This is a genomic window from Alginatibacterium sediminis (assembly GCF_003610775.1).
In the GTDB taxonomy this organism is placed as follows: Bacteria; Pseudomonadota; Gammaproteobacteria; order Enterobacterales; family Celerinatantimonadaceae; genus Alginatibacterium; species Alginatibacterium sediminis.
In genome coordinates this window covers 173015-230685 of the sequence record NZ_RAQO01000005.1, presented here as the reverse complement: position 1 = coordinate 230685, position 57671 = coordinate 173015, and the positions used below count along the sequence as shown (strand labels likewise).

Below are 57671 nucleotides of genomic sequence, written 5' to 3'. Positions count from 1 at the left end.
TCACCGAGTGTTGGGTCGGCTTAGTTTTAACTTCACCCGCCGCTCCAAGGTATGGCACCAAAGTTAGGTGCATATACATGGTACGATCGCGTCCAAGTTCAGTGCCGAGCTGGCGAATGGCTTCCAAAAATGGTTGAGACTCAATATCGCCCACTGTGCCGCCAATTTCTACAATTGCGACATCAACACCTTCACCACCCGCGATAACCCGTTCCTTAATCGCGTTGGTAATATGTGGGATAACCTGAATGGTTGCACCTAAATAATCTCCACGACGCTCTTTACTCAGCACGTCAGAATAAACACGTCCAGTCGTAAAGTTGTTGCGTTTGGTCATACGGGTGCGAATAAAGCGCTCATAGTGCCCAAGGTCTAAGTCGGTTTCAGCACCATCGTCCGTGACAAACACTTCACCATGCTGGGTCGGGCTCATCGTACCTGGGTCGACATTAATATATGGGTCAAGCTTCATTATCGTAACTTTCAGGCCACGAGCTTCTAAAATTGCAGCTAAAGAGGCTGCTGCAATCCCTTTACCAAGAGAAGAAACTACGCCACCGGTGACGAAAAGATATTTTGTTGTCATTTTGAACCTGAAATTCTGGGTGATAAGTGGGTATCAAGTGATACTAGGGACGGGGGCATAGTATAGCAAAGACCACTTATTTCACAATATCGCTAAATGTAACAATCCTCCGCTTTCACTTTGTTGTTGTAAATCAATTTTAGTAACTTTCTTTCACTTTTCGCCAAAGTGCGTCCAATTGCTCTGGATCGAGTTGCTCCAATTGCTGTTGTTGTTCAAACGCTAATGCTTCGACACTTCGAAAGCGCTTAGCGAACTTCAAAGTGGCTTGACGTAAGGTTTGATCAGCGTCGACCTTAAGGTGACGAGCCATACTGACACAGCTTAACATCAAGTCTCCTAGCTCCTCTTGGCATGCTTTTGCATCATTTTCTGCCAATGCTAACTTAAGCTCATCAAGCTCCTCTTGTAGTTTTTCAACAACGCCTTGAGATGATTCCCAATCAAAGCCAACTTTTGCAGCTGCTTTGCCGGTTTTTTGTGCCAATAATTGTGCAGGCATAGTTGTAGGAATATTGTCTAAAGCACTATTGCTGGTAATCCCTTTGGCAGTGCGTTCGCGTTGTTTTTCAGCTTCCCAATTTTCGTGGATTTGCGCTTCGTTCTCAAATTGCTGCTCGCCAAATACATGCGGATGGCGGCGAATCAGCTTTTCGCAAATTCCAGCAATCACATCATCAAATACAAAATCACCCTGCTCTTTTGCAAACTGAGCGTAATAAACGATTTGAAATAGTAAATCTCCAAGCTCCAACTTCACTTCCGAAAAATTTTTGCTTTCCAACGCCAGCTCAATCGCTTCAGCAACTTCGTAGGTTTCTTCGATTGTATGATGAACAATGCTTTGCCAGTCCTGTTGCTGATCCCAAGGACAACCTTCGCTCGGGTCGCGCAAAGATTGCATGATATCGAGCAAGCTTTGCATGCTATAGGGGGCTTGCGGTGCTTTCATACTTGATTAGAACTCCGTCTGTTTATAAGCGTCGTGCTTCAATCACATCGTTAATCTGATGTAAGCTTGAGAGTACTTTGGCTAAATCGTTTATGTGTTTAAGTTCTACTTCAATTTCGAAGCGCGCAAGCTGATGCCGCTCATCATTCTGACTTCGCATACCGACAACGTTTATTTTGTCATTAGCAAGTACCGTCGTTATATCTCGTAATAAGCCATTTCGATCGTTGGCAACCACTAATATACTTAAACTGTAGCGGCCACTTTGTTGTGATCCCCACACGGCTTCAATTAAACGCTCTGGCGCTCGCAACTTAAGCTCAGCCAATTGCTCGCAATTTTGATTGTGAACCGAAATACCTCGGCCCTGAGTAATAAAGCCTTGAATACTGTCACCAGGGATGGGCTGACAACAGCGAGCAACGTGGGTCATAAGGTTGCCAACCCCTTCCACGATAATTTGTCCACCTTTGGAATTCTTCTTGGCTGCCACTTCACTTTTACGGGTGATACTTTCTAGCGCCTTTCGGTCTTCTTCTTCGGCGCTAGGCTGATGGGCTTGATTAGCAATGTGCTGGATCAGCTGATTCACTTTGATATCACCAGCACCGACGGCCGCAAGTAAATCATCGAAATTTTGCAGGTTATACTTACTCACCTGCGATTGAGCAGCGTTGAGTTTGAGACCTTTTTTCGACAATTCACTTTCTAGCAGTTCCTTTCCTGCCAGAATATTTTTGTCGCGATCCATTTTCTTAAACCACGTGGCAACCTTAGCCCTAGCCCTTGAAGACGACAAATAGCCTAAACTTGGATTAAGCCAATCGCGGCTAGGATTGGGTTCCTTCTGAGTAATAATTTCAATTTGTTCACCGGTATGCAGCTGATAGGTGAATGGTACGATTCGACCCCCTACTTTAGCCCCAATACAGCGGTGTCCAACTAAACTATGTACATAATAGGCGAAGTCCAAGGGTGTTGAACCCTTAGGTAGATCGATCACTTCACCTTTTGGTGTAAACACATAAACCCGGTCATCGAACACTTGCGAGCGCAATTCATCAAGCATGCTGCCGCTTTCCGAGAGATCATCCTGCCAGGCTAATAATTTACGTAACCAGGCTATTTTTTCTTCATATTCCCCGCCACTTTGCACTGCGCCTTCTTTGTACTTCCAATGCGCAGCAACTCCTAATTCAGATTCTTCATGCATCTTGCGGGTACGGATCTGAATCTCAATTGTTTTCCCTTCAGGCCCTACAACCACAGTATGAATGGATTGATAACCATTTGGCTTGGGATTCGCAACATAGTCATCAAACTCGCTAGGGATATGATGCCAATTAGTATGGACTATTCCTAAAGCTGCATAACAATCTTGTAGTCGCTCGGCTACGATTCGGATGGCACGCACATCAAAGAGCTCAGCGAAGGCCAAATGCTTCTTTTGCATTTTTCGATAAATGCTATAGATATGCTTAGGACGGCCATCAATTTCAACCTCAATGTTTGATTCTTGCATCGACTGCTTGAGCTGAGCCACAAAATCGGCGATGTATTGCTGTCGATCAAGACGCTTTTCGTCGAGTTGTTTGGCAATCTGCTTATAGGTTTGAGGGTGTAAAAAACGAAAGGTAAAATCTTCCAATTCCCACTTAAGTTGTCCAATGCCAAGTCGATTCGCCAACGGTGCGTAAATGTCCTGGCATTCTTTGGCAACAACAACGCGAACCTCTTCTTCAAGATCTTTAACCGAGCGTAGGTGACAAATACGTTCGGCTAACTTGATCACTATAGATCGCACATCACTAACGATTGCCAGCAGCATTCGTCTAACTTTATCTATTTGGTCTGCAGAATATTGCTTCTGACTTGAGGATTGAAGTATTCGCATCGCATCCATTTGTTGAGCTTGATGCTGAAGTTCTCTCACTTCGCTTGAAAAATCTTTTTCCAAGCTGGTTTCTGATATAAGTTCTTGTTCCACAAATGAAAACAACATTGCGGCTTTTAGAGTTGGAAGATCCATATTGAGGGTTTGAAGGATTTCAACCATTTCTTTGGCGACTGAAAGGTTATTCAATAGCTGCGTATCAGGTGCATCAACATTACGTAAATACTGACAAAGCTCGAAAAGCTTTTGTTGCTCGTCAGCTTCGATACCGAGACTTTCAACCCACTGTCGATCATCTTGCTGCAATTGTTGGTTTATATGTGTTTCGCGAACTGAAACCATTTACCTTTTCCCTCCTGCCTAAGTTTTATAGCAATCTAAATACAGCCACACTTTCTAAATGCTGCGTTTGTGGAAACATATCCACAAAACACAAAGACTCAAACTGATAGCCTATCTGATTTAGCAAAGCGGCATCACGGCTTAGAGTCGCCGGATCGCAAGATACATATACTACGATTTGGGGCCGTACTTTGGCAAACTTCGCTAAGCTTAAAATCTCAACGATGCTCTGCGCGCCAGCTCGGGCAGGATCGAGTAACAACTTGTTATACCCCCCCTTAAATAATCCCTGAACAACTTGTTTGTCTTGTAAGTTTGCGCTTTGTACGTCGATGTTATCTAAACCATTGAGTTGAGCATTGCGTTGTAATTGCTGCACCATTTTTTGGTTACCCTCAACCGCGAGTACTTGTTCAACGTGACTTGCGATATCTAAACTAAAATTACCTAAACCGCAAAAAAGGTCTAACACTCTATCATTGGGCTTCAACTGCAAAGCCGATACCGCATGTTGAACTAAATCTTGATTACATTGCGCGTTGACTTGCACAAAATGGCCAGCCTCAAATTGTAATTGTTTGCCCGAAAGCAAGCTGTATTGGTTTCGACCTTCAAGCAGGTTTATTTGGTTTTCGTCATCTTCGATGCTTAAGGTAACTAGATGTTGTTGAGCGAATACCAACAAACGTTGATTTTGCTTCTCATCAAACGCTTTACGAGTTCGAATTTTTGCGCTTACTCCTTGATCCCCTTCAATCAACTCAATATGACCGAGCCCTAAACTTTTCGGCCATTCTCGAATTAGTTCTCGTAGCATCGGTATAATTGCTTGAAGCGCAGGACGCAGTACAAGACAGCTTTCAAATTCGCATATTTTTTTGCTATTGGCTTGGCGAAAACCCAAAACCCAGTGCTGCTCGAACCAAGTTGATAATCGCGTGACTCTTCGGTAGTGCCAAGGTTGAGAACTGATTAGGCTCGACTGAGGCAAATCTTGATAACGACTAAAACGTTTGATTAGCAATTCACTTGCCTGAGCTTTTAAACGAAGTTGGTCTTCTGTTGTTAGATGTTGACTATCGCAGCCGCCACAATCTTGATAATGCGGACACAATGGCTCAATACGCAGCTCACTAGCACTATTTATGCGACGTAATTTGGCATGTTTTTTTGATACAAGATCAATATCAATACTTTCGCCCGGCAGCACTTGCGGGATAAAGTAGGTATTACGCTCAGATTTAGCCACTCCCAATAAATGGTGATCAAGCGATTCAACTCGCACATCTTTTAAAACACGAGTTTGTTTTTTTGCTTTGGCTACTTTGAAAAATTGGGCCATCTGAGTTTACCGGTCATAAGAGGACTAATTTGGAGCATAGATAATCGTAAAGACAAACAAGTTGTCGAAGCGGCTACCACCTTTGTTTGGCAACCCACAACCATCGAGCTGCGATCTTGGGAGGCAGTATATCAAGCTATTTGACTCGGTGTACGCTCTTTAAGTTCATTTGCATGATAAAACAGAGTAGATCAAAATTCACAATCTCGACGCGCTGAGTTAATCTTTAAGTCTAGACTTGGATAAAGAAAAATCTATGACAAAGTATGGCCTTAAGGCCCGTGTTTATTTTTTCACCATTGTACCGACAATTATTATCGGCATTGCCTTGGCCAGCTATTTCAGCTTTCATCGAAATCGCCAACTCGACGACTTTGTTGTCGAGCGTGCGATTAATGTCATTGAGCCTCTGGCTATTGCCACTGAATTTGGCATGACTAGAAGTAACCGCGAGAAAGTAAAATCCGTCATCGATGTAACCCATCGAAGAATGTCTCCATTTATCCAGTCGGTTGCAGTATTTGATAGTAACAATCGTTTGTTCGCCACAAGTAATTACCAAAGTGATTTTGGCCAACACCAGATAGCTGACGAACAAGCTTTCCCTGAGGACACTCAAGTCGAAGTGTATCCAAAGTCGATCCTTATTCGCACCCCCATTTGGTCAGAAAGCGAAACCGCATACGGAAATATGGATCAAGGTAAGCCAAAATTGTTAGGTTACGTATCCTTGGTGTATAACAAAGAACAAGCATTGTTACTGCAATTTAGAGATACGGTCATATCTAGTAGCATTGTTATTTTAGGCATTGGATTGAGTTTTCTATTTGCCTATTTCCTGAGCAAGTTTGTCAATGAGCCTATTTACAATATTTTGCGTGTTGTAAACAGCATTCGCCAAGGCAAACTAGATACTCGGATTAACGCCAATTACACCGGTGAACTAGGCTTATTGAGTAAAGGCATTGATGCTTTAGCTGAATCTATGGCTGAGTACCATGAAGAAATGCACCAAAGTATCGACCAAGCCACTAGTGATTTACGCGAAACCTTAGAACAGATTGAAATTCAAAATATTGAATTAGACATTGCTAAGCGTGAAGCCATGCAAGCGGCAGAAGTTAAGTCTCAATTTTTGGCTAATATGAGTCATGAACTACGAACCCCACTCAATGGTGTGATTGGCTTTACTCGCCAGGTCATGAAAACCCCTGTTACCGCAAGTCAAGCGGATTACCTCAACACGATCGAGCGCTCGGCAAATAATCTGCTCTCTATCATCAACGACATACTAGACTTCTCAAAGCTAGAAGCTGGTGAGTTTGAGCTGCAAAAAATTGATTTTGACCTTCGCGACAGCATTAATGAAGTACTGACCTTGCTCATGCCTAGCGCACATGACAAGTTTCTAGAAATTGCTTTGATCATGGATGAGGATGTACCGCTTTCATTACGTGGTGACTCCTTTCATTATCAGCAAATATTGACCAATTTGATCGGCAACGCAATTAAATTCACCAATAATGGGCAAGTGCGAATACGCTTTACCTTAGGCAGTCTGCATGACAAATCTGTTGTCATCCATACCGAAGTCTCTGATACGGGAATTGGTATATCAGAACAACAGCAAAGCCAGCTATTCCAAGCGTTTAAACAAGCCGATACCAGCATTAGTCGTGAGTATGGTGGTACCGGATTAGGTCTGGTGATTACTAAAAAGCTAATTGAACTAATGGATGGGCGGATAGAGCTACATTCTGAAGTTGGTAAAGGGAGTATATTCAGCTTTACCACCCACTTTGAATTGTCACCTCTGGAACTAGGAGAAGCCCTTCCTATAGAGCAACTGCAACAGCTGCAACTTGCGGTTTATGAGCCAAACCCGTCAAGCTACCAAGCCATAGACACCTTGTGTAGTCAATGGCAGATGGAAATCGAAAGCTTGTCCAGTACCCATCTGAGCAGTCGTTCTTTCTATCCTCGCCTGCTATTAGGGTTTAGCGACTTAAACCAGCCGCAACACTTATTGAGTCAAATAGAACAGCTTCGCAAGCATACGGATTTACTGATTGTTGCCATTAATAGTTGCGACCCCCAAGTCCACCAGCAAGCCCTTGATGCTGGCGCTGACATTTGCCTGCCCAAACCACTTGAGCACCGTAAACTCGCAGCAGCACTGGTTGCGGACCAGCAGCGGCAAGCTAATGAACTACAGGCTCCTCTCATTAGTAGTCGGGATATTGTCCAGCTTGATATTCGCGTACTTGCGGTTGACGATAATAGTGCCAATCTAAAACTAATTGCAGCCATGCTTGCAGAGTATGTGGTTGATGTTGAGCTCGCTCGCAATGGAGAGCAAGCTTACCAACGTTGCCTAGAAACTAGTTACGACCTGATTCTAATGGATATTCAAATGCCAGTTATGGACGGTCTTACAGCAATCAAAAACATACGCCATCAAGGTCTAAATCAGCGCACTCCAGCGATCGCGGTTACCGCACATATCTTAACCGGAGAGCAGTCTAGCTTTTTGGAACAAGGCTTCAACGATTATCTTGAAAAGCCAATTGACGATGAAAAACTACAGCAATGCCTGAATCGCTGGGTTAATCATAGCAACTTTAGTAATCCACAAATAAAAGCAGAGACTATCATTACAGATTTTGTCGAACTGGAATCTGATAGCTACAGCCATCAATTGGCGATGGACCGAGCTCAGCACAAACCAGATTTGGCACTGGAAATGCTACGCCTTTTAAGCAATGACTTTGAAGTACTGAGAATTCATATCGCCGCCGCTTTGTCAGGCACGATCAGCGCACAAGAACTAAAACAGCATATTCACAAACTTAATGGCGGTTGCGCCTACACCGGTGCTAAACGACTGAAATCACTTAGTCATGATTTGGAGACGGCTTTAGATAAAAACACCAGTATTGAAGAGTTGGAGCCGGAATTATTTGAACTTGAAGATGAAATGGACAAGATTTTAGCAGCGCAGCCACAGTTAGAGGCTGCACTGATGAAAAAAACTTAAGTTTCTAATATCACTGTTGCGAGGGCATAGCGTTTTTCATCGCTAATACTTATATGCCAAGTTTTGGCGCCGAGCTGAGTTGCGATGTCTAAGGCATTGCCGCTAAGTTCCAAAATGGGTTTACCCAACCGATCATTCGAAATTGTAAAGTTTTTAAAGCCAACTCCCTGAGCAATGCCGGTCCCCAGCGCTTTCGATGCAGCTTCTTTAGCAGCAAAGCGCTTAGCCAAAAAACGAGAGCCTTGTTTTGAAGTTAAGTAGACCGCATATTCTGAGTCACTTAATACCCGCTTAGCCAAGCCATCGATACGAGGGTTTGACGCTAAGCGCTCAATCTCAACAATATCCGTTCCCAATCCAACAATTGCCATCCTATCGACCTAAACGCGCATCTTGCATTAGGGTTTTGATTTCGCGCACTGCAGTTTCTAATCCTACAAATACAGCGCGAGCAATAATAGAGTGACCAATGTTGAGCTCAATGATTTCAGGAATAGCCGCAATTGCTTTTACATTATGGTAATGCAGTCCATGCCCGGCATTAACTTTTAGACCCAAATCAGATGCGTAAGAGGCACCGGCTGAAACTTTTTTAAGCTCGGCAGATTGCTCATTCTCGCTTGCAGCATCGGCGTAGTGACCGGTATGCAGCTCAATATATGGCGCTCCGGTTTCTAGGGCTGCATTTATTTGCTCACGGTCTGCATCGATGAACAACGAAACTAAGATCCCTGCCTCGCTGAGCTTGGTCACAGCATCCTTAATTTTTTGGAATTTACCAACCACATCGAGTCCTCCTTCAGTTGTTAGCTCTTCGCGTTTTTCAGGCACGAGACAAACAAATGCAGGTTTATGCTCACATGCGATGGCAACCATTTCGTCGGTAACTGCCATTTCCAAATTAAGTCGAGTTTGCACCGTATCGCACATTACTTGTACATCACGGTCTACGATATGGCGGCGATCTTCTCGTAAGTGAATGGTGATACCATCAGCCCCTGCCTGCTCCGCTAACGAAGCAGCAAATACTGGATCAGGATAGCGCGTACCACGAGCTTGGCGCAGTGTTGCTACATGATCGATATTAACGCCTAATAAGATGTCGCTCATTTTGATTCCTTTTTCCTCGATGTGAAAAGCTCTCTACTTTTCAACGTTCGACCTGCTAGTAATTGTGAACTAAGCAAACGACAAAAGCGTTTCACTAGTTCAAGTTCTTGGGGATGCTCGGCGTCAAAGTTCGCCAAGCTATATAGCTGCTGCTGACTAAAACATTGTTGAGTTTTGGTCGGATATTGCAGCGGATAAAAACCTGTTTCAATATCATATGAAAACCACCTCGGGTCTTTCTCGACAAACCACTCCGCAGGGGGAGCAACTGCATAGCCTAATTCCGAAAACAGAATGAGTTCAAATTTACGCAATTGTGGAGCAATAGTGCCTTGTCCTGCAAGCTCAAATAAGGTGTTTTGATAACTAGTAAATACTGCTTGATATTCACTGCGCTCGTCTAATAGATAATAAAGCAGTTCATTTAGATATAGCGCGCTGTATAGACGCTCTTTAAATAGCGGGATGCTCATTTCGAGTGCTTCAGCTTGATATAGGTTTTGTAGACCATCACCAGCTCGAAACTCTAAGCGAAGTGGAACAAATGGCTGCAATATTCCACGTAATTTAGAATTTTTGCTACGACTACCTCGAGCCACTAGGCCCAGCTTGCCGTACTCTGAGCTGAATACCGTAAGCAACTGGCTAGTTTCGCGATAAGGACGACTATGCAGCACATAGGCGTTCTCAGTAGTCACAAGCCCCAATGGATTAGTCTTCGCCGTAGCCTAAACTGCGTAGTGCACGTTCGTCGTCAGCCCAACCAGATTTGACCTTTACCCAAATCTCAAGAAAAACCTTGTTGTCGAACAGGCGCTCCATATCGAGGCGGGCTTCACGACCTATGGTTTTAAGTTTGTCACCACCATTACCAATAATAATTCGTTTTTGACTACTACGTTCGACCAAAATAAGCGCATTGATTTGATAGACACCATTAGGCATCAGCTTAAATTGTTCAATCTCAACACTGGTCGAATATGGTAGTTCTTGTCCGGTAAAACGCATGAGCTTTTCACGCACGATCTCGGATGCCATAAAACGAGAACTTCGGTCTGTGACATAGTCTTCAGGGAAAAAATGCACATTTTGAGGTAATAATTGCTGTGACCACGTAATCAATTGTTCTACATTTTTACCCTGCTTCGCTGAGATAGGCAGAATATTGAAGAAGTCATATTTAGTGGCTAATTCTTGAATATGCGGTAATAGCTCTTCGTCTTTGTCTTTGATGTTATCAATTTTATTAACGGCTAACACGACGGGCGCTTTTTGATGCTCTAGTTTACGTAAAACCAACTCATCATCTTCGGTCCAACGCGTTCCATCAACAACAAATATAACCATCTCAACATCGCCTAAAGAACTGCTTGCTGCACGATTCATAAGACGATTAATTGCACGTTGTTCATCCAGATGTAATCCTGGAGTGTCGACGTAAATAGTTTGATAAATATCTTCAGTGTGAATACCTAAAATACGATGACGTGTAGTTTGAGGTTTTTTGGAAGTTATACTAACTTTTTGTCCGAGCAAACGATTGAGTAGTGTCGATTTCCCCACATTAGGGCGCCCTACAATTGCGACAAATCCGCAACGGGTATCGTAGTTTCCAGTGTCACTCATACCAATTTCTCCAACACCAATTCAGCGGCTTTTTGCTCGGCTTTTCGGCGGCTTGTACTTTTAGCCTTAATTTCATCTTTAAGGCTCTCAACGCGGCAAGACACAGTAAACTCTTGATTATGTGCTTCGCCCTTAATCGCAACTACTTCATAAATAGGCAAGGCTAAACCTTGCGCTTGTAGCAGCTCTTGTAAGCGTGTTTTAGGATCTTTCTGGCTTGCACCTGGTTCAATTTCCTGCAGGCGTTGCTTGTACCACTGTAATACTAATGTTTGTGCTGTTATTGCATCGCTATCGAGATATACCGCTCCCAAAATGGCTTCAACGCAATCCGCCAAAATCGACTCGCGACGATGACCGCCACTTTTCATCTCACCGGGACCAAGACGCAAGTAATCACCCAGTTCAAATTCTAGTGCGATTTTAGCCAGAGTTCGACCGCGGACTAAAGTTGCACGCATTCGACTTAAATCACCTTCAGCTTGTTCAGGGAAACCATGGTAAAGCGCGTCCGCAATAACCCAACTTAAAATGGCGTCACCTAAAAACTCTAAACGCTCATTATGATGGCTATTCGCACTGCGATGTGTCAGAGCCTGATCGAGTAACTGCTCATTATTAAACTGATAACCAATCACTTTTTGCAAACGCGATAAAGGGTTGCGTTGCTGTAAACTATTTACACTCATTAAATGATGCCGCCGATACGATTAAAACGAATACCGGTTGGTACCCAACTGAAGAACGAATTGGGCCCCATTCCAAACTCAAAACTAACCCATATGCCGACAGCTTTACCGACTAAATTATCTTCAGGAACAAATCCCCAAAAACGGCTATCTTGACTATTGTCACGATTATCACCCATTGCGAAGTAATGCCCTTCTGGAACTATCCATTCGTTTATTTTAGTCCCAGCTTGGTTGTAATAGCGAGCAAAACGATCAGGTGTAGAGGGACTGATCAAAAGGCTGTGTTTTACGTCACCGAGAACTTCAGAGTATTGTTCCATAGCAAATGGTCCATTACTAAACTGGTCGTCATTCTCAAATTCGCGAACTAAAGCTTTAGGGCCGGGGCAATTGCTCCCCGAACAAGCTTGCTCAATATAGATACGCTTATTCTGGTAAATAATCCGATCGCCTGGTAATCCGATAATACGTTTGATGTAATCGATACGCGTATCTAATGGAAATTTGAATACAGCAACATCACCGCGTTCCACCTCGCCAGTTTTTAGCAACTGAGTGCGCGATACCGGCTCACGTAAACTATACGAAAACTTCTCAACTAAAATGAAATCGCCGACGAGTAAGGTTGGCATCATTGAACCCGATGGGATTTGAAACGGTTCGTAGATAAACGAACGCAGTACCATAACGATAGCGATTACAGGGAATACCGATTTACCGTTCTCTATCCATGAAGGCTCTTTGAGAATCAACTCTCGCGCTTCATCACCGATAGTACCACCAGCAGCTTCTTCAGCTTGTAGCAGCTTGTTTTGTCGTTGAGGCATCCAACGGACTTTATCCATAAGCCAGATAAATCCTGTGATAAATGTAGCCAGTACCAGGATTAGAGGAAAATATTGTGCCATGGTCTAATTAGTCCTTTCCAATATGTAAAACAGCTAAGAAGGCATCTTGCGGGACTTCAACGTTCCCCACTTGTTTCATACGTTTCTTACCTTCTTTTTGCTTAGACAGCAGCTTTTTCTTACGACTGACATCACCGCCATAGCATTTTGCAATCACGTTTTTACGCAATTGCTTCACCGTGCTACGTGCAATAATATGCGCGCCAATCGAAGCTTGAATTGCAATATCAAACATTTGACGAGGAATTAGATCCTTCATCTTTTCGACCACTTGACGACCACGCGTTTGAGAGTGATCGCGGTGGGTAATCAATGCCAGTGCGTCAACCCTATCGCCATTGATAAGAATATCAACTCTAACCATGTCTGCGGCTTGGAAGTGCTTAAAATTATAGTCTAACGATGCATACCCGCGACTGGTAGATTTCAGTCTATCAAAGAAATCGAGCACCACTTCCGCCATTGGAATTTCATAGGTCAATGATACTTGTTTGCCATGATAGCTGAGGTCGGTTTGCACTCCTCGTTTCTCGATACACAAAGTGATGACATTACCTAGGTAGGTTTGCGGCACTAAAATGTTAACTTCTGCAATGGGCTCACGCAGTTCAGCAATATTATTAATGGCAGGAAGCTTACTTGGGCTATCAACGTAGACGATACTCTTATCATTGGTTTCAACTTCATAGACAACCGTAGGTGCCGTGGTAATCAAATCCAAATCATATTCGCGCTCAAGACGTTCTTGAATAATTTCCATGTGCAGAAGACCCAAGAAGCCGCAACGGAAACCAAATCCTAATGCAGTTGAGTTTTCAGGCTCATAGAATAATGACGAATCATTAAGACTCAATTTACCCAGCGCATCGCGGAAGTTCTCATATTCATCAGAACTTGTTGGGAAAAGTCCTGCATAAACCTGCGGTTTCACTTTTTTGAAACCAGGTAAAGCTTCAGTAGTACCGTGATGTAAAGTGGTTAAGGTATCACCAACCGGTGCACCATTAATTTCCTTGATACCAGCAATCACATAGCCAACTTCGCCAGGATTTAAAACCCCAGTACTGGTTTGCTTTGGCGTAAATACACCAACTTCGTTAATAATGTGAGATTGTCCGGTAGACAATACCGTCATCCGCTCACCGGCTTTAAGCACACCGTTTTTCACGCGAACCAAGGACACAACACCCTGGTAGTTATCAAACCATGAATCGATAATCAAAGCTTGTAAAGGTTTGTCAATATCGCCCACTGGTGGCGGAATATCACGCACGATATTTTCCAACACGTCTTGGATCCCAATGCCTGTTTTTGCCGAACATTGGGTTGCTTCAGTTGCATCAATACCAACAATCTCTTCAATTTCTTCGGCCACGCGATCGGGTTCAGCTGACGGCAAATCGATCTTGTTCAGAACCGGAATAACTTCGAGATCCATTTCAATTGCGGTATAGCAGTTTGCAAGCGTTTGAGCCTCAACCCCTTGGGCAGCATCAACGACCAACAACGCACCTTCGCATGCCGCTAGACTGCGCGAAACTTCATAACTAAAGTCAACATGGCCGGGTGTATCAATAAAGTTTAGCTGATAGCGCTCACCATCTAATGCATCGTAATACAAGGTAACGCTTTGAGCTTTAATGGTAATGCCACGCTCACGTTCAATATCCATTGAATCAAGAACTTGCACGTCCATTTCACGTTCAGTTAAGCCGCCACAGTACTGAATGAGACGATCAGACAAGGTTGATTTGCCATGGTCAATATGGGCAATAACGGAGAAATTTCTTATATTCTTGAATTTATTCATTTTTAACAGTTCAATCTCGGAGTTTTATGCTTTGAGGTACGCACTGAGGCACACACGGGACGGTAGTGCTTATTTATGGTTATCGATAACCATCACAACATTTAACCGACCCTTTGAATTTGTGACGAAGTTTACACTAAAAATAGATGCGTGTTTATTATTTCGGCTTTAACAGCATATGTTCAGACGAATCTAATACCACCAACAATTATCTTGGCCGATGAAAACTTTATAAGTCACCCATCTAATTTAGGTTGTACAGTATTGCGATCACCAAAGTGGCGAATCAAAAGACCGCTGAGTAATGCACAAACTAGGGCTAATAACACCGAAACCCATTCACCCAGATCAAAATTAGCAGCGATTTTTTCGCCCGCAAAAGCCCCTACAACAAGTGCTAACAAGGGAACAAAGTAAACGAGTGCAGCGCTTTGCAATAGCGCTTTTGCCGGCAATAACAGCTCTACCTGCTGTCCAGTTTGATATTGACCTGATTGTTGGATCACAATTTGTGTTGAACGCTTTGGAAACGCTTTAGCAATACTGCCATTACCACAATTGTCTTGCTGGGAACACTGAGCACAGGCGCTTTGGGTGATGCACTCGACGGTTACATTTTCACCATCCACAGCAACAATGCTTGCTTGTTGACGAATTACATTTGGAGTATTAACTGCCACTTTTAACTCGCTTAGACGAAGTTGAGAAACGGATAGAGTTTGCGATTTTACTCGCTGTTTCTGGTGGTACTTCGCCCACCACGGTTACTTCCCGGCCTTGAATCAATTGAATGTGCAAGGTAGTGGCCCCTTGCCTAACCAATTGGGGTTTAATGCGGGCTTTATCATCTAGCTTATTGACATACACCGAGATATCGAACAAACCATCGCTCATGCGCTGATGATCTACGCTGTCTTCAACGGAACTTATACGTTGCCCCGGGTCCGTCAAAATCACCATGCCTTCGGGCATCCAAGTTAATTCCCAGTCCAAGTCGGTTGCGAATTGATCTTCTATTTTAGTTTTGCTGGAAATCACCGCTGGAAGTTCAATACTTGCAAGCTCATACATCCATTCAGTTGGACTAGAAAAATCGATTAAAGTAACCGCCATGTACTGCTCTATTAACTCACCATTTGAGTCGACTAAATCGATACGGATCGGCAAGCTAGTTTGGTAATCAATCCATAAAAATACCGCATAGCGATCTTTGTTTTTCGGCAATACTCTAATCACTTGCGAGGCGCGACCCGCGACCCGGCTTTTTCCGGCAATGACTAATTCGTAACTATGTTGCAGCTGGTCGAGATCGATTTTTGCTATAGAGGAAAACAAACTAGATAAACGTGAGGCTTCGACGCTGTATGGCGGCTGTCCTTGTTCAAAGTAGGCCACCCGCAAGTCGCGATAAACGGATTCCTGCGCTGGACCGTTAAGATTCAATAGATGGGCAACTTCTACGTCGTCGACTAAACCATGGATATAGCGCATGGGTTCAATCGCACCTTGGCGAGTTTTTATAAATGAAAGTTCATAGTTGCGACTGACAAAAGAAGATTGCAATTGTTCGATGAGTTGAAGCGCAGATTGGCTTTTCACAGGGGGCTGGGCAAGGGAATTTTGTTCTGCAAAAACAAAATTCGAGCTCAACACCAACGCGAAAAAAATAGCTGGAGAAAAAAATTTCATGAATTAACGAGGCCTCAACAATAAAAGAACCCACCTATCATAACGCAGGCAGGCTCTAGAAGAGAACTTAGTTAATGCGTTGGTGTAAGCGATGGTCCTGTAAATAGGCGTTTATACGTTGGTTTTGCTCTAAAAGCTCTTGCTGAGAAGGCTCTTGGGTATTCAATGGTGTTGTCAAACTTACGGGAGATACACCACCGCCAATAGGAATAGTATGCAAAACCGGTTCACCTAATGTATTAGGTTGAACTTGCGAATAATGTTGAACACCGACTATCGCCGCCACTGCAACAGAGGCAGCAATCGCGTATTGGCCTGCGTATGAAAATACTTTTTTATAGCGTTGATGTAAGCCTGCAAATGCAGCAATAGCAAATCCGACTTGAGGTTCAGCGCTATGCTCTTGCGAACGAGGGGCGACAATACAAGGCTCGTCTTCAATAGCCATTGCAATTTTGCTGCTAAGGTCAAGGTCGACATGCTTAGCACACTCACCGCGCATTACATCACCAATCAGGTGATAGTTTTGCCAACGTTGAGAAAGCTCTTCATCCTTGGCAACTTCATCGATAAAGCGAACTTCATCGTTCTGACCATCGATAAGTGCTGAAAGCTGTTCAAATTTTGCCATAATTCCAAAAATCCTAATCAGGGTTATGTAATAGCGGTTTTATGCGTTGGTCAATAATATCCCGCGCCCTAAAAATGCGCGACCTCACTGTACCTACGGGACACCCCATTACATTGGAAATCTCGTCGTAACTTAAGCCATCAATTTCACGTAGAGTAATTGCAACTCGCAATTCTTCAGGTAATGCATCAATGGTTCTAAAAATTTCTGTCTGAATTTCTTCAGTTAACAACAGGCTCTCAGGTGACTCATGCTCTCGCATTGCATCGGAACCGTCGTAATACTCAGCATCTTCTAATTCAACATCATTAGCCGGCGGGCGTCGCCCCTGGGCCGTTAAATAATTCTTAGCGGTGTTAACCGCTATACGATACAGCCAAGTATAAAATGCACTTTCTCCCCTAAAGTTGGGGAGGGAGCGATAGGCCTTGATAAATGCCTCTTGGGTTACATCAGCAACATCACCTGGATGCGCTACATAACGAGACACTAATCCGGCTATGCGTTGCTGGTAACGACTTACCAACAAATTAAATGCTGATTTATCACCCCGTTGTACTCGCTCGACAAGAGCTAGATCAGTTGCATCATTTGACACAATATAAATCCCCCTTGATTACCAAGGAAGATATAAAGATCAGCCCTTCTCGCATGTTCAGACAGCTAGTTTTCAAAAAAGTTCTCAATATTTTAATTTTTTTTACGACGAATCAGGAACTGCATTAAAACTATAGTTCAGTTAAACTGCGCTAAGCACCCGATTATCCGACTTTTTTCACGTAAATACGAGTTCACTATGGAATATTCTTGCGACGTTCTCATCATTGGTAGTGGAGCCGCTGGCCTCACTCTTGCTCTCGGCATAGCTGATTATGCCAAAGTAAGGGTGCTGAGCAAAGGGCCACTGAAAGAAGGCTCAACATATTATGCACAAGGAGGGATTGCCGCCGTCTTTGACGAAGACGATACGGTAGACCAACATTTGCAAGATACCCTTATTGCAGGGGCGGGCTTGTGTGATGAAGACAGTGTGCGTTTCACCGCTTCACATAGCAAGGCTTGTATCGATTGGTTAATTGATCTTGGTGTACCTTTTGATAAAGAAGCGGCCGCTGATGGTGAAGAACACTACCACCTCACGCGTGAAGGAGGCCATAGTCGACGCCGCATCCTTCATGCAGCTGATGCGACCGGCAAGGCGATGCAACGCACCTTAGTTCAAGCTGTGCTTGGACATCCAAATATTCAATTAATGGAACGCTTTAATGCTGTTGATTTAATTGCAGAGCGAGGAGCAAAGAATAACAGTGTTGCCGGAGCCTATGTTTGGAACCGTAACCGAGAACACGTTGAAGTCATCCGGGCTAAGTTTGTCGTACTCGCAACTGGGGGGGCAAGCAAAGTCTATCAATATACTAGTAATCCTGATGTTAGTAGCGGTGATGGAATTGCTATGGCATGGCGTGCAGGTTGCCGTGTAGCCAACATGGAATTTAATCAGTTTCACCCCACTTGCTTGTTTCATCCCGATGCAAAAAACTTTTTGCTTACTGAAGCACTTCGTGGAGAAGGTGCCTTACTTAAACGCCCTGATGGTACGCGATTCATGCCCGATTTCGATGAGCGAGAAGAATTAGCGCCACGAGATGTTGTTGCGCGAGCTATCGACTATGAAATGAAACGATTAGGTGCCGACTGCGTATTCTTAGATATTAGCCATCGCGACAATGAATTTATTGAACACCACTTTCCAACCATATTAAAACGCTGCTTAGAGCTCGGAATTGACATCCGCAACGAAGCGATTCCAGTAGTACCCGCTGCACATTACACCTGTGGCGGAGTGATGACGGATCTCAAAGGTCAAAGTGACTTAGACAACTTATATGCTGTCGGCGAAGTTGCTTACACTGGACTTCACGGCGCTAATCGAATGGCTAGTAATTCCTTGCTCGAATGCGTGGTTTTTGCCAACGCCGCGGCCAAAGACATCATTAAGAAACTACCGCAACAAAAGCTAAGTGAAAAAGTAAAACCATGGGATGAAAGCCAAGTTGGAAGTGCCGATGAATTAGTTGTAATCAACCATAATTGGCACGAGCTAAGACTGTTCATGTGGGACTATGTGGGGATTGTTCGTACCGATAAACGCCTTGAGCGTGCAATGCGTCGTATCAGATTGTTACAACAAGAAATCGATGAGTACTATGCAAATTTCCGGGTTAGTAATAATTTGCTTGAACTACGTAACTTAGTTCAAGTTGCCGAATTAATTGTAGAGTGTTCAATGCGCCGTAAGGAAAGTCGCGGCCTTCACTACAACCTAGATTACCCCGATCAAAGCGATGATTTCTTAAAACCAACGGTTTTAGGTCCGAAGCAAAAATAAAGTAATCATCAAACAGCGCGGCAAAATAAAAGGCGCGTTGTTTGATCGCATTTTCTGGGTCAATCATAAGCAATACAATTGCAAGTAGCCTTTATATTTGCCAGATATGATTTGTAATAAACTCAACTGTCGATTAAACCGACTTCTATCACCGCCTATTACACAACGCAGCCCACTATCAATAACAGTTAGTCTGATAGTGTTTTACTTTGCATCAAATAAGTTCCAGCGCATAAACGTCGGAAATGTTTCGGCGGCAAGCTATCAGAGAAAACAAATTGTATGCGCCGCCAAGGTTGGGATTTTAAGACGAACACAATAAATCCATTCGCGACACGCACGCTATGGCAATTTTGCGGGCAGTTTCCATTAGAAAGTTGTTCAGTCATATCAACTGCGAGCATAGGTCTATAACTGAAACTATGCATTAGCACCGTAGCTAATACAGCAACAATTGGCAGCATTACCATCAATGACGCTGAAGAAAACCAAGCTAAAAAAACAATCAAGGTACAACTTAAAAGCGCGTAAAACTGGTAATTACGCGATGTGGTACAATTCAAACTATACTTTGACGCGCATAAGAATGGTTTGAACCATGCTTGCGAGTAAGGGATCTTCACATTCTTTATGGCCCATAAACCAAGAGAATAAATCTGGATCATCGCAGGCGAGTAAGCGTTTAAAGGTCATTTTATCGGCATTACTTAGCTCGTCGTAGGCTTCGTCGACAAAGGGCATAAACAGTACATCTAGCTCTAGCATGCCGCGACGGCAAGCCCACTTTAAACGCGATTTGTTTTCTCGAGAACTCAAATTTTCAGTCATTGACAATACAGTTACTAAGACAAAGAATAATAACAAAACAATAGCACTTCACCCCTCGTTTACCAAGGGATGCAAGTCACAGACTGCAACAGCATAAGCCTTGATCAGCAAATCACTAATACTCAAACTGTAAGAGATGTTAATCTATAGCTATTAACGAATGTTCTACCAGCAATCGACTTTATCGACGGATCAACTATGACTTGTGACAACTCTCAATTAAACATTGGCATTCTACCCAGCGTAAAGGCCGTACATGTGCATGGCCCCGATGCGGAGAAGTACTTGCAGGGGCAATTGACTTGCGATGTGCAAGCTTTAGCCGACGGCGAATCAAGCTTAGCCGCTCATTGTGACCCTAAGGGTAAAGTCATTTCAATTTTGCGCCTTATCCGTATTGATCAGCAACATTTCAGTTATGTCCAAGAGCACGCAATAGCAGCAGCGCAAATTGCAGCACTAAAAAAATATGCGGTATTCTCAAAACTTGAGATCAGTGAACTTGAACAACCAATTCTTGCCATTGCCGGTAACGATGCAGAAGCTTTTGTTGAGCAACACTACGGCGCCGCTATTTCGCAACACGGCGGATGCGCCGACGAAGCTTCTATTTTTCGAATTAACGGCCCGCGCACGCGATTTCTAGTGATCGAAAAATCAGATTTTATATCGAGTGGAACACTAGATATTAAAGCATGGCAACAATGTGATATTGCCTCAGGCCTACCGCATATTAGTCCCGCTACTCAACTTGCATTCATCCCTCAAGCTCTAAATTTGCAGGCCCTTGATGCGATTAGTTTCAGTAAAGGCTGCTATGCTGGTCAAGAGACCATCGCTAGAGCAAAATATCGGGGCGCCAATAAGCGTGCTTTATTTCGACTAAGTGGGCATAGTGATCAGCCCTTGATCAGCGGCGAGTCTATTGAATTACAGCTCGGTGACAATTGGCGCAACAAAGGCACCATTATCCAAGCGGTGGGATTGGATAGTTCACACTGGGAGGCCTTGGTGGTATTACCAAAAGATAGCCAAGATGACGAAGTTTTTCGCTACCACGCAGACAGTGAAAGTCGTTTTCGATTGTCGTCGCTACCTTATCCGATAGATGAGTAACTTGCCTATAGTGACAAGGTGTCGGATTTTTTTACAACCACTTAATCACTGCACATATGTATATTCTTAAGTGACTGTTTAACAAGTAAATATTATTAGTGGAACAATAATTGCTTTGTATAGGGCAATACAAGTTGGAATTAGACCAACAACATTTTTTGAGGAAACTTCGATGTTAAAACGGATTTTGTCAGCTTCGATCCTGTTCACTGTTGGAATCGGAAATGCGTTTGCGATAACAGATACCTGGGATTTTTCTACCCTGACTAAGGATAGAAACAATTTAGTCGGTCCCGAGCTTAATATGACTAGCGGTGCAATTACCCTTAATGGTAAAGGTTATGCAGATACCACTGGAGGCCGCGACAAGTATCTAGAACAGGGCGATTTGTATCTTTGGGGTAACGGCGGCTTAGGGCTTGTCAACCAAGACGAAAATCGAACAGACAATCCTGGCCATGCATTTGATAACCGAAACGGTGACACTGATATGTTACTGCTTAGCTTTAATACCGCAGTAACGCTTACTGGTTTAGATTTAGCCTGGGGAACAGATACAGATATGAGCATTCTCGCCTTTGGCGGTACCTCATTTACTGGTATTGAAGGCCTAACTTGGGGAACCTTAGGTAGCGATTGGATACCTCAAGATAACTTACAAGCAGCAGTAAGCGGCGGATACCAAAGTATAAATAGTAATACCGCTTCAAAATACTGGTTGGTTGGTGCTTATAACTCTATATTTGGAAGAGGTGACAATTTGCGTGGCGGCAACGATGCTATGAAGTTGGCTGGTATTCAAACCGAACGTTCGCAGTTTGGCGGCACCACTTCAGTTCCTGAACCAAGCAGTATATTGTTAATGGCGTTAGCATTTTTGGGCTTAGCACGCAGCTCTTATAAAAAACGTTCATAAATTTTACAATCCCTGGATGAGGCCATTGAATGATTCCATTCAATGGCCTTGTTGTATATGCTAATAACTAATATGGTGGCGCCGCTACACTTTTGTTTTGCATGGATGTAATCAATGTTTCCCAAAGTATTCTTATACCTTGTCCCTCTTTTGTTCTGTTTTTCTAGTATTGCTGAAACAAACCTCCCAGACTACGAAAAAGCCCTAATTGCCTATAACAATGGTGACGAAAACGAAGCCTTTGTACTTCTTAAAAATGCACTACAAGAACAAGACGGCAATATTCCTGTCAAATTATTACTGGCTCAAGTCTATTTTGATGCGGCTAACTTCGCTGCCGCAGAAGACCAACTAACAGAGGCCTTGCTATTAGGTGCAGATCCAAATCTAGTCTTGCCTTTGCTTGGTAGCGTTTTAGTTATTGAAGCTCAGCCTTCCAAGTTTTACGTATATGAAGAATACGCTTCTAGATTAAAGGATTATTCCAAATTTGAATGGATATTGTTTAGGGCACAAATAAAGAACATTGATGGAGATAGAGTTGCTGCAGAAACTGAGCTTAATAAAGCTTTACAAATGTACCCTACAGATCCTCGGGCACTCAATAGTTTAGCTGAGCTCTACTTAGGAAATCGTCAAATTGACCGTGCTTTAGACCTCGCAAATCAGTCGCTTGTGCTTAGCCCAAAAAACGAGAAAACCTTATACTTACTTGGCTTAATTGCGCAAGTGCAAAAACAACATCAAAGCGCCTATGACTACTTTGAGCAAGGTTTAAAAATAGACCCGCAGGATCCATTAATCTTGCGTGGCATTGCTATAGAAAGTCTTGAGCTTGGAAAAATGGAGCAAGCAAAAGATTATCTATTGCGTATCACTGAGCAAACTGGACAAGATCCTACTGCCTTATTGCTACAAGGTTACCTGAACATAGCCACCGGAGAGTCTGTTGCAGGAAATGCACAGCTCGAACAATTGTTAATCGACCTAAAAACTGAGAGTGACGGTAGCTATGATGCTGACAGCCTATTGTTTATTCAAGGTGCAGCTGCCTTTGCTCAAGGACAAAATGAACAAGCGCAGAACTATCTACAACAATACATAAAGCGAAATGGTAAAAATCCCGCCGCATTAAAGCTATTGAGCGACGTTTATGTACGTCAAGGATTCCCAGGGAAAGTACCTGAATTACTTACCTTTAATTACGAAACCACAATTCAAGATCCACAGTTACTTAGGCAACTTTTCGACAGCTACCTAAGAATTGAACGGGTTAGAAGTGCCGACCCAATATTAAATGACTTTGTGAAGCTTTATCCGGACCATGAACATACCCCAATTCTTCAAGCACAAATGTTGCGTGCCAAATCTGAGCCCATTGCAGCCTTAGAGCGACTAGAATCAGTCCAAAACCCAAATACATTAGTGTTACGCGAATATTGGCACCTCAAAGCTAACTTAGAAATTCAGTTGAATTCGTATACCAACGCAGCTGCTAGTATTTCTTATATCGAGTCTAAAGAAAGTCCAAATCAAGATTTATATCTATTAAAAGCGGCTCTAGCCACTAAGATGCAACAATTTGAACTTGCAGAGGGCTTCTATAAGGCAATTTTTGAAATTAACCCAGATAATTTCTCCGCTCGTTTCAACTATGTCATTTTGCTTCAAAGTGAAGAACTTTGGGATAAAGCAGTCACCGAGCTCGAATTATTATTATTACAAGAACCCGAAAACGAAAATGCCTTGTATCTGATGGCCAGAAACAATGCTGAATCCGGCCAAAGGCTCAAGGCTTTTGATTGGTTAGATAGGTTGTTTACCCACAATTACGAACACCGCCGAGGTCGAGAACTGCAGTTTCGTTTATTTGTCCAGCAACAAGCTTGGCCAGAGGCCTTAGAAAGCATAAAGGTACTAAATCAACGCTACATCCATCAAAATGAGTATCTGCAACAGTATGTTCAAGTATTGCTCCAACTCGAACAGTCCGAAGACGCTGTATCTGCACTAGAATTACTCTCAAGCTTGAACAATGATGATGCTCTGGCCCTAGCAGATATTGCGCGTTTACAAATTCAGGCCGGTTTTCCTGAAATGGCCTTATCAAGTATGAATCGCGCTCTAGAGTTACAACCTCAGCAAAGCGAACTAGCCATTTTGCGAGCGCGGTTATTGTTTGAGATAGGCCGCGAAAGCGAATTGTCCGAGCAAATGGACCAACTGCTAGTCAACTACCCTAATAATACACAGCTCAAGCTACTCCAAGGCGATATGGCTTTAAGCGGAGATGATAACGAAGCTGCAATGGCTTTTTGGAAAGATGCCGTTATCATTGAAGCTGATGAGCCAGATGCGTATTTGCGAATTTATCAGCTCGGCCAACAAGGTAACGAAGGTGCCTGGGGTTTACTCGAAAGCCTTCTCGTTGATAATCAAAACCTTCCTTGGAAAACTCGTCTTTTAGCTGATATGTATCTTCAGCAAAACAAGCTAGAACAGTCGCTAGAGGCTTATGAATATCTATTGCAAAAATGGCCGAATCTAAAAAATGACGCGTCTATTCTCAACAACTTAGCCAATTTATACGCTTTAAACGATCTGAACAAAGCAATTGAAACCGCGTTGAAGGCGGTTCAAATCAATGCTAAGTCTGCAGCGAATGTAGACACCTTAGGGTGGCTACTTACGCAAAATCAACAATATTCACAGGCTCTACCACATCTACGAAATGCCTTTGCCTTAGATTCAGGCAACCACGAAATCCGCTATCACTTAGCCTATACGCTTTTCAAATTAGAACGCTTTACTGAAGCAAAGCGGGAATTAGAAGCTATTATTCGTGAGACCCCAGACAGCCAGATTGCTAGTCAAGTCAATGAACTACTAGGGCAACTAAACGCTCAGCCGGTGAAAAACTAAGCCTAGAGACAGATCAAAAAGAGCAAGCCATTTGGCTTGCTCTTTTTGGTATCGGTTACCGGTTCATCCATTCCAAGATCGTTTGGGTCCGGTGTCGATGTGAATAAACCCACTACGTGGATAATAACCGACACCACCTTGGCTCACTTGAAGTGTCGCTGAGCGTAGCGCTTTGGTACTAACACCAGCGACGCTAATATCCATTGCTTGCCCTTTCATGTGATAACTTTTTTTAGCTACGCCAGCATTTTTCTTACGCATGTTTGCATTAGTTGCTGGGCTGCGATAAGCAGAAATCACAGTAAATTCAACTTCGTCACCCAGTTGGTGCTGAATTTCAAGCATCTGAACATACAAAGCAGGATCCATGCTTGTTTTCTCACCGCGACGATAATCTCGAAGGATATAATCAAGTTTGGCTAAAGCATTACCGTCAAAGCTATCTTTGCTACCAATGTCTTGGAAGAAACTTTCACCGGTATTCAGATTTTTGATCGCAAGGCGATTTGAATAAGCAGAAGAAGGCACTAACAATTTAGTTTGGGCCCTGAGAGGGGCTGCTAGTGTTAACAGGCTCCCAGCACCTAAACCGAGTAAAAAACGACGTCGACTTTGCAAAATAACTCTAATACTAGCTACAAAAAGATGAGTAAAAGCTAAACAGTTTAGCCTTAAAAATCAACTTTATTTACTTTATCGCTCGTTACACTGGCACTTTGAAAGCCTATAATCAACTGACTGAGCTCAGAAGAATAGCTCAAGTCGTTGTCATATAAGTAAATATCATCGCGATACGTAATATTCGACTGCTCATCAATCCAAGCTGTCAAATATAAAAAATATACCGGTGTTGTTTGTTTTAAGCTGAGCCACTTAGTATCGCCGCTCATTAAATACTCATCTTTACGCTTGGCTCGAATACCCCGTTGCTCTAATAATAAGCCGGCTAAAAGGTCGGCTTGCTCAACTCGAATGCAGCCTGAACTAAGATTGCGTTGGTCCTTATTAAATAGCCTTGGGGATGACGTGTCGTGCAAGAAAATTGCTTGATTATTATCAAAATGGAACTTAAAAGCACCCAGTGCATTCCATGGACCTGGTCGTTGACGCATGCGATATGGAAACTCACCTCGCTCTTTGAGCGCTTCTATATCAACTGACTGCGGGGCTACTTTTTTGCCATCGTAAGAGAGTAGCTCATAGTGTTTGTCCACAATATAGTTAGGATTATGTCTGACTTTTGGCAACAGGTCCTTTTCAACCAATGTTGATGGCACGTGCCAAGGAGGATTGAGGACTATGCTACTGATCTGTCCTTTAAGTAAGGGCGTTTGTCGTGATTCACGACCTACTATTACTCTTGAACGAAAATCATCTTGTACCGGGCTCACATACTCCAGTTCATAGCCTGGTAAATTCACCAGCAAGGCTTGATCTACTAGCGGGTCAATGGTTCCAAACAATTGCATCCTCAATTGATTTCTTGCCACTATTCGCGCTCGGTATAGAGGACTACGATTCAACCAACGTATGGTTTGCGGGCCAATCACCCCGTCTTCTTTAAGTCCATGCTCTCGTTGAAACTGTCGCACTTGTAGTGACAGCTCTTTATCATAATAGCTGCCCATTTGTACATCGCTGGCCTCGAAGCCCAAGCGAGCGAGCTGCTCTCGAATTAGTACTATTCGAGAGTCATCAGCGCCAGGCTTTAGCATTGGCTTAGTATCAATTCTAGGCCATGATTCGGCAACATGATCTTCAATTAGCCGGCTGATTTCGCTACGAAAACGCTGCGTTACTTGATTGGATAAAATGGCTTGTTCATGCAACTGGCTGAGCATGGCTGCACTAGTCTCAGGCAGAGATAGTCCAATTGAAGGTGCGTCAAAGCGAACATCTCTTAGCGCTTGCAAGCTCATTTGACTTGCATAAGGGGCAGCCTGCAACTGCTGGTAATAATGGCTAAGGCCAAGGCTTGCATCACTTGCTATTCGTTCGAGATGTTCAAGATCTGTGCTCGAACGGCTAAGAGCTAGCCACGTGCTGAACTGCGGATCTGCACCCGCTAAGGAGAGTTCGAACAACTGCCATTGCAACTCGTTCAATGCCTGGTTTGCAAGCTCTGACCCGCTCCACAACGATTGCTGCCCATTACGAGCATAACTATCGGTTAAAAGCTGGGGATAAAGCAGCTGCTGGTGCTTTACAACAACAGCACTGGCTGTTGAAGTGTCAATATTTAGCTTTAAAGCCGTGTACTCTTGATCACTACGTGAAGGTTTAAAATTGTGTACTAACTGTGGAAGCGATGCTTGACGTACTTTTCGCTTTAAACGCCAATCATTGGGTACTTCAACTCTATTTTCCGATTCCGTTATCGGGGGGTATTTCAGTGCTTTATCTTCAGCGGCCTTAAAATCATCAGGTGCAAGTATTTGAGTTGTTCTAACTGTCTCTTCAGACACGAGTGTGTCTACCCTTGTAGGTAAACTTTGAAACGACTGCGGTAGGTCTATTGATGTCACGCTACTTTCATCTTCACCTACTAGTTCTACAGCGCTCATACTCGATGTGCTGGCCACAATTCCGATAATGGCAACACAATGTTTTGCTTTCATACGACGCAGCACTCTTACACCTTATTTCGCTCTAGAAAGAAGAATTCCCTTGTTTCAAAAAGGCTAACTCTTCTGCAGTACTAGGTCTAGTTAAAATCGAATTTCGATGTGGATAACGACCAAACTGCTCAATAATCACTCGATGCTTTAATTCGAAGTCTTGAACATTCGAACTCGCTAATTTCTTGAATATTTTGGAATATTGCTGGTGTATGGCAATGGACTCACTATGCATTAGTGGCATGAGTAAGAAATCAATTTGAGCTTGGGAAAGCTCTAATTCGGGCTTAAGTTCCAAGGCATGTTGACATAGGCAAAGCGCCAGAGGATCGCAACTAAACGCGTGCGATTTATCCCGAAATATATTCCTAGAAAACTGGTCTAAAACTATTATTTCAGCCAAACGGCCTAACATGCTAGTTCGCCAATTAAATAACTCGCCGGCTACTGCCTTTTGGTGTATTTCTAAAAAACGCTCGGCAATAAGCGCGTCAAATTCTAAATCCTTTTTAAACCAATACGACGGATCAATTTCATCAAACCAAAACTCAATGACTGTCTGTACCAACATAAGTTCTCCAAAAACGCTCTTTTCTTAAGTATGGCACAGTTCATCATAGCTTCTTAGCAGCGTACTTATCCCTCACACTGCGTTTCTAGGTTTACTAATCTCATCAAGTAAATACATTAAACTATGATACTCAATGCCGCTATGTCGACTTAATCCAATTTCACAGGTTCGACTATTGCTATAACCGCGTGAACAGGAACTAGGAACCTGTGATTTTAAGTCCTGTAATGCGCTCTCGTTCAGCTCTGCTTGTAAGAAGCCTTTATCACCAGCAAACCCACAACAGTCTATGCCTTCTGGCACCACAACCTTACTCGCGCATTGTTTGGCTAGATCTAACATTGCTTCGCTCAACCCAAGGCGCTTTGATGTGCAGGTAACATGTAGCATTACTGGCTCATCGATGGGATCTAACTCTAAATGTTCAAGCAAATATTTTTGGGCGAAACTTATTGGCTCCAATATTTCTAGATTAGCGAGATCAAATTCTAGCGCTTGTTTTGTGCATGGACTCGTATCGCTTAGAATAGGCCATCGTCCGTTTTCGCTGGCGCGAACCAAAGCCGCATTTAATTGTGCAGCTTTTTGCTTTGCTTCACTCACCAGACCTTTACTGTTGTAAGGCATACCGCAGCATTGTGATCCGAGTTGCTCTGGACAAATAATCTCAAAACCAGCTTTGGTAAGTATATTTACAATCACATCCCCAAGTCCGCGTTCATCCCTCGAGTTTAACTGCGGTCCCATATTCCGACTAGCACACGATGCAAAGTAAACCACTTTACGTTGATGATGTTGACGAGTTGGAGCTTTAAAGTTTGAACCCCTAGGGATTTGAGCAAACCATTGCGGAGCTCGTTCACGGCTCAGCTTTTGCACGACCGTATTAAGGGTCTTTAAGGGTTTTTCTCCGAGATAACGCTGGGCAATATGGTTTATCGATAAGCCAACTCGCATGCTTTGGGCAGTGCCTTGAAAGTGATCCGCCGTCCACTTGGCGATCACATGACTGGTTTTGCTGTGGTCTTGGCGCAGCTGCTTAACTAAGTCGCCGGTATTGATGCCTACTGGGCAGCGGTCTTCGCAAAGCCCAGTAGCGGCGCAGGTATCGATAGCATGGTACTTAAAACTGCTCTCCAATTGCTTAATTTGACTAAGGTCCCCGTTTTCACGGCGTAATTGTTGTAGATGGCGGTACATAACTATACGTTGTCTTGGGGTATAGCTAAGGCGACGTGATGGGCAAACGGCTTCGCAAAACCCACATTCAATACAGCGGTCAACTAAGGGATCAGCTTTGGGCATAGGTTTAAGATTCTGCACGTGAGCCAAAGGATCACTATTAATTATTACCCCCGGATTAAGCAAATTTTTAGGGTCAAATAAGACTTTGATTTGCTGCATAAGCTGATAGGCATCGCTACCCCATTCGAGTTCTACGTAAGGCGCCATATTGCGGCCAGTCCCATGCTCAGCTTTCAACGAACCTTGGTATTTAACCGCAACTAACTGGGCAATATCGTGCATAAAGTTCTGATAACGCTGTACTTGCTCGGCATCATCAAAGCCTTGAGTAAACACAAAATGGACATTACCAGCTAAAGCGTGTCCAAAAATGATTGCTTCACTATACTGGTAGCTATCGAACAGTTGTTGTAGGTCTCGAACCCCGTTAGCCAAATCATCAACTGCAAAGGCTACGTCTTCGATAATGACGGTTGTTCCAACATCACGCACCGCTCCAACTGCAGGGAACAGGCCTTTGCGAATTGCCCACAATTGAGCACAGTAGTCACTGTCAAGGCTGAAGCTTGCCTCATTTATACAGTCATTAATATCTATCGCAGCCAACACCGCTAAAGATTTTTGCTCTACCAAATCGGCGCTATCGGCACTAAGTTCTACCAGTAAGGCGCTGGCTTCAATGTCGAGTTCCTTAATAAAGCTTGGCATACCCGCTTTGTCGGCGACACTTCGTAGGGAGCGACCATCCATTAGTTCAACGGCATTTACATCTTGCTTTGATAGTTGTGCAACAACCTCACAAGCTCGCTCGATTGACGGATAAACCAACAAGGCGCTGGCTTTATATTTGGGCTCATCGACGGTGCGATAACATAGCTCTGCAATGAAGCCTAAGGTACCTTCAGAACCGACCATCAAATGCTGTAAAATATCGAATCCGTCGCTAAAATCGACCAGGGCATTAAGACTATAGCCAGTGGTATTTTTAAGCCGATACTTATGTCGGATTTTTTGTGTCAATTCGGTATTGGCTTGAGTTGATCGTGCCAGTGTTTCAAGCTGGTCCAAAAAATGCCCATGACTTTGACGAAAACTCTGACGACTATAAGAATCTTTGGTATCAAGCAAGCTGCCGTCATGTAAGACGATTTTCATGCTATCTAGAGTGTGATAGGTGTTATGAGCAGTTCCACAACACATTCCGCTGGCATTATTTGCCGCAATGCCCCCCATCTTGCAGGCATTGATCGAAGCTGGATCTGGTCCTATCTTTTTGCCATAAGGTTTTAGAAAACGATTGGCATCGCTGCCTATCACACCCGGTTGCAACACTATTTTTTCACCCTGATCAATGATTTCATGACCATTCCAAGCATCGCTCAAGGTTAGTAAAACCGAATCAGAAAGAGCCTGGCCACTGAGACTGGTACCGGCGGCGCGAAATGTGCAGGCGAGCTCGAAAAGTTGGCAACTTTGAATTGCCCACTGTACTTCAGATATATTATTTAAACGCAGCACCAACTGTGGGACAAGGCGATAAAAACTGGCATCCCCCCCAAAAGCCAAGCACAAGTTGGGGTCGTCAATCACCTGATTAAGGTCCAGTTTTTGCAGTAGATGAACTTTTAAGGCTTGGTATGGCGAAGATGTAACAGCAGATGCAGTCATTTCTAATCCTCTAGTGCTGCAATGGTAATAACTATAAGACGTTGTGGTCCATGAGCGCCATAAGCAAGCGTTTGCTGAATATCCGCCGTCTTTGACGGGCCAGAGACTAATATCAGGTTACTCGGCATCGGCCGGCCTTGACCTTGTTGCTCGAAATCGAGCATAAATTGCTCGAAGTTATGGTGCAATTGCTTAAGGCAGACAATTACAACATGCACCGGAGGGATCAGGCTAAGACTTCGACTTTCGTTAGTCCCAGGGTGCAGCACTATTGTGCCTGTTTCTGCGATTGCGGCCTCACTAAAACTTAAGCCAAAATCAAAATGGTGGAAGTAATCGGCTTTAGACTCACTGCCATCCACTTGACGTAAAATCTCAGATTTTGATAACTGGCGCTCCACATCTAGAAAACGGCTTGGGTTTGTCGAAGACGACCAAACGCCGTGTTTCCATGCATTGTCTTTTATCAGGGACTTCAACTTCGCTTCGATTTGATTTGGGTTATCAAGATTTATAACTTCGGCATGGGAGAGCTCCAACTGTTGTTGAAACTGCTCCAGTCCAAAAGTACTCGAGCACGCACTTAACTCTGAGGTAAGATTTGGTGTAAGTTCTGAGTTCTTCGAACTCTCGATGGTGGCTGATTTTAATCGGCCTAGAATATTGGCTTTGCTACTCATGAGTTTTTCTTTCGCTCCCGCATCAATTGGTGCAAGGTCTTGGTACTAGGTTTCGGATTACTACGCTGTGGTCCCCAAATAGCGGGTAGGCGCGGCATCAAAAACGAGAATCGAACGACAAAGAATGACAGTCCTCGATATAGAACTGGCTTGGTCATAATTATGCGGAAAATGACCCATACACTTTCTTCAAGCCAGGATCGATGGCTAGCTTGACCTTTAAGCGCTTGCTCTGAAGCACTTGGCAATTTGGCATCGCTGCGCAGTTCGCGAAGCAGCGCCGGTATCGGTATATTCACCGGACAAACCGACTCACAAGCACCGCACAAGCTTGACGCGGTGACCAAATCTCCGGTTGCCTCTAGTCCTAATAAATGCGGGCTAATAATTTTACCTATGGGGCCTGGATAAACACTTGCATAACTGTGTCCTCCAACGCGCGCATATACTGGGCAGTGGTTCATACACGCGCCACAGCGGATGCACTGTAAACTAGCGCGGTAACGCTCATCGCTATAAGCCTGCGAACGCCCGTTATCAACGAGGACCAAGTGCACTGCGTTTGGACCATCGTTATCCTCACTTTGGCGTGGGGAACTGATCATATTGAAGTAAGTGGTGATTGCTTGCCCGGTTGCGCTGCGGGTCAACAAGGAAAGTAATGGTGGGATATCGTTTAGGCTTTCAACGACTTTCTCTATTCCCATAAGCGCAATATGAACCTTGGGTACAGTGCTCGTCATCCGCCCATTTCCTTCGTTTTCAACTAAACAAAGGGTTCCGGTTTGTGCTACCGCAAAATTAACTCCGGTGATGCCTGCATCGGCATGTTCAAACTTATAGCGCAATACCTCTCGAGCCGCCTTAATCAGGCTATCGACATCTTCAGTATATTCGAAACCATCTATATGCTTCGCAAAAAGCTCTGCAACTTCTTGCTTACGTTTGTGAATCGCTGGCATGATGATATGCGAGGGCGCTTCATTGGCCAGCTGCACAATGTACTCACCCATGTCGCTTTCGAGGCACTCGATATTCAAGGCAGCCAGATGCTCATTTAAGGCAATCTCTTCGCTGAGCATCGACTTGCCTTTAACTACCGTTTTGGCATTTTCTTCAGCCAATATACCGCTGACAATTTCACGGGCTTGCTGCGCATCTTCAGCCCAATGAACCACAATGCCATTGTTTGTACACGAGGACTCCAATTGCTCTAAGAGTTCAGGCAGTTGATTTAGACAGCGCTTTCGAATCGCCTCGCCACGCAGTTGCAGTTGTTCGAATGAACCCGGCTCACTAAAACTTTGAGCTCGTTTGTCTTGTAAATAATCCATAGCATTGCGAAAACTGCTTCTAAGCTGTGGATCCGCAAGTGCTACTTTGGATTGCTGCTTAAAATGTTGAGGATGAATGTGTTGCGACATTAGAGCTCCCCTCCATAGCAGCGTTGCCATATAAAGGTGGCGATATGTTGACCGCGCATGCCACTTTGTTGCTGCTCGAGGTAGCTATTGATATTGAGTAAGCAACCCCAGTCGGCACTGAGTAAAAACGAAGCTTGGGTTTCAAGTAAATGTTTGGCTTTATCGGCAACCATAGCCAGCGAAATATCTTGGTGACGTTTCGCAAAGCTGCCTCCAAAACCACAACACTCACTGGCATACTTCGGTTCAACAAGCTCAACTTTATCCATTTGCTTCAGCAGTCGCATAGTTGTTTCTGCTATTCCCATTTCACGTCTTGCACTACAGCTATTGTGGACCACTGCTTTGGTTGTTTCACCTTTATCCAGCAATTTGATCTGGCAAATATTAAGCAGAAACTCTCCCCACTCAAATACTTGATTTGAGAATTTGGCTAAAGCATCCGAATCACATTCTTTTTCCAATAAAGAAGGATAGTGCTTACGTAACATGCCAGCACAGGAACCGGAAAGTACCACCACTGGAATGTCAGTATCAAAAAGCTCAAATTGCTGCTTGGCAACTTTCATAGCACTGTCAGTATAGCCACTGGTATAGGCCGGTTGCCCACAACAGCTTTGTTGCTCAAGCCATAGCACTTCTATACCTTGTGCTTCCAAAATTTGTAGAGCTGCGATCCCAGCATTCGGATCAAACATATCGACCAAACAACTGGCGTATAAATAAACTTGCTTTGGTTGCTCGGGGTAGAGGCGAATTGGGATAGCAGACACAAACTTCTCCTTTTGTTTGTTTCACAATTACTTTACATACACTTGATTCTTGAATATATAGATATAAAGAAATTCATTATTTCCTAAAGTTGGGTAATAATGTAGAGCCTCAATTTATAGGTTGGTCTTATGATCCGTAGTGATGATCTCATATTGTTTGCTTTGGTGGTTGATCAGCAAAGTTTTAGTGCTGCCGCCAGCGTACTCGGTATTTCCAACTCGGTGGTTAGTAAACGCTTAGCAAAGTTGGAACAAGAGCTCGGTGTTCAATTGCTGTTTCGTAGTACCCGACAGCTGCGACTAAGTGATGCGGGAAAAACCCTTTATCAACGCGCTAAAACTATTGCAAACATGAGCCAAGAAGCTGTAGCTGAAATCACCGGTTTAGGGGACAAACTACAAGGGAAAATTAGAATTTCAGTGCCAACGATTTCCGGGGAACTGTTGCTTGCACAAAGCATTGCCGCTTTTTGCCAACTGCATCCTCAGCTTGAAATAGACTTAACTCTTGAAAACCATTTAGTTGACCTCATTGGTGACGAATACGACCTAGCTATTCGTACTGCCAGCCTCGAAAGCTCCAATTTAATTGCACGTCACATTATTGATTCAAGTTGGGTGGTGTGCGCAAGCCCCAAGTATTTGCATCGCTCAGGCGTACCGGAACTTCCTTCACACCTACATCAGCATCAATGCTTGCTCTATAGCTTTCAAGAAAGTGGTGCTAGAGACTGGTTATTTCACGGCGACGACGGTGTCATCGTTGAACGTATCAACGGTCAATTTCGCAGTAACAATGCCCGCGCTCTTCGCGACGCGGCATTACAAAACTATGGCTTAATCTACGTGCCTCGCTGCTTGGTTTATGAAGACTTACAAGCTGGGAGATTAATCCAAATACTAAAATCCTACAGCGCTAAAACACTAGGTATTTATGCGGTCTACCCTTTTACCAGACAACAACCGAAAAAAATAAAGTTACTGATTGAACATATTCGCCAAAGTTATCTGGATAAACACGAGTATTTCTAAACTTGCAATTGCATATGCATTTGGATTACGCCTTCTTCCATATCCATGCTAACTGCAAAGCCCAGCTTACGTGCAAGTCCGGCCATGGCACGATTTTCCATCATGGTCATGCCCGCTAATTGCTGAGTACCTTGTTCTCGATAATAATCAATCAGTTTAACTAGCATGATTTTACCTAGACCTAAACCTTGTAAGTCGCTGCGAACAGCCATCGCAAACTCACTTTCAATGTTGTCAGGGTCAATACTCCCTCGAGCCACCGCCAAAATCTCTATTTCGCCAGAATCCATGACTCGCGTTGCCACAAAAGCCATCTCGCGGCTGTAATCAATCTGAGTTAAAACCGCTAAGTCTTCGTGATTCAGCGCCTCGCGAGCACCAAAATAACGTTTATAGCGGTCATCATCACTTAACTGGGCATCAAAACGCTGCAACAGCGGTTCATCTTCAGGCAAAATTGGCCGCAACAGTATCGGCTTACCATCACGAGTCTCACACTGCTGCTCGTACTGTTTAGGGTAGGGCTGAATAGCTAATCGAGCTGGTGTACTAGTACTGGCTCTCAGACGCACATTGGCGTCGAGCACTAACATCTGCTTTCCCATTGCGACCACAGGATTAAGATCTAACGCCAATATCTGAGGGCAATCAACCACCAGCTTCGAAATTCGCGTTAACAAACGACACAGCGCATCCATGTCTAAGCCTTGCAGCAACTGTCGATCACGGATTTTTTGAGTTTTTAGCGCCTGAATGACTAAATAACGAGACAAGGCCATATTTAAGGGAGGGAGAGCAAAGGCTGCATCTCGGCTAAGATCCCAGTCGCTGCCCTCACCTAACGCAATCACCGGTCCAAAAACATCATCATCAATAACGGCGATACGTAGTTCTTGGGCTCCTGCACTAAGCGCCATACGTTGCACAATTAATCCTTCAATTTTGGCATCAGGCGAGCTTTGAGCAACCCGGTCGCGCATAGCTTGGTCAGCACGGTGCATGTCTTCAGCTGAATTTAAATTGAGGCTGACACCGTGTACATCTGATTTATGCCAAAAGTCTTGGCTTTGAATTTTCAACGCCACTGGATAGCCCATCCACTGCGCAGCTTCTATGGCTTGTTCAATAGTCGCACAAGCCTTAGTTTCAACGACTTCTATTTTGTAGTCATTCAAAATCGGGGCGACTTGATGCGTTTCGAGAATAAATTGCTGCTGAGCACTCCAGGCGTCCAGCTTATCGAGCGTACTTTGCAGGTCTTGCGTCGACGAAATGGATTGAGGTGTTTCAGTTAGGAATTTCTGATTACGTCGATACTCAACCATATGCATGAAAGCGCCAGTTGCACCTTCAGGGGTTCTATAGGTTGGTAACCGAGCCTGAGCAAACGCTTTACGCGAACTAGCTACGGTTTCTTCGCCCATCCAGTTACTTAGTATATTTATTTTGGCAGCGCGTCCCTTGCGTGTTCTACAGCAATCGATAACGGCTTGCGCTGTTTCATGGCTCATACTTAGTGCCGATGGCGAATACATAATCAATACTGCATCGAGCTCATCACTTTGTAGCAGAATCTCCAAAACATTTCGATAACGCTCAGGGTCGGCATCACCAAGCATATCGATAGGATTTGTACCCGACCAATTTTGCGGTAGACATTGGTTCAGTTTAGCGATGGTTTCAGCCCCCAGTTGCGCCAGTTTACCACCGCGCTCAATTAAGGCGTCTAGAGCCAGAACAGCTGGCCCGCCGCCATTGCTCATAATTGCTAATCGTTCTCCTCGCAAACGTTGACTATGTGCTAGCGTCTCAACGGCTGCAAATAGCTCATGTAGGTCACCAACTCTAAGCATACCCGAGCGCCTGATTGCGGCATCAAATACGCCATCATAACCACTGCGCCCTCCGGTATGTAATACCGCGGCTTTCGCCCCAGCTAAACTTCGACCAGATTTAACCACCAGCACCGGTTTAATTCTAGAGATGGCTCGCGCAGCAGACATAAAGCGTTGGGGATCTTGCACCGAATCAATATAGATCATCACCGCTTGAGTTCGAGGATCTCGCCCCAAGAAATCCATCAGTTCGCTGGCATCGGTATCCAAGGCATCACCAATCGAGACAAAATTAGAGAACCCTATTTGCTTGGTATTCGCCCAATCCAATACCGTCGTTGCAATCGCAGCAGATTGAGAAATAAACGCTATATGCCCCGGATGGGCCGCGATGTGGGCACTACTGGCATTGAGTCCTAGATACGGAAGGATTAAACCTAAACTATTTGGACCCAGAATCCGCATTTGGTTTGCACGAGCAAGGCTAAGGATAGACTGCGAAACCATCACACCATTGGTCATTAATTGACCGTCAGCAATAATGATCGCCAGCTTACATTCACGTTTAATAAGCTCTTGAATACACGTTTCAAGATGACCGTTAGCGACACATAGAATGGCGAGGTCAGGCGAAATCGGTAAGCTTTCGATTGAAGGATAAGCCAAAACCCCAAGTACCGCTTTATGTTTGCGGCTGACCGGCATGACAGGACCTTTAAACTTAGACTGTAAGAGATTGAGCATAACCGCTCTTCCAGCGCTGCGTTCACGATTACTAGCACCGATAACCGCCACCGATTGTGGATTCATGGCGTCGCTTAAACTGCGAATTCGCATTTCTATTCCTTTACGCTGCACGATAAATACAAATTACACTATAAACACTTCCAGTCGCTAGCATCGAGCTCCCAGTTCCCAACATTTACATCCCGAAATAATTCCCGGTAACTAGCTGACCGCCTTGTCAGCTTACTTGTAGACGAAATCAATACAGCTAAGAAGTGAGAGCATTGCATGTAAACTATGGCGTGGCTCACACTCCAGCGAGATAGAGTGCTCGCCTTTTGCTATAATTGAATTAACATAGCAATAAATCTGTCACAGCATTGCAGGGAAGACATATGCCTCTGAAATCGATAAAAGCAATTGATTACATGACCAAAAACCCCGTAGTCGTCAAACCAAGCACGACCTTATTTGACGCTATTGATATGATGACCACCGCCAAGGTTTCCGGTGCAACCGTACTAAATGAAGCCCAGGAAGTTGTAGGGATTATTTCTGAAATCGATTGTCTACAAGCCATTCTTAAAGGCAGTTATCACGGAGAAATTGGTGGTAATGTTGAGTCATTCATGACTAAAGATGTTGAGGTCGTCGACGCTGAGCAAGATATCCTGGCTATCGCAGAGCGTCTTATTCGAGACAAGCGCAGACGATTACCCGTGGTGCGTGGTGGTAAATTTATCGGACAGTTTAGTGTTCGTAGTATTCTTAGCGCGGTTAAAAACTTTAATAATAAAAATAACACCTTGTGAATAAACCAAGTTCTTTAAACAAAAAGGGTCAGCATTTGCTGACCCTTTTTGTTTAAGTTCCAATGACTTTAGCTCGGTTTACGATAGACCCCTACATTGCTATGGCCTTGATCTTCTAAGTAAAGTGCTTGTAATCTGCTCATTACACCACGGTCACAATACAGTAAGTATTTTTTCTCTTGATCCAAGGTGCTAAATTGTGACGCTAAGCGGAAGAAAGGAATATGCACCACTTGGTGGCTTTCCATCGCTAAAGGACTAGCCTCTTGCTCTTCAATAGAGCGAATATCGACAATAATGGCATCGTCATCAAGTTCACTTTCTACAGCAATACTTGGTACTTCTTGTTCTGCTTCGCGTTCAATATCGCGAATGTCCACCATGCGATGCTCTGCAATAACGGTATCAAGTACGCTAAAGTCAAAGTGTGCTTCTTCTTCAAGCACGCGACCTTCTTTTGCTTTTACTGTCGGGCGCTTGGAAATTACACCACAGTATTCCGGCATAGTTTCGGCAAAGTCTCCGGTACCAATCTGCTTAGCACAATCGATAATGTCTTGTTTATCGGTTGCAATAAGGGGCCGCAAAATCAAGGTTTCACTAACTTTATCGATGAGTCCCAAATTGACTAAAGTTTGACTGGAAACTTGGCCAACGGCTTCGCCGGTTACCATTGCTTGAATTTTGTATTGCTGGGCAATCGCATCCCCAGCACGCATGAACATACGCTTGAGCACGACGCCCATATGCGAATCATCTACTTTTTCTAAGATCTCCGTTACTACGGGATCAAAATCAATGGCGATAAATTTAACGCGATGTGATGAACCAAACCGCTGCCATAGGTGATGCGCAACTTGCTTAACACCAACCTCGTGGGTTCGGCCTCCAAGGTTGAAAAATAGGTAATGTACTTTCGCACCACGCTTAATTAACTGGTAGCTAGAGACACCTGAGTCAAAACCACCTGAAATTAAAGAAAGAACACTTTCTTGTGTAGCAATAGGAAAACCGCCTAGTCCTGGGTGTACTTCTTCAACCAAATATAGCTTCTCACCATCAATTTCTAGCTTGATGGTAATGTCTGGATTTTTTAATCGTACACCAGCATTTTCGGTATATTGATTTAAGCCGCCACCAACGTAACGTTCAACCTCGGTGGAGGTAAATTCATGCTTACCGCTTCGTTTAACGCGCACACAAAAAGTTTTATCACTGAGCTTGCCATCCCATGCACGATGGGTGATTTCGTAGATTTGGTGCAGATCTTCGAAGGCATGCTCTTTGACTTCCAGAAAATGAACGATACCGGGTGTCGATTTGAGAGCGTCTACCAATTGGCTTCGAACTTTGGGGTCCTCACTACGGCTAGTTACGACAATGCGGTCCCATTCCAAGCGCACTCGAATATCTTCGTCATAGCGGTGTAGTACATTGCGAATATTACTTTGCAAAATTTTGCTAAAGCGTTTGCGCACCGACTTGCTCTTCATGGTTATTTCAGGAAAGAGTTTGACGATAAACTTCATGGTTGTGTGCTCCGGTAGAATCGGCCGCGGATTATACACTATGCGACAAGATCTCCCAAACAGTTCACTTTAGCAAAATGAAGATGGCGATCATTGCACTCTGTTTACCGACCTTGATTAACCAGATTTTAGGTATTTGCATCTGAATAGATCAGTAGCGATGAGAAAATAAAGCACTTGGGAATAAAAGGTAATCAAGGCCATTAATCGAAGCCTTGACTACGTTTCATATTTATTGACTAGGCAAACCAATTTCGGGGCTTAACTTAGCCTTACCTTGCATAATACCAATTTCAACTCGACGGTTTTTACGGCGGTTTTCTAAGGTTTTGTTATCGGCTAACGGTTCTGTATCGGCAACGCCCCGTACGACCAAATTGTCTTGACTGAAACCTTGCACCTTGATCAGCTCATGTGCGACTGATACCGCACGTTGACTGGACAAATCCCAATTCGAACGATACAGCTCTGATTGTGCCTGTTGGTTGTCCGTATGCCCTGTCACTGTAACCACGCCTGGAATATCTTTAATGACCTCCCCTATGCGTGTGATTACGGGTCTAAAGCGAGGCTGCAAGAATGCAGAACCTGATGGAAACGCCCCTTTTTCGCGCACCCGAATAATTATTTGCTGGCCTAGAGACTCAACTTCAATCGCGCCGTCTTCAATTTGTTCGCGCAATTGAGTAGCAATACGCTTGGTCTCTTGGGCTTGCTGGGCTGCTTGTGCCGCATCACTTGGAGTTGCGGGTGTAGATGATTGAGAGGGTTGTGGTTGTTGCGTTTGACCTGCAGCTTTAGCTTGGTTGTCGGCCTCCCCACCAGCACGAGCTTTTTTACCATCTTGAAACTCCAATTTAGCCTGAGTTAAGTCGATGGTTTGTTGCATGATGGTTTCGATGGGTGTCGGTTCAGGCCGGCCGGGGCGAAACTCTTGCGCAATGACCGACGTTCCTTTTGGGATATCCTTAACTTCGAGTACATTTTGAACCCCAAACGCGAACTCCATTGACCCAGCAATTTGTTTAAATTTCATGACATCCATTTCTGAAAACGCCAACAACAAAACGAAAAAGCACATGAGCAGTGACATCAGGTCAGCAAAGGTGCCCATCCAAGCGGGTAGACCGGGTGGCGGACATTTACATGGAGTTTCCATATCGGCCCTTAATCCTCGGTTGTCGCTATTGCGCGTTTACTTTCAGCAAGGTAGTTTTTCAACATGGCTTCGATAACTCGCGGGTTTTGACCATCTTGGATTCCCAAAACGGCATCTAAAATAAGTAGTCGGTTTAAGCGTTCTTCGCCTGCTCGCAAGGTCAATTTGTCTGAAATGGGAATGGCGAACAAGTTGGCTAGTACTGCGCCATAGAGAGTGGTTAGCAACGCTACCGCCATTGCAGGACCGATTGATTTTGGATCGTCCATGTTAGACAGCATCGCAACCAAGCCAATCAAAGTACCGATCATCCCCATCGCTGGAGCGACATCGCCAAGACTCTTAAAAATATTGGCCCCCATTTCGTGACGCTCGGTGGTCAACACGATGTCTTTTTCAAGGGTTGAACGCACCACATCAGCATCGTGGCCATCGACTAACATGTCGATTCCTTTTTGCATGAAGGCATTACTAACTTCGGCTTCTTCAAGCGCCAAAAACCCACCTTTACGAGCCGCATCGGCCATATCAACTGAGCTTTGAATCAGATCATCAGGCTTGTCAATTTTAAACATAAAGGCTTTGCCGGCAATTTTTACAGCGCCCAAAAATTGACCTAGGTTGAATTTCATCAACACCACAAATAAGGAGCCACAAAAAACGATTAGTACCGAAGGAACATCAATAAAGATGGCTATCCCGCCGGCCAAAACCATGGTCATGATGACGAAGCCAAATGCTCCTACTATTCCTACCAGAGTCGCTAAATCCACTAGCTTGTTCCTATATCGGTGAAAATCTGATGACGTTGCTTCAGTTTAAGCGAGAAACGCACCACATTGAAGTTAAAGCTAAAATCTTTGCGTTAGAGCCATGTTTAGTACATCTTAGTCGCCTCTGGCAGATACGTATAGCCTAGCGAAGTGAAACATAAGCGCTTGTTAAGTATTATCGGTGAAAATTTCGATAACTTGAGCTTGGTGTTTGACCCTCCTTCAGCACTGGGTTATGTTGGCGGCCAAAGTTGTCGCATGGAGCCCTTGATGGCCATAAAAAAACCTGAAAACTTAAGCTTTGAAGAAGCCTTAAGTGAATTAGAACTCATCGTGGCTGAACTTGAGAACTCAGAGTTGCCATTAGAGCAATCTCTAAAACAATATCAACGTGGTATTGGTTTAGCCAATGCCAGTCAGCAAAAATTAGAATCAGCGCAGCAGCAGATTAAAATTTTAAAACAAGCTGACGCACAAGCGCCGCTGGATCCCTTTCATGAGGATGCAATGCGGTGAGCGAGGTTTTTTTAGCGACTTTGCAACAAAGCCAGAGTCAACTAAAACACTATCTAGAATCTGAGTTGGACGCCATAGCGGTCAACTCAGTGTCATTGTTGGCGGCTATGCGCCATGGACTTTTACTGGGTGGGAAACGTATTCGCCCCCATCTAATTTATAGCGTTGGAGCATTGACTCAAACCCAATCGAAGTTATTGAATCCAGTTGCCGCAGCCATTGAATCCATCCATGCTTATTCCTTAATCCATGATGATTTACCAGCCATGGATGACGATAATCTTCGTCGCGGCCAACCAACTTGCCACATCGCATTCGATGAAGCTAGCGCAATTTTAGCTGGCGATGCACTGCAAAGTTTTGCCTTTGAACAGCTTTGTACCGTTGACCTGCCCGCTGCAAAAAATTTGGACTTAATTCGATGTCTAAGTCAGGCCGCTGGCTATCGAGGCATGTGTGGTGGCCAAGCTCTAGACATTGAAGCCACTGACCAACACGTTACAATTGAACAGTTACAAGCTATTCATAGCGCTAAGACGGGGGCACTGATCAGTGCTGCTGTAGAGATGGGTGCTATTACTGCAGGAATCGATAATATTGAGCATCGAAAAGCCTTACACCAATATGGACAAAGCATTGGCTTAGCGTTTCAAGTTCAAGATGATATATTAGATATCACCAGTGACACGCAAACTCTCGGCAAACCTCAGGGATCCGATACTGACGCTAACAAGGCCACATATCCGGCGTTGTTAGGTCTTGAAAATGCAAAACTGAAAGCCCAGCAATTGCACCAAAAAGCACTGCAAGCTCTAGATGAGCTGCCCTATGACTGTGAAAATTTGCGCTCTTTAGCTGATTATGTGGTGAACCGCACTCACTAAGTACGACCGATAACAATAAGCGGAATATATGACTCTCGATATTAAGGATTACCCAACTCTGGCACAGTGTGATTTCCCTCACCAAGTGCGCGAGTTACCAGCAAAAGAACTTGAAGGACTTTGCGACGAATTACGCCAATATTTGCTCAATTGTGTTAGCCAATCTAGTGGACACTTAGCATCAGGGCTGGGTGCAGTTGAACTAACTGTGGCGCTGCATTATGTGTACAACACACCATTTGACCAACTGATTTGGGATGTAGGTCATCAAGCTTACCCGCACAAAATACTTACCGGTCGACGCGAAAAAATGCAAAGCATACGTCAAATGGATGGCTTGCATCCTTTTCCTTGGCGCGAAGAAAGCGAATATGACGTCCTGTCTGTCGGACACTCAAGTACCTCAATAGGTGCAGCCCTTGGGATATCGATTGCCGCAGATCGCGAACAGAGCGGTCGCAAAGTAGTTGCTGTGATCGGCGACGGTGCAATGACGGCGGGAATGGCCTTTGAAGCGCTCAATCACGCCGGTGATATCCACAACGATATGCTAGTAATTCTGAACGACAATGAAATGTCGATTTCAGAAAATGTGGGAGCCCTGAATAACTCCTTGGCGAATATCCTAAGTGGTTCTCTTTATTCCAACTTGCGTGAAGGAAGCAAGAAAGTCCTAAGCGGCCTTCCACCGATTAAAGAATTAGCAAAACGCACCGAAGAACACCTTAAGGGTATGGTTGTACCTGGTACCTTATTCGAAGAATTTGGTTTCAACTACATTGGTCCAATTGATGGTCATGACGTCAAAGCCTTGGTACAAACCCTAAGCAACATGCGAGAACTCAAAGGTCCGCAGTTTTTGCATGTAATGACCAAAAAAGGCAAAGGCTATGAGCCCGCCGAAAAGGATCCGATTGGCTATCATGCGGTTAGTAAGTTCGACCCCATGTTGAATAACCTACCGAAAAAACAAAGCAGCGCACCTACATTTTCAGGCATTTTTGGCGATTGGCTGTGTGACATGGCTGACCTAGACAGCAAGTTAATGGCAGTAACACCTGCGATGCGTGAAGGCTCAGGTATGGTTCGGTTTTCTAAACTGTACCCAAAACAATACTTTGACGTGGCAATTGCAGAGCAGCACGCGGTAACCTTTGCCGCTGGTCTTGCGATTGGGGGTTATAACCCTGTAGTTGCAATCTATTCGACATTTTTGCAACGCGCCTACGATCAATTGATACATGACGTTGCAATCCAAAACCTTCCGGTATTGTTTGCTATTGACCGCGCGGGTATCGTTGGAGCTGATGGGCCAACCCACCAAGGTGCTTTCGATTTAAGTTTTTTAAGACCGATACCTAACTTGGTGATCATGGCACCAGCAGACGAGAACGAATGCCGACAAATGCTATACACTGGCCATCTACATACTGGTCCAGCAGCGGTTCGTTATCCTCGTGGAGGGGCTACCAATGTTGAAATTTCGAGTCAAATGCAAGCTCTAGAAATTGGTAAGTCGCGGCAAATACGCCAAGGTAAGAACATTGCCTTACTAAGCTTTGGAACATTGTTAGATGAAGCAAATAAGGCTGCCGAAAAACTAAATGCTAGTGTGGTTGATATGCGATTCATCAAACCTCTTGACCACGATGCCATTACCAAACTTGCAGCCGAACACGACTTATTAGTAACCATAGAAGATAATGCGATTATGGGTGGCGCAGGCTCTGCTGTGGTTGAGTACATTGCACAACAAGGTTTGGCTTGCCCTATTCTAAACTTAGGCTTACCTGATCAATTCATTGCTCAAGGAACTCAAGAACAAGTTCATCAGAAATTGGGATTGGATGCCAGTGGTATCGAACGATCAATTTTGTCGCGTCTTGCTTAGTCTACTCAGGATCTAAAATTTGTAGACTTGATAGATTAGGGAACGGCAATCCCCCTAAGTTTTCATGTTGTTCAACCTGACCTCGAACGGCCCAGATGGGCCGATTCCACAAAATTGGAATGAACGCGACGTCCTCCGCAAGTTTGCGCTCAATGCTACGAAAACTAGTCACTACTTGAGCGAAATTATTTGCTTCTAAGCCATCTTGTAGGCTCTGATCAATATCTATATCAGGATAGAAATGACATTGACCAAGCTCACTATTGGCACGCGACTCGCTATACTCCTTTGCCATTGCCTCCAAACTACTTACATTGTCTGCTGTGATTGATGTAAGTACGATATCCGCCTGACAAATATGGCGTTGATAAATGTATTGTTGAGCAGTTAAGAATCGAAGTTCAATATTTAGATTTAGCCGCTCAAAGCTTCTGTACACACGCTGTGCGATCTCATAGTCAAATAAGAACAAATCTCTCGGTGCCAACATAATCAGCTTTTGCCCTCGATCGCCCTCAATATTTTCCAGTAATTCAAGGGCAGCCTCCGGATTATAGCTAACCTTAAGTTCAGTATTATAACGCGGACTTTGTGGCAGACTCATCTGGTCGGCCTCTCGTCCAAACTCGCCGAATAAACCGCCCACTAGGTCTTTTCGATCGATAGCTTGGTTAAGCGCCTGCCTAACCGCGAGTTGCTTCAACAAAGGGTGATTGTGATTGAGTTGCAAGCCAACACCCACATGGCTATCGATAGGCAGTGGGTTAATGTTGGGTTCTTGCTTGATACTAACCATACTTTCCGCATCTAGGTTGTCGATGAGGTCTACATCACCAGTATAAAGGGCCCCAAAACGCGCCTGAACGCTTTGTATTGGAATTAAGGTCACTTTATCAATGTTACCGGTCGTTGGCCTCCAGTAGTCTTGGTTACGCTCCAATACGGTCATTACATTGGCTTGATGCTCGACCAAACGAAATGCCCCGGTTCCGGAAACGGGCAACTCGGTGCGATCTTCTTTAGATGACTTAGCATGTTCGCTATCGGCGGGATAAAGAAAAGCGAGCCGGCGAAACGCTATTCGCGGGTTGAGTTGAGTCCAAACCCGGATGTGGCGTTCGCTAGTTGCCTCAATTTTATCAATACCCAAAAATACCGGACTGCCTCCTTGTTTACTCAGCTGTTCAAATGTCCAAACGACATCTTTGGCTTGAAAAGGGTTGCCACTATGATGCTTCACATTCGCTTTTAGACGCAACTCCAGCAGGCCTGGTTTCACTTGACGCCACGACTCGACAAGTAGCGGTTGAGTAAATTCCTCATCCAGAACACGAAATAGAGGGTCGAATACCAAACTGTTAAAGAACAGGGCATTACGCTCAATTTGTTTCACAAAGTCAGTTTCTAAATCAGGATTCGATAATCCCACCACTATGTCTTTTGCTAGCGCTTGATTTGCGAGAGCAAAATAACAAAGCAATCTAAATAATGGGCGTGCGAATGATTTCATATGGCTGTGGCTATATCCTGAGTGATTTGTTGTATCAATACTAACAAGACTAAACAAGTCGGCTGAGGTACTGCAATCTTTTTAACTGACTTTCAATTTTAGCTCAGCTGTGATCGATGCAAACAAAAAAGAAGAGGCGGTGCTGCGGAGTACAGGTAAAAAAATGAGGCTGTTAGCAGCCTCATTCAAAGATCAAAGTCTAGTCAAAAGACCAAGCCTGCTCTACGGCAAAGCACGCTACTTTTCCAGATTTTGCATCTAGTAACTGTGGCTGCTCTTTGTGACACTGATCGCGTGCAAATCGACATCGCGCATGAAAAGCACAACCTGAAGGAGGGTTAAGCGGTGACGGCAGTTCTCCTTCAAGCTTTATTTTCTCACGTCTATGCTCCGGATTTAAGCGTGGTGTACTTGATAATAAGGCTTGTGTGTAAGGATGCTGAGGATTAGAAAATACATCCTCACTGCGCCCATATTCAACGGCTTTACCTAAATACATGACCATTACATCATCGGCAATATGCTCGACAACCGACAAATCATGAGAAATGAATACGTAGCTTAGCCCCATGTCTTGCTGAAGATCCATCATCAAGTTCAATACCTGAGCCTGCACCGATACATCCAAAGCTGATACGGGTTCATCTGCAACGACTACTTTTGGATCCAACATCAAACTTCGGGCAATTGCGATTCGTTGTCGTTGGCCTCCAGAGAACATATGCGGATAACGATCATAATGCTCCGGACGTAAGCCTACTTTTTGCAAAATAGCTAAAGACTTCTGCTTGCGATCTTCCTTAGAAATATCAGTATTGATGATCAAAGGTTCTTCCAATATCGAACCCACTTTTTTACGCGGGTTTAATGAACCGTAAGGGTTTTGAAAGATAATCTGAATCTTTTGGCGTAGTACCTTTGCGGCGTCTTTACCAAGGCTCAGAATGTCTTCGCCGTCAAAGCGTAAAGCACCGTCAGTTGGTGTCTCGATCATTGTCAGAACGCGGGCTAATGTTGACTTACCACAACCTGACTCGCCAACTACAGCTAAGGTTTTACCGCGTTCTAACTTAAAACTAACCCCATCCATCGCTTTGACTGTCGCGTCTGGTTTAAAGAGGCCGCCTTTAACGTCGTAATGTTTTTTTAGTCCTTCGACTTCTAACAGTGGAGCTGAAGAATTTGAACTCATTGCACCGGCTCCCCATTTGCGTCTAGCGGTGTGAAACAGCGAACTTGACGAATTTTATCGCCCTGAATATGTGGTTGTTCGTTATGACAGCGCTCAGTGGCATAAGCACAACGAGGGCTAAGCATACAACCTGTTGGTCGATCAAAGGCACCAGGAACAACACCAGGTAAGGCATCAAGTCGGTCTTGGCCCACTGATGACTCAGGTAAAGAACGTAACAAGGCTTGCGTATATGGGTGCTTGGGCGTAGAAAATAATTCCTCAGCGGGGCCACTTTCAACAACTTGCCCGGCGTACATCACAATCACCCGATCAGCAGCTTCTGCGACCAAGGCTAAATCATGAGTAATGAGCACCAGCCCCATGTTCTTTTGCTTTTGCAGATCAAGGAGTAAGTCCATGATTTGCGCTTGGATGGTTACATCCAAGGCCGTCGTCGGCTCATCTGCAATCAGAAGAATCGGCTCACAAGCGATCGCCATAGCAATCATGACTCGCTGACTCATACCGCCAGATAGCTGATGAGGATAGTTACTTAAACGACTTTTGGGATCAGGGATTCCAACTTGTTCTAAAAGTTCAATAACTCGTTCACGCCGCCATTTACGGGTGCCACCTTGGTGAATTTTTAAAGCTTCGGAAATTTGAAACTCGACGGTATAACAAGGATTCAAACTAGACATAGGTTCTTGGAAAATCATGGCAATGTCAGCGCCTGTGATTTTACGGCGCTCTTTGTCACTTAGTTTTTGTAAGTCTTGCCCATTAAACAACATTGAGTCCGCGGTCACTCGCCCCGGATAATCAATTAAGCCCATGATAGACAGCGAACTTACGCTTTTCCCTGAGCCTGACTCACCAACAATACCAACGACTTCACCGCGCGATACGGTATAACCTACTTGGTCAACTGCTCGAAACGGGTTTTCCTCTGAGCCAAACTCAACGCAGAGGTTTTTAACTTCTAATAATTCCATGTGTTCAACCTACTGCTTTAGTTTCGGATCAAGTGCGTCACGTAGACCATCACCCATCAGGTTAAAGGCCAAAACCGTCAACAAAATAACCAGGCCGGGGAATGTAACCACCCACCAAGCACGTTGAACGAATTGCAGTGCATCAGCCAGCATACTGCCCCACTCCGGTGTCGGGGGTTGAGCACCTAATCCAAGAAAGCCTAATGCAGCCATATCCAAAATCGCGTTAGAAAAACCAAGTGTTGCCTGCACTATCAAGGGTGCCAAACAATTAGGTAAAATGGTTTTAAACATCAAGCGCAGCGAACCAGCCCCTGCCACTCGTGAGGCAATCACATAGTCTTTATTAGCTTCCGAAATGGTGGAAGCTCGAGCTAAGCGTACGTAATGTGGTAATGAAACGATCGCAATCGCCATTGCTGCATTCATAAGACTTGGACCGAGGATAGCGACGATAGCAATCGCTAACAATAGACTCGGCATAGCCAGCATGATGTCCACACCACGCATGATGACGACTTCAATAGTGCCGCGAAAATAACCGGCCACTAAACCAAGAATAATACCTAGACCCAGTGACAGCGTGACCACCAAAGTACCGATAAACAAAGACAATCGAGCGCCATGCATCAAACGAGATAATATATCCCGACCAATATCGTCAGTGCCTAAGATGTAGGTCCAACTTCCACCCTCAACCCAAACCGGGGGGACCAACAGCGCATCTCGGTATTGTTCAATGGGCGAATGCGGGGCTAAAAAGTTGGCAAACAGCGCCACGATGACCATCAGGATAATAAAGAACAGTCCAGCTACGGCTCCTGAGTTTTGAGAGAAATATCCCCAAAACTCTTGAAATGGGGTTTGGACTTTAGGCCCACTAACAGTTGTTGCTTGTGACATCTGAGCCTCCTTAATGTGCGTGTCTAATGCGCGGGTTAACAACCCCATACATTATATCTACGAATAAATTGACCATAATTATCATGGTTGCCACTATCAAAATACCACCTTGAACCACTGGATAGTCGCGACGTCCGATAGACTCAATAAGCCACTTACCAATGCCTGGCCATGCGAAGATGGTTTCAGTCAAAATTGCACCAGAAAGTAAGATCCCGACCTGCAAACCAATGACTGTAATTACCGGAATTAATGCGTTTCGTAAGGCGTGGACGACAATCACTCGCATTGGAACCATACCTTTTGAACGAGCGGTACGGATATAATCTTCACCAAGCACTTCAAGCATTGACGAACGCGTCATACGAGCGATTACTGCCATTGGAATAGTACCTAGGACAATACTTGGTAAAACTAAGTGATGGACCGCGCTTTTAAATGCACCTTCCTCACCGCTAAGCAGGGTATCTATTAACATGAATCCAGTGACTTCATCTATCCAATAGGTAACATCCATTCGCCCCGACACCGGGGTCAAATCGAGGTTGACCGAAAATACCAGCATCAATAACAAAGCCCACCAGAAAATAGGCATCGAATAACCGGTTAAGGAAATGGTCATAACGGAGTGGTCAAACACCGAGCCCCGTTTCACCGCAGCAATAATACCTGCGGGTAGTCCGATTATTATTGCAAACATTGCAGCGCAAAAAGCGAGTTCAACAGTTGCAGGAAATAATGATAGAAACTCTTCGATAACAGGCGTCTTAGTTATCAACGAAACGCCAAGGTCGCCTTGGAAAATACCTTGAACATAATCGAAATACTGAACCAAAATGGGCTGATCGAGGCCAAGTTCAGAACGCAGTTGAGCATGACGTTCTGGGGATACACCCCGCTCACCGGCCATAATCTCTATGGGGTCACCAGGTATCATTCGAATCAAGGTGAAGGTAAGCAAGGTAATACCAATAAAAGTCGGTACGACGAGTAATAATTTCTTAAAAATAAACTGGAACATATAAAACTACTTTGTGGGTGACAGCGAAATAAAAAAATAGGGCAGCAATGCTGCCCTATCGAGGTGTTATTTCAAAGAAACACCGTAGAAGTGATGACCACCAAGTGGGTCAATTTTGAAACCTTGAACTTCTTTGCGTAAAGGCTTGTACGTAACCGAGTGAGCAATAGTTGCCCATGGTGCTTTTGCCTTAAATACAACTTGTGCTTCTTCGTAAAGCTTGGTGCGCTCTTCGATATTAGTAAGTTGCTTAGCTTTCATGATGATTTTATCAAACTCTTCATCACACCACATAGCACGGTTACCACCACCAACAGCATCACAGCTTAACAACACGCTTAAGAAGTTATCTGGGTCACCATTATCACCAGTCCAACCTAGCAATACAGTATCATGCTCGCCTTCTTTCGAACGCTTAAGGTATTCACCCCATTCGTAAGAAACAACTTCAGCTTCAACACCAATTTTAGCCCAGTCTGCTTGGATAATTTCAGCCATGCGACGTGCATTTGGGTTGTAAGGACGTTGTACAGGCATAGCCCAGATATTGGTTTTAAGATCAGTCACACCCGCTTCAGCTAGAAGAGCTTTGGCTTTTTCTAGATCATATGGATAGTCTTGAACCGCTTCGTTATAAGACCACATGGTTGGTGGAATTGGGTTCTTAGCTGCTTTACCGCTGCCTTGGAATACTGCGTCCAAGATAGCCTGTTTGTTTACCGCGTAGTTCAAAGCTTGACGAACTTTCACGTTATCAAACGGTGCTTTTTGTGTATTGAACGCTAAGTAACCAACGTTAAGACCTTCTTGGCTCAGCAAGTTGATATCTTCGTCAGCTTTCATTTGCTCAATATCAGCAGGGTTTGGATAAGGCATCACATGACATTCACCTTTTTTCAGTTTCGCATAACGAACTGAAGCATCAGGTGTAATTGAGAATACTAGTTTCTCAATTGCTGGAGCGCCTTGCCAATAATCTTGGTTACCCAAGTAGCGGATTAACGAATCTTTTTTGTACTGAACCATTTGGAAAGGTCCGGTACCAACAGGATTTAAGTCAAGTTGCTCTGGAGTACCAGCCGCTAGCATTGCATCAGCTTGCTCTGCTGAGAAAATAGATGCGAAATCCATAGCCATGTTAGCAATGAATGGAGATTCAGGCTTAGACAATACAAATTTAACGGTATAATCATCAACTTTAACGACTTCAGTTACTAACTCAGGCATACCCATGCCGCTGTAGTACTCGTAAGAGCCGCCAGAAACTTTGTGGTAAGGATGTTCTGGGTCATCTTGACGTTGGAAAGTGAAAAGTACGTCATCAGCGTTGAAGTCACGGCTAGGAGCAAAACCTTTCTTCTGAGCATGGAATTTTACGCCCTTACGAAGATTAAAAGTGTACTCGAGACCATCATCAGATACCGACCAAGATTCAGCCAAACCAGGAACAACGGTTGTTGTACCTACTTCGAACTCAACCAAGCGGTTAAATATTGTTTTTGAAGATGCGTCAAAAGTTGTACCAGCGGTATAAAGACTTGGGTTGAAACCCTCTGGGCTTCCTTCTGAACAAAATACGAAAGTCTGAGCTTGTACACTTGCAGCAACGGCAGTTGCAGCTAGCGCCAGCGTCAGCTTAGCGATTCCTTTTTTCATTATAATACTCCATTGTGAGCACAGTTAGATACGTGCTACCTATAAGGGCAAGATCCATGCGCCTAGTTGTTGTGTTATGTCTAATTATTTTGAAGTGTAACGAAGTGGCTAAAAAACCTTCAGCTTTCGTTCACAACTTTTATAACCCAATTAAGCTATTATTTTTGGTGACGGCTGTAAATAGCTGAAAGGATGTTTTCTCTATGTTTTGCAATAAATACCACATAATCCAATATCAATGCGCTAAAGTCGCATAGATATGCACCATAATTGGAAGTGCTTGCACTAATAATGACAAGCTTGTTAGAGATTAGCTAAAATAAGGTAAGCGTAATATTAACTGAAGTGAAATTGCGGCGAATATTCCAGCGATCACATCATCAATCATAATTCCAAAGCCGCCACCAACCTTACGGTCGACCAGCGCAATCGGCCATGGCTTCCAAACATCAAAGAGACGGAACAAAGCGAAGCCTAATACAACGCTTGTCAACGACACCGGCACCATGAACATCGTTATCCAGAAACCAACAAACTCGTCCCAAACAATTGAACCGTGGTCATGGCTCCCCATATCTTCACTGGTTTTATGGCACACCCAAATACCGATAATGAAACTAAATACCACGAGTAAAGCATAACTAGTTGGTGTTAGTCCGGACATAAGCAAGAAAAATGGAATTGCAGCCAAGGTACCGAAAGTACCTGGCGCCTTAGGCGCAAGACCACTTCCAAATCCAAGAGCTAAAAGATGATTTAAGTTATACCAACGCAAATTTTCGAAGTCTGACTTTGCCATGTTGCCTCTTACGCGCTTGTTGTAAAGTGATCCCAACTAATTGGTAGTTCTATAGCTTTGGCCTGTCCATGTTCGAGCAGCTCGATTTGACCATCGCCGCGACTCAATTGCCCCACACACTGGTGATTAACCCCACTGTAAGAAAGAGCGATGTCCAACGAGCCTTTATTAGCTTCGGGCACTGTAAAGCATAGTTCGTAATCTTCGCCGCCGCATAAGGCCATTTTGAGCGCTTGCTCGCGTCCAAGAAACTGCTCTAGTCCTTCGACTACCGGTAATTTCTCAAGCCATAACTTAGCGTCGCAATCGCTAGCCTTTAAAATATGGCGAAGGTCGCCATATAAACCATCAGAGATATCAATAACTGCATTGGCAACACCTCGTAAACCATAACCGGCAAGCACTCTGGGCTGTGGGAAATAATGCTTATCCAGATGGGCTTGTTGTTGGTCTTTATTGAAGTGCTGCTGATATTCGTGAGCAAAGTCTTCATCAAGTAAACTTTGCAAGGCCAAATTAGAGCCACCTATAGATCCGGTTACGTATAACCAATCACCAGGCATAGCGCTACTGCGCAATAAGGCTTTATCTTTGGGAATCACACCATGGATAGTAATCGTAATACTCAAAGGACCACGGGTAGTATCACCGCCAATAAGTGCGACATTGAAAAATTCGGCTAACTCGAAAAGGCCAGCTGAAAATTCCGCCAACCATTGTTCATCTAAGCTAGGTAAGCTAATTGAAAGGGTCGCCCAGCGCGGTTCGGCACCCATCGCTGCTAAATCACTTAAATTGACAGCAAGTGCCTTATGACCTAGTGCTCGCGGTGGAATATTCGGTAAAAAGTGCACACCTTCAACTAAGGTATCACTAGAGATAACTAATTGATGGTCTTTAGGCACTTCAACAATAGCCGCATCGTCGCCTATTCCTAAGACTAGGTCGTTACGTTGGCTATGGTTAGCAAAAAAACGTTCAATCAGAGAAAACTCGTTCAAGGGCAGTTTCTGACTCACCGACTAATCTTTATATTGCTGAAGGCGTAATACTTTATCCATAACACCATTCACAAATTTATGGCTGTCTTCGGCAGCAAAAACTTTCGCTAATTCAATCGCTTCGTTAATGGCAACCTTTGGTGGTAAATCATCAACAAGTAGCAGTTCATACATACCAATTAGCAAAATGGCATGTTCAACTCGATCGAGTTCTTCTAATTTACGCGAGAGGCTTGAGGCCATCGCTTGATCAAGTTTCGTAACATTACCAGTGACACCAGCCAATAGTTGACGAAAATAATCCAAATCAGCCTTGGCGTTGTCTTCTTCGCTAGTAAACTGGAATTCAATGTCTGCGACATTGTCATTGGTCATCTGCCATTGATAAATCGCTTGTGTTGCGAGTTGGCGGGCTTTGCGACGAGCTGCTGGTTTCACGTTTTCCCCTTAGGACTACTGGTCAATTTTTGGTAATAAGTTAATCATTTCTAAAGCACTTAGAGCCGCTTCAGTTCCCTTATTGCCAGCTTTAGTTCCGGCGCGCTCGATTGCTTGCTCGATAGATTCAGTGGTTAAAACACCAAAAGTGATCGGCAAGTTATATTCCATCATGACTTGTGCAAGGCCTTTATGGCACTCATTGGCAACTAACTCAAAATGGTAAGTTCCACCTCGGATTACGGCGCCAAGGGCGATAATTGCATCATAGTTACCGGTTGCAGCTAAACGTTTAGCTGCCAATGGAATTTCCACCGCACCTGGTACTCGTACAACGGTAACATTGTTTTCGTCAACACTGCCTTGACGAATCAAGGTATCAACAGCACCTGAGAGCAAGCTTTCGTTGATAAAGCTATTAAAACGAGCGATTACAATAGCAACGCGAGCATTTGGAGAGGCTAATTGAGCTTCGATGATGTTCATATTTGACCTATTTTTCGATTCGGTTGATTCAAAAGCGCGCTAGTCTAGCATAAAAGCACTCGCTTTCGCAGCGTGCTACACGCGAATTCCTCAAAATAAAAACTGCAGAACAAAGTCTGCAGTATCTTAGTTTAGCCTAAGCGCATTTTTTTGATTGAAGATGAATAACTTAAGCTCCAAATTAACCCCAAAAGCACCGTGTTTTAGTTGTTCTCTATATAATCCACAACTTCTAGGCCGAAACCAGACAAGGCATGGTAATGCTTTGGAGAACTAAGCAAACGCATTTTACGGACGCCTAAGTCCGATAAAATTTGCGAGCCGACACCTACATTACGGGATGCATTATCGTTCGTTTTTTGAATGGGTGCTTCACCTTTATCTAACTGAGCGAAGTTTCTAACTTGTTCAATAAGATCCTGTGCGCTTACATCGGCATTAAGTAAAACCAACACACCTTTGTCCTGGGAAAGCTTAGCTAAAGCTTGGTCAAGTGGCCAACTCATCTTGCTAACGCGGTCGCTTGCAAAAAGATCGTTAAAGCTATTGTGTAGATGAACTCTAACGGTCGTTTCAGCATTGCTGTCAACATTTCCGGCGAGCAGCGCGAAATGTACTCGTTGGTCGATAGTGTCCTTATAACTCACCAGCTTGAACTCACCATATGCGGTAGGTAAAGTACATTCATCAAGGCGCTCAATGGTTGTCTCATTTAGGTTTCTATATTCGATTAAGTCAGCAATGGTGCCCATTTTCAGCTGGTGCTTTTCGCAGAAAATTTCTAAATCATCGCGACGAGCCATGCTGCCATCTTCATTTAATATTTCAACAATGACAGCTGCTGGCTCAAAACCTGCCAAACGAGCTAAATCAGTTGACGCTTCCGTGTGTCCAGCGCGACTTAGCACTCCGCCCTCTTTTGCCATCAAAGGGAAAATATGACCCGGCATTGCCAGATCACTAGGTTTGGCATCCGTTTGAACAGCGGCAAGTACCGTAGCTGCGCGATCGGCAGCTGATATTCCTGTAGTTACCCCTTCAGCGGCTTCTATAGATACTGTAAACGCGGTGTAATATCCTGAGCTGTTTTCATCAACCATTAGCGGTAATTTTAGCTGTTGGCAACGAGATTTGGTCATTGGCAAGCAAATTAATCCGCGTCCATGAGTCGCCATAAAGTTTATTATTTCTGGCGTGATGGCATCGGCTGCAACGATTAGGTCCCCTTCATTTTCTCGGTCTTCGTCATCCATTAGAACGACCATTTTTGAATCGCGTATATCTGCGATAATTTCTTCTATGCTACTAAGTGCCATAATCCATCCATACCTATTACAAAACTATTCTGATTATTATTCGTTTGGGTCGTTACCCAAAAACTAGCGCAAGAAACCATGTTCAGCTAGAAATTCTCGATTTAAGTTCGAGTCGGAAGCAGAATGATTCGCCGACGATAGTAAACGTTCGGTGTAGCGCGCAATCACGTCAACTTCCAAGTTCACCTGAGTACCAACTTTCCAATCCCCAATACTTGTCTTTAGTTCAGTGTGGGGAATAATTGTTAAGCGAAATCCGCTGTTATTGACTTCATTTACGGTCAAACTAATGCCATCAACCGTGATCGAGCCCTTATGGGCAATATAACGAGCTAGATCTTGTGGCGCTTCTATCCAAAAATCGCTAGCGTTGCCGTTGCGCGTAATGCTTTCTACCGTCGCTAAACCATCAACGTGACCACTTACTATATGCCCACCAAATCGAGAGCCTACTAACATTGCTTTCTCAAGATTAACTTTGGAACCTATTTTTAAGAACCCAAGCGAGGTGAGTTTCAAGGTTTCGTGAGATACATCAGCGCAAAAGCTTTGCGTATCAAAAGAGACTACGGTTAAACAAACCCCATTCACTGCAATGCTGTCACCTAAGTGAACATCTGAAAAGTCCAATTCTTTGCTTTGAATGCTAAGTCGGCATTGTTGACTCGACTGACGTAATTCGGTCACGATGCCCTGTGCTTCGATAATACCAGTAAACATGTATGTTCCTATCTAGAGGTCAGCAGACCTGTCAAAAATTGTTACCGCATATCGTAGAATGACTAGTGTCAATCGATACCACTTGCTGCGCGGTAAACCTAAGCCTTAGCCATCTACTCAAGCTTCGAGAGATGGTATGTATGTCGTTTTAATGTCGGGACCAATACGACGCGATTCAAGGCACTGCCAGCGAAAGCTTTGTTCCATTCGATCAAGCCCCATAGCCCCGAACAAAGATAGACCATCACCACCTAATACGATGGGCGCTTGATAGATAATCAATTGATCAACTAAATTTGATTGCAATAAGGCACTTGCAAAGTGCCCTCCCGCTTCAACCCATACATCATTAATTTCATACTCGCAGGCTAAGAGCGACATGGCATCTTTGAGCCAAGTTTTAGACTGCGGAACACATACCGTTTGAGCCTTTGAATTGCTCGCTTGATAGGGCTGATCTTGCAATAACAAAACTTGCGACTCTTCATTCCAAAGTTTCAAGTTGGCCTGAGGCAGCAATTGATTTTGTCGGTCTACTATTATCCGCGTGGGCTGACGTAAGGCATTTAGGTCGAGACAATGAGATTTCGGTAACTCATCACCGCGCACGTTTAAACTGGCATTATCCGCCAGAACCGTATTAGCGGTTGACAATATTGCTGAGCTTTTTGCCCGTTCAAGTTGCACATCACTGCGGGATTGTACAGAACTGATCCATTTGCTTTG

Annotated in this window: 51 protein-coding genes (2 of these 51 running past the window's edge); 10 read left to right on the top strand and 41 right to left on the bottom strand. The window is 44.2% G+C overall.

The annotated features are described in order from the left end of the window. The 4 genes from DBZ36_RS09420 to rlmD all read right to left on the bottom strand — a co-directional run. Positions 1–586: the 5' portion of a CTP synthase gene (locus DBZ36_RS09420; RefSeq protein WP_120354694.1), read on the bottom strand. 1067 nt of this gene lie to the left of the window's left edge; 586 of the gene's 1653 nt are visible here — the first part of the coding sequence; it begins with the start codon at positions 584–586; the stop codon falls past the left edge of the window. A 139-nt stretch (positions 587–725) separates the two neighbouring features. After that, entirely contained in the window at positions 726–1538 is an 813-nt protein-coding gene (mazG, locus tag DBZ36_RS09415) for a nucleoside triphosphate pyrophosphohydrolase (protein WP_120354693.1), read from the bottom strand. A gap of 22 nt (positions 1539–1560) precedes the next feature. Next, the gene (gene relA / locus DBZ36_RS09410) at positions 1561–3774 is read right to left on the bottom strand and encodes a GTP diphosphokinase (RefSeq protein ID WP_120354692.1); all 2214 of its coding nucleotides are present in this window, start codon (positions 3772–3774) and stop codon (positions 1561–1563) included. 25 nt (positions 3775–3799) lie between these two features. Next, positions 3800–5116, bottom strand: coding sequence for a 23S rRNA (uracil(1939)-C(5))-methyltransferase RlmD (gene rlmD, locus DBZ36_RS09405; protein WP_120354691.1), 1317 nt, complete (start codon positions 5114–5116; stop codon positions 3800–3802). 256 nt (positions 5117–5372) lie between these two features. On the opposite strand from rlmD, the gene barA reads away from it, so the two are divergent. Next, positions 5373–8153 (top strand): two-component sensor histidine kinase BarA, encoded by a 2781-nt coding sequence (barA, locus tag DBZ36_RS09400; protein ID WP_120354690.1) that lies wholly within the window; start codon positions 5373–5375, stop codon positions 8151–8153. Here the strand turns inward: barA and acpS are convergent. From acpS to rpoE, 11 genes are all read right to left on the bottom strand, one after another. Beyond that, complete coding sequence (gene acpS / locus DBZ36_RS09395) at positions 8150–8524, bottom strand: holo-ACP synthase (RefSeq protein WP_120354689.1); 375 nt, start codon at positions 8522–8524, stop codon at positions 8150–8152. The genes barA and acpS overlap by 4 nt on opposite strands. Before the next feature lies 1 nt (position 8525). Next, the gene (pdxJ, locus tag DBZ36_RS09390; RefSeq protein ID WP_120354688.1) at positions 8526–9263 is read right to left on the bottom strand and encodes a pyridoxine 5'-phosphate synthase; all 738 of its coding nucleotides are present in this window, start codon (positions 9261–9263) and stop codon (positions 8526–8528) included. Next, the gene (gene recO, locus DBZ36_RS09385; RefSeq protein ID WP_158589062.1) at positions 9260–9961 is read right to left on the bottom strand and encodes a DNA repair protein RecO; all 702 of its coding nucleotides are present in this window, start codon (positions 9959–9961) and stop codon (positions 9260–9262) included. Before recO ends, pdxJ begins: the two co-directional genes overlap by 4 nt. A gap of 13 nt (positions 9962–9974) precedes the next feature. Then, positions 9975–10889, bottom strand: a complete 915-nt coding sequence (gene era / locus DBZ36_RS09380) for a GTPase Era (RefSeq protein ID WP_120354686.1) — start codon at positions 10887–10889, stop codon at positions 9975–9977. Beyond that, positions 10886–11578, bottom strand: coding sequence for a ribonuclease III (gene rnc, locus DBZ36_RS09375; RefSeq protein WP_120354685.1), 693 nt, complete (start codon positions 11576–11578; stop codon positions 10886–10888). Before rnc ends, era begins: the two co-directional genes overlap by 4 nt. Then, a complete protein-coding gene (gene lepB / locus DBZ36_RS09370) occupies positions 11578–12489 on the bottom strand; it encodes a signal peptidase I (protein WP_120354684.1) in 912 nt (303 codons plus the stop codon). The genes rnc and lepB overlap by 1 nt, the downstream gene beginning before the upstream one ends. 7 nt (positions 12490–12496) lie before the next feature. After that, positions 12497–14299, bottom strand: coding sequence for a translation elongation factor 4 (gene lepA, locus DBZ36_RS09365; RefSeq protein ID WP_120354683.1), 1803 nt, complete (start codon positions 14297–14299; stop codon positions 12497–12499). 236 nt (positions 14300–14535) lie between these two features. Beyond that, positions 14536–14979 (bottom strand): SoxR reducing system RseC family protein, encoded by a 444-nt coding sequence (locus DBZ36_RS09360; protein ID WP_120354682.1) that lies wholly within the window; start codon positions 14977–14979, stop codon positions 14536–14538. After that, positions 14969–15988 (bottom strand): MucB/RseB C-terminal domain-containing protein, encoded by a 1020-nt coding sequence (locus DBZ36_RS09355; protein ID WP_120354681.1) that lies wholly within the window; start codon positions 15986–15988, stop codon positions 14969–14971. The genes DBZ36_RS09360 and DBZ36_RS09355 overlap by 11 nt, the downstream gene beginning before the upstream one ends. Positions 15989–16055: 67 nt before the next feature. After that, entirely contained in the window at positions 16056–16619 is a 564-nt protein-coding gene (locus tag DBZ36_RS09350) for a sigma-E factor negative regulatory protein (protein ID WP_120354680.1), read from the bottom strand. A 13-nt stretch (positions 16620–16632) separates the two neighbouring features. Further along, positions 16633–17217, bottom strand: coding sequence for an RNA polymerase sigma factor RpoE (gene rpoE, locus DBZ36_RS09345; protein WP_120354679.1), 585 nt, complete (start codon positions 17215–17217; stop codon positions 16633–16635). 198 nt (positions 17218–17415) lie between these two features. Here rpoE and nadB point away from each other — a divergent pair, with 198 nt between their 5' ends. Then, a complete protein-coding gene (gene nadB / locus DBZ36_RS09340) occupies positions 17416–19008 on the top strand; it encodes an L-aspartate oxidase (RefSeq protein ID WP_120354678.1) in 1593 nt (530 codons plus the stop codon). A 188-nt stretch (positions 19009–19196) separates the two neighbouring features. On the opposite strand, the gene DBZ36_RS20820 is transcribed toward nadB, so the two are convergent. Both DBZ36_RS20820 and DBZ36_RS09330 read right to left on the bottom strand, forming a co-directional pair. Then, a complete protein-coding gene (locus DBZ36_RS20820; RefSeq protein ID WP_407641483.1) occupies positions 19197–19673 on the bottom strand; it encodes a protein YgfX in 477 nt (158 codons plus the stop codon). Further along, positions 19573–19836, bottom strand: a complete 264-nt coding sequence (locus DBZ36_RS09330) for an FAD assembly factor SdhE (RefSeq protein WP_120354676.1) — start codon at positions 19834–19836, stop codon at positions 19573–19575. The genes DBZ36_RS20820 and DBZ36_RS09330 overlap by 101 nt, the downstream gene beginning before the upstream one ends. A gap of 198 nt (positions 19837–20034) precedes the next feature. On the opposite strand from DBZ36_RS09330, the gene ygfZ reads away from it, so the two are divergent. The 3 genes from ygfZ to prsT all read left to right on the top strand — a co-directional run bounded on the left by ygfZ (position 20035) and on the right by prsT (position 24790). Continuing rightward, positions 20035–20952: a tRNA-modifying protein YgfZ gene (gene ygfZ, locus DBZ36_RS09325; RefSeq protein ID WP_120354675.1), complete on the top strand. Its 918-nt coding sequence runs from the start codon at positions 20035–20037 to the stop codon at positions 20950–20952. A 172-nt stretch (positions 20953–21124) separates the two neighbouring features. After that, positions 21125–21868 carry an exosortase-dependent surface protein XDP1 gene (gene xdp1, locus DBZ36_RS09320; RefSeq protein ID WP_120354674.1) on the top strand — a complete coding sequence of 248 codons (744 nt, stop codon included), beginning with the start codon at positions 21125–21127 and terminating at the stop codon, positions 21866–21868. Positions 21869–21982: 114 nt separating this feature from the next. After that, a complete protein-coding gene (gene prsT / locus DBZ36_RS09315) occupies positions 21983–24790 on the top strand; it encodes an XrtA/PEP-CTERM system TPR-repeat protein PrsT (protein WP_120354673.1) in 2808 nt (935 codons plus the stop codon). 63 nt (positions 24791–24853) lie between these two features. On the opposite strand, the gene DBZ36_RS09310 is transcribed toward prsT, so the two are convergent. The 7 genes from DBZ36_RS09310 to DBZ36_RS09280 all read right to left on the bottom strand — a co-directional run bounded on the left by DBZ36_RS09310 (position 24854) and on the right by DBZ36_RS09280 (position 33769). After that, positions 24854–25408 (bottom strand): YcbK family protein, encoded by a 555-nt coding sequence (locus tag DBZ36_RS09310; protein ID WP_158589061.1) that lies wholly within the window; start codon positions 25406–25408, stop codon positions 24854–24856. Between the two features lie 53 nt (positions 25409–25461). Continuing rightward, positions 25462–27420, bottom strand: a complete 1959-nt coding sequence (locus DBZ36_RS09305) for a L,D-transpeptidase family protein (protein WP_120354671.1) — start codon at positions 27418–27420, stop codon at positions 25462–25464. A gap of 19 nt (positions 27421–27439) precedes the next feature. After that, positions 27440–27979 (bottom strand): DUF924 family protein, encoded by a 540-nt coding sequence (locus DBZ36_RS09300; protein ID WP_120354670.1) that lies wholly within the window; start codon positions 27977–27979, stop codon positions 27440–27442. Between the two features lie 72 nt (positions 27980–28051). After that, complete coding sequence (locus tag DBZ36_RS09295; protein ID WP_120354669.1) at positions 28052–30892, bottom strand: FAD-binding and (Fe-S)-binding domain-containing protein; 2841 nt, start codon at positions 30890–30892, stop codon at positions 28052–28054. A 2-nt stretch (positions 30893–30894) separates the two neighbouring features. Next, positions 30895–31572, bottom strand: a complete 678-nt coding sequence (locus DBZ36_RS09290; RefSeq protein WP_120354668.1) for a LutC/YkgG family protein — start codon at positions 31570–31572, stop codon at positions 30895–30897. After that, positions 31569–32996 carry a LutB/LldF family L-lactate oxidation iron-sulfur protein gene (locus DBZ36_RS09285; protein ID WP_120354667.1) on the bottom strand — a complete coding sequence of 476 codons (1428 nt, stop codon included), beginning with the start codon at positions 32994–32996 and terminating at the stop codon, positions 31569–31571. Before DBZ36_RS09285 ends, DBZ36_RS09290 begins: the two co-directional genes overlap by 4 nt. Continuing rightward, positions 32996–33769 (bottom strand): (Fe-S)-binding protein, encoded by a 774-nt coding sequence (locus DBZ36_RS09280; protein WP_233558115.1) that lies wholly within the window; start codon positions 33767–33769, stop codon positions 32996–32998. The genes DBZ36_RS09285 and DBZ36_RS09280 overlap by 1 nt, the downstream gene beginning before the upstream one ends. A gap of 129 nt (positions 33770–33898) precedes the next feature. On the opposite strand from DBZ36_RS09280, the gene DBZ36_RS09275 reads away from it, so the two are divergent. Continuing rightward, positions 33899–34801, top strand: coding sequence for a LysR family transcriptional regulator (locus DBZ36_RS09275; protein ID WP_120354666.1), 903 nt, complete (start codon positions 33899–33901; stop codon positions 34799–34801). Here the strand turns inward: DBZ36_RS09275 and DBZ36_RS09270 are convergent. After that, positions 34798–37473, bottom strand: coding sequence for a bifunctional acetate--CoA ligase family protein/GNAT family N-acetyltransferase (locus tag DBZ36_RS09270; protein ID WP_120354665.1), 2676 nt, complete (start codon positions 37471–37473; stop codon positions 34798–34800). The genes DBZ36_RS09275 and DBZ36_RS09270 overlap by 4 nt on opposite strands. A 284-nt stretch (positions 37474–37757) precedes the next feature. On the opposite strand from DBZ36_RS09270, the gene DBZ36_RS09265 reads away from it, so the two are divergent. Then, complete coding sequence (locus tag DBZ36_RS09265; protein ID WP_120354664.1) at positions 37758–38174, top strand: CBS domain-containing protein; 417 nt, start codon at positions 37758–37760, stop codon at positions 38172–38174. Between the two features lie 68 nt (positions 38175–38242). On the opposite strand, the gene thiI is transcribed toward DBZ36_RS09265, so the two are convergent. The 3 genes from thiI to pomA form a co-directional block, all read right to left on the bottom strand. Further along, positions 38243–39703: a tRNA uracil 4-sulfurtransferase ThiI gene (gene thiI, locus DBZ36_RS09260; protein WP_120354663.1), complete on the bottom strand. Its 1461-nt coding sequence runs from the start codon at positions 39701–39703 to the stop codon at positions 38243–38245. A gap of 232 nt (positions 39704–39935) precedes the next feature. Continuing rightward, positions 39936–40862, bottom strand: a complete 927-nt coding sequence (locus DBZ36_RS09255) for a flagellar motor protein MotB (RefSeq protein WP_120354662.1) — start codon at positions 40860–40862, stop codon at positions 39936–39938. Between the two features lie 8 nt (positions 40863–40870). Next, complete coding sequence (gene pomA, locus DBZ36_RS09250; RefSeq protein ID WP_120354661.1) at positions 40871–41635, bottom strand: flagellar motor protein PomA; 765 nt, start codon at positions 41633–41635, stop codon at positions 40871–40873. A 270-nt stretch (positions 41636–41905) separates the two neighbouring features. On the opposite strand from pomA, the gene DBZ36_RS09245 reads away from it, so the two are divergent. The 3 genes from DBZ36_RS09245 to dxs are packed head-to-tail and all read left to right on the top strand — an operon-like array spanning position 41906 to position 44926. Beyond that, the gene (locus DBZ36_RS09245; protein WP_120354969.1) at positions 41906–42151 is read left to right on the top strand and encodes an exodeoxyribonuclease VII small subunit; all 246 of its coding nucleotides are present in this window, start codon (positions 41906–41908) and stop codon (positions 42149–42151) included. Next, positions 42148–43035, top strand: a complete 888-nt coding sequence (gene ispA, locus DBZ36_RS09240) for a (2E,6E)-farnesyl diphosphate synthase (protein WP_120354660.1) — start codon at positions 42148–42150, stop codon at positions 43033–43035. Before DBZ36_RS09245 ends, ispA begins: the two co-directional genes overlap by 4 nt. Before the next feature lie 28 nt (positions 43036–43063). Beyond that, the gene (dxs, locus tag DBZ36_RS09235; protein ID WP_120354659.1) at positions 43064–44926 is read left to right on the top strand and encodes a 1-deoxy-D-xylulose-5-phosphate synthase; all 1863 of its coding nucleotides are present in this window, start codon (positions 43064–43066) and stop codon (positions 44924–44926) included. 1 nt (position 44927) lies between these two features. On the opposite strand, the gene DBZ36_RS09230 is transcribed toward dxs, so the two are convergent. From DBZ36_RS09230 to ribD, 13 genes are all read right to left on the bottom strand, one after another. Continuing rightward, positions 44928–46436 carry an ABC transporter substrate-binding protein gene (locus DBZ36_RS09230; protein ID WP_120354658.1) on the bottom strand — a complete coding sequence of 503 codons (1509 nt, stop codon included), beginning with the start codon at positions 46434–46436 and terminating at the stop codon, positions 44928–44930. A gap of 199 nt (positions 46437–46635) precedes the next feature. Next, positions 46636–47628, bottom strand: a complete 993-nt coding sequence (locus tag DBZ36_RS09225; protein ID WP_120354657.1) for a peptide ABC transporter ATP-binding protein — start codon at positions 47626–47628, stop codon at positions 46636–46638. Further along, positions 47625–48605, bottom strand: coding sequence for a dipeptide ABC transporter ATP-binding protein (gene dppD, locus DBZ36_RS09220; protein WP_120354656.1), 981 nt, complete (start codon positions 48603–48605; stop codon positions 47625–47627). Before dppD ends, DBZ36_RS09225 begins: the two co-directional genes overlap by 4 nt. 9 nt (positions 48606–48614) lie before the next feature. Then, the gene (gene dppC / locus DBZ36_RS09215) at positions 48615–49508 is read right to left on the bottom strand and encodes a dipeptide ABC transporter permease DppC (protein ID WP_120354655.1); all 894 of its coding nucleotides are present in this window, start codon (positions 49506–49508) and stop codon (positions 48615–48617) included. A 10-nt stretch (positions 49509–49518) separates the two neighbouring features. Further along, positions 49519–50529 (bottom strand): ABC transporter permease subunit, encoded by a 1011-nt coding sequence (locus DBZ36_RS09210; RefSeq protein WP_120354654.1) that lies wholly within the window; start codon positions 50527–50529, stop codon positions 49519–49521. 66 nt (positions 50530–50595) lie between these two features. Continuing rightward, positions 50596–52185: an ABC transporter substrate-binding protein gene (locus tag DBZ36_RS09205; protein WP_120354653.1), complete on the bottom strand. Its 1590-nt coding sequence runs from the start codon at positions 52183–52185 to the stop codon at positions 50596–50598. Between the two features lie 310 nt (positions 52186–52495). Continuing rightward, positions 52496–52984 carry a phosphatidylglycerophosphatase A family protein gene (locus DBZ36_RS09200; RefSeq protein ID WP_120354652.1) on the bottom strand — a complete coding sequence of 163 codons (489 nt, stop codon included), beginning with the start codon at positions 52982–52984 and terminating at the stop codon, positions 52496–52498. A gap of 8 nt (positions 52985–52992) precedes the next feature. Beyond that, on the bottom strand, positions 52993–54003 hold the full coding sequence (gene thiL / locus DBZ36_RS09195) for a thiamine-phosphate kinase (RefSeq protein WP_325049083.1): 1011 nt from the start codon (positions 54001–54003) through the stop codon (positions 52993–52995). Between the two features lie 3 nt (positions 54004–54006). After that, complete coding sequence (nusB, locus tag DBZ36_RS09190) at positions 54007–54423, bottom strand: transcription antitermination factor NusB (RefSeq protein ID WP_120354651.1); 417 nt, start codon at positions 54421–54423, stop codon at positions 54007–54009. Between the two features lie 15 nt (positions 54424–54438). After that, the gene (gene ribH / locus DBZ36_RS09185; protein ID WP_120354650.1) at positions 54439–54909 is read right to left on the bottom strand and encodes a 6,7-dimethyl-8-ribityllumazine synthase; all 471 of its coding nucleotides are present in this window, start codon (positions 54907–54909) and stop codon (positions 54439–54441) included. 203 nt (positions 54910–55112) lie between these two features. After that, entirely contained in the window at positions 55113–56225 is a 1113-nt protein-coding gene (gene ribBA / locus DBZ36_RS09180; RefSeq protein ID WP_120354649.1) for a bifunctional 3,4-dihydroxy-2-butanone-4-phosphate synthase/GTP cyclohydrolase II, read from the bottom strand. Between the two features lie 63 nt (positions 56226–56288). Continuing rightward, complete coding sequence (locus DBZ36_RS09175; RefSeq protein WP_120354648.1) at positions 56289–56945, bottom strand: riboflavin synthase; 657 nt, start codon at positions 56943–56945, stop codon at positions 56289–56291. A 117-nt stretch (positions 56946–57062) separates the two neighbouring features. Continuing rightward, positions 57063–57671: the 3' portion of a bifunctional diaminohydroxyphosphoribosylaminopyrimidine deaminase/5-amino-6-(5-phosphoribosylamino)uracil reductase RibD gene (ribD, locus tag DBZ36_RS09170; RefSeq protein ID WP_199711820.1), read on the bottom strand. It continues 528 nt past the right edge of the window; the window shows 609 of its 1137 coding nt (coding positions 529–1137); the start codon falls outside the window, past its right edge; it ends in the stop codon at positions 57063–57065.

Excerpts from the sequence above, each read along its gene's own strand:
- mazG (WP_120354693.1), bottom strand. The coding sequence starts at position 1,538 with ATGAAAGCACCGCAAGCCCCCTATAGCATGCAAAGCTTGCTCGATATC.
- relA (WP_120354692.1), bottom strand. The coding sequence starts at position 3,774 with ATGGTTTCAGTTCGCGAAACACATATAAACCAACAATTGCAGCAAGAT.
- rlmD (WP_120354691.1), bottom strand. The coding sequence starts at position 5,116 with ATGGCCCAATTTTTCAAAGTAGCCAAAGCAAAAAAACAAACTCGTGTT.
- barA (WP_120354690.1), top strand. The coding sequence starts at position 5,373 with ATGACAAAGTATGGCCTTAAGGCCCGTGTTTATTTTTTCACCATTGTA.
- acpS (WP_120354689.1), bottom strand. The coding sequence starts at position 8,524 with ATGGCAATTGTTGGATTGGGAACGGATATTGTTGAGATTGAGCGCTTA.
- pdxJ (WP_120354688.1), bottom strand. The coding sequence starts at position 9,263 with ATGAGCGACATCTTATTAGGCGTTAATATCGATCATGTAGCAACACTG.
- era (WP_120354686.1), bottom strand. The coding sequence starts at position 10,889 with ATGAGTGACACTGGAAACTACGATACCCGTTGCGGATTTGTCGCAATT.
- rnc (WP_120354685.1), bottom strand. The coding sequence starts at position 11,578 with ATGAGTGTAAATAGTTTACAGCAACGCAACCCTTTATCGCGTTTGCAA.
- lepB (WP_120354684.1), bottom strand. The coding sequence starts at position 12,489 with ATGGCACAATATTTTCCTCTAATCCTGGTACTGGCTACATTTATCACA.
- lepA (WP_120354683.1), bottom strand. The coding sequence starts at position 14,299 with ATGAATAAATTCAAGAATATAAGAAATTTCTCCGTTATTGCCCATATT.
- DBZ36_RS09355 (WP_120354681.1), bottom strand. The coding sequence starts at position 15,988 with ATGAAATTTTTTTCTCCAGCTATTTTTTTCGCGTTGGTGTTGAGCTCG.
- DBZ36_RS09350 (WP_120354680.1), bottom strand. The coding sequence starts at position 16,619 with ATGGCAAAATTTGAACAGCTTTCAGCACTTATCGATGGTCAGAACGAT.
- nadB (WP_120354678.1), top strand. The coding sequence starts at position 17,416 with ATGGAATATTCTTGCGACGTTCTCATCATTGGTAGTGGAGCCGCTGGC.
- DBZ36_RS20820 (WP_407641483.1), bottom strand. The coding sequence starts at position 19,673 with ATGATCCAGATTTATTCTCTTGGTTTATGGGCCATAAAGAATGTGAAG.
- DBZ36_RS09330 (WP_120354676.1), bottom strand. The coding sequence starts at position 19,836 with ATGACTGAAAATTTGAGTTCTCGAGAAAACAAATCGCGTTTAAAGTGG.
- ygfZ (WP_120354675.1), top strand. The coding sequence starts at position 20,035 with ATGACTTGTGACAACTCTCAATTAAACATTGGCATTCTACCCAGCGTA.
- xdp1 (WP_120354674.1), top strand. The coding sequence starts at position 21,125 with ATGTTAAAACGGATTTTGTCAGCTTCGATCCTGTTCACTGTTGGAATC.
- prsT (WP_120354673.1), top strand. The coding sequence starts at position 21,983 with ATGTTTCCCAAAGTATTCTTATACCTTGTCCCTCTTTTGTTCTGTTTT.
- DBZ36_RS09300 (WP_120354670.1), bottom strand. The coding sequence starts at position 27,979 with ATGTTGGTACAGACAGTCATTGAGTTTTGGTTTGATGAAATTGATCCG.
- DBZ36_RS09295 (WP_120354669.1), bottom strand. The coding sequence starts at position 30,892 with ATGACTGCATCTGCTGTTACATCTTCGCCATACCAAGCCTTAAAAGTT.
- DBZ36_RS09290 (WP_120354668.1), bottom strand. The coding sequence starts at position 31,572 with ATGAGTAGCAAAGCCAATATTCTAGGCCGATTAAAATCAGCCACCATC.
- DBZ36_RS09285 (WP_120354667.1), bottom strand. The coding sequence starts at position 32,996 with ATGTCGCAACACATTCATCCTCAACATTTTAAGCAGCAATCCAAAGTA.
- DBZ36_RS09275 (WP_120354666.1), top strand. The coding sequence starts at position 33,899 with ATGATCCGTAGTGATGATCTCATATTGTTTGCTTTGGTGGTTGATCAG.
- DBZ36_RS09270 (WP_120354665.1), bottom strand. The coding sequence starts at position 37,473 with ATGCGAATTCGCAGTTTAAGCGACGCCATGAATCCACAATCGGTGGCG.
- DBZ36_RS09265 (WP_120354664.1), top strand. The coding sequence starts at position 37,758 with ATGCCTCTGAAATCGATAAAAGCAATTGATTACATGACCAAAAACCCC.
- thiI (WP_120354663.1), bottom strand. The coding sequence starts at position 39,703 with ATGAAGTTTATCGTCAAACTCTTTCCTGAAATAACCATGAAGAGCAAG.
- DBZ36_RS09255 (WP_120354662.1), bottom strand. The coding sequence starts at position 40,862 with ATGGAAACTCCATGTAAATGTCCGCCACCCGGTCTACCCGCTTGGATG.
- DBZ36_RS09245 (WP_120354969.1), top strand. The coding sequence starts at position 41,906 with ATGGCCATAAAAAAACCTGAAAACTTAAGCTTTGAAGAAGCCTTAAGT.
- dxs (WP_120354659.1), top strand. The coding sequence starts at position 43,064 with ATGACTCTCGATATTAAGGATTACCCAACTCTGGCACAGTGTGATTTC.
- DBZ36_RS09230 (WP_120354658.1), bottom strand. The coding sequence starts at position 46,436 with ATGAAATCATTCGCACGCCCATTATTTAGATTGCTTTGTTATTTTGCT.
- DBZ36_RS09225 (WP_120354657.1), bottom strand. The coding sequence starts at position 47,628 with ATGAGTTCAAATTCTTCAGCTCCACTGTTAGAAGTCGAAGGACTAAAA.
- dppD (WP_120354656.1), bottom strand. The coding sequence starts at position 48,605 with ATGGAATTATTAGAAGTTAAAAACCTCTGCGTTGAGTTTGGCTCAGAG.
- dppC (WP_120354655.1), bottom strand. The coding sequence starts at position 49,508 with ATGTCACAAGCAACAACTGTTAGTGGGCCTAAAGTCCAAACCCCATTT.
- DBZ36_RS09210 (WP_120354654.1), bottom strand. The coding sequence starts at position 50,529 with ATGTTCCAGTTTATTTTTAAGAAATTATTACTCGTCGTACCGACTTTT.
- DBZ36_RS09205 (WP_120354653.1), bottom strand. The coding sequence starts at position 52,185 with ATGAAAAAAGGAATCGCTAAGCTGACGCTGGCGCTAGCTGCAACTGCC.
- DBZ36_RS09200 (WP_120354652.1), bottom strand. The coding sequence starts at position 52,984 with ATGGCAAAGTCAGACTTCGAAAATTTGCGTTGGTATAACTTAAATCAT.
- ribH (WP_120354650.1), bottom strand. The coding sequence starts at position 54,909 with ATGAACATCATCGAAGCTCAATTAGCCTCTCCAAATGCTCGCGTTGCT.
- ribBA (WP_120354649.1), bottom strand. The coding sequence starts at position 56,225 with ATGGCACTTAGTAGCATAGAAGAAATTATCGCAGATATACGCGATTCA.
- DBZ36_RS09175 (WP_120354648.1), bottom strand. The coding sequence starts at position 56,945 with ATGTTTACTGGTATTATCGAAGCACAGGGCATCGTGACCGAATTACGT.